A 54,989-nucleotide genomic window follows, 5' to 3' on the forward strand; every position below is an offset into this window, starting at 1 on the left:
CTGAGCGCCTTACTTAGGCACGACACAATTCTTGGTGCACACAGCGCCTCCGCATCCAAGTCCGGATCATAGATGGTGATATCCATTCCGAGGCAGCCCGTAGTCGAGCGAGCGGCCGCGATAATATGCGAGAGCTCAGAGAACGAAATGCCTCCCGGCTCTGGGCAATCAGCTGCAAACATCTCGGATGCATCAACAACATCAAAGTCGATGTGCACCCAAAATCCCAACGTTTTGTCCGTGACCACCCGAAGCGCCTGCTCAATGATGTCCTGCCCGGATTCTTGAAGCGCTGTACTTGTCGCAAAATAGATAGACATCTGCTTTAGCTCATCCAAGTGCTCGTCATGCTGACGGGGCCCGAGTACCGCTACATGCTTCGGCTGGAAGTTAGCCCCTGCTGCAGAAAGATTAGTTAGCCCCGCATCGCCGAGGCCAACGGAGATGGCGAGATCTTCGCCGGCAGCGGCGTCAATCTTTCCAGTATTTCCGAGATGTCTGAAGTCGGTATGCCCGTCCAAAAAAAGTAGCCCATGAGTACCGCGTCGCTTTAGTGCCAGGCCTGTCCCGATCAGGATCGAACAGTCGCCGCCCACTACGAGCGGAAACAGGCCGCGCTCCAACGTCTCTTCTACTATTGCAGCCAGCTTTGCTGAATAGGCCGCAATTTCCCGACTGTTCCGAGTGGTATTCCCAGGTTGCCAACTAGGGTCGTAGCGGGGAGGCACTACACAGCCGAGATCGACCGCGTCTAAAGCGCTAATCAACCCCGCATTGCGAAGTGCCCAGGGCATCTTGTAACACCCAGGAACACAACCTTCCTTCGGTGGACGCAAGCCGAGGTTGGAAGGCGCATCAATGACAGCCGTTTTGGGGCGCATAAAGGGTCTCATCAGCAGCTAACGCCTGAATTAAGCCGACCCGCGAAGCGGGTTCGGCTTGAACGAACTGTTAGGCCGCGCCATTGCGCCTGAGGTGTGATAACCGAGCTTTTGCTATGGGCGTTCCGTTGACTGCGTTGATGACAACAGCTCCATAGCGAATCGCTGATCAATCCATCCCTCATGCGACATGATGGGGTGCGGTTCAGACCGAGCGTATCAACCCACCGTCGACCCGGATATTCTGGCCGGTGATGTAGCCAGCATCATCCGACAACAGGAAGGCGATAGTGGCCGCAATTTCCTCAGCCGTGCCGTAGCGCCCCATCGGCACGCTGTCGCGCCGATCGTCTGTTGCGGGAAGACTGTCGATCCAGCCGGGCAGGACATTGTTTATGCGGACATTCTTCGGCGCGTAAGTGTCGGCAAAAATCTTCGTGAAGCTCGCCAGCCCAGCCCGGAAAACCACTGAGGTCGGAAAGAGTGGCGCAGGTTGGAAGGCCCAAGCAGTCGAAATGTTGACGATGGAACCGCCACCCTGCGCTTCCATGATCGGAGTAACCAATCGGATCGGGCGCACCGCACTCAGGAAATAGACCTCCATTCCTCTGTGCCAGTCCTCATCCGAGATTTCGAGGATCGGTGCACGCGGGCCATGACCGGCGGAATTGACCAGAGCATCAACCCGCCCCCATTTCTCCATCGCCAGATCGACCAGTTGCATCAGATCGTCCTGCAATTGGTTCGATCCAGTGACACCTACACCACCCAGCTCCTTGGCAAGCGCCTCACCCTTGCCGGAAGAGGACAGCACAGCAACGCGATAGCCGTCCTGAGCCAATTTCCGTGTGGCGGCTGCGCCCATGCCGGATCCGCCTGCGGTGATCAACGCAACTCTTGCTTCGGACATCAGAGTCTCCGATAAATAGATTCCCGCGGGGGGATTGTGCCGAGTCCCGCGTGATCGTTCCCAGCCGCACCACCCCAAGAACTGCAAGATCAGCCGATGCTGGCTACCGACGAGGCCGTGGCCTGCGCGGCCTAACGCCTGAATTAAGCCGACCCGCGAAGCAGGTTCGGCTTGAATGAATTGTTAGGCCGCAGAGAGCGCACTGACCATGACGTAGTAGCCCTCAGGGTCGCGTAACGCAAACTCTCTAGTGCCCGTGTTGGGATTGACATGCGGTTCTTCCTCAAGCGCAGGAACGAGAGCACGTGCCCGAGACAGTGCTTTGTCAAAGTCATTCACGCGAAAGAACAGGAGCAGCCCGTTGCCAAGCTCTGCGCGGTCAGGGCTGACGAGGGGCGGGTGCTCATGGTCTCCCCACCGATGAAGGCAAAGCAGAACGCTTCCGTCTGTTTCAATGGTGCCGAAATAATCATGGGCAGGCTGGGTGGCGGGCAACCCCAAGAGCGACTGATACCACGCGAAGCTACGGATCACGTCCGTGACGCCGATGATTGTCCACAAGTGCGTCATCGCTGTTCCTGCGGCCTAACGCCTGAATTAAGCCGACCCGCGAAGCGGGTTCGGCTTGAATGAATTGTTAGGGCGCACTTGCCGCTGCTCCAAGACGCTCTAGCTTTTTTAGTTTGTGGACGAGAAGCCTGGCGCCACTATCATCTACGAACATCTCGTACATCGTAGTGCTGTCGCAGAAGTGCAAGTTGAGACGATTGAGAACAGCCCGAAGCGCGGCGAGCATAGCTTCCACCCGCTCACGACTTATGCCGCTCAGCGAGTTGGCAGCTCTGTCCGACAAATAATCATGATCCTGATGGGCAATGCGCTTGTTCCGGTGCTCGCGGGCGAATGAAGCTTCTGTCCTTGCTTTATCGCACAGCGCTTCTATCTCAAGTCTAAGGCTGGAATCAACAGTCAGTTCCGGAAGAGATTGAAGCGTCAAGTTCTTCTTCCCTCCAGTCTTCGGAGGGTCGGTCATTCTCGAGATGCCGAGGAGAACGCTGTCCCAAAGCTCGTCTTGCACGATCTTGAAGAATAGGCCAGATGTCCTGTTGAGCAAATGCACTGTCTCAGGCTCAGAACCAAACAATTGCCGGTATTGCTGCCACAGGATATGAAGCTCAATGAGCTTCCTATGAAGCGCGAAGAAGCTTGCGCCTAGCTCCGGCCCCATGGCCGAAATGTAGTCAGCTAGCACTTCGTCCATTGACCGGGTTGTCATTTGTGCGGCCTAACTACTTAGACCCCTTGCTGGGGCATAGCCCCGACTTTGCTCCGATAAGCAAGAAGCGTCAATCGCGTTTTCCCCCGTTGGAACAGCGACTTGCCGCGAACGTCCGACGCATCTGCCGCGCCGGCAGCAGCGATATCCGGCGAGAGGCCCGAGCTATCCGATATCACGGCGAGCAGACCGGACTATCCCGCGCTGTCCAAGAGTGGATGCCCTCGCCTGTTTGGGCGAAGTCCGCGCCCGCAGGCGGCCCTGGCGCTGCGGCTTGCGTACCGGAATGGCTGTGCACGCAAGGATTTGCCGGTCTATCCGGGGCGGTGGCAGGTGTTATCCGGCGGCGCGTGGCACAGATGGACGCTCCGACGGCGGCGCTCGGCCCACGGCCAGCGCGCGGATCGACGGAAACGCCTCCGGCAGCGTCTGCACTGTGCCGCAGTAGCTCGGGTCGTAGCCGGGCAACTGGCCGAGAGCATGGCGGAAGGCGTCGCCGCGCAGCAGGTCGAGCAGTTCGCCGAGGCGGCCGCTGTCGAGGGTTTCGGCGCGGCAGAGAAAGAAATAATGCTCGGTGGCCAGCGGCACGAAGTCGAGGCCGTAGCGGCGTGCGGGCGGCTCCAGGGCGAGGCCGACGTCGGCCAGGCCGCTGGCGACGTAGGCGGCGACGGCGGCGTGGGTGAGTTCCTCGACGTCGCAGGCGTGGATGGATGTGAAGTCGAGGCCCTGTCGCGCCAGCATGCATTCGAGCAGCAGTCGCGTGCCGGAGCCGGGCTGGCGGTGGATGAAGCGCAGGTCGTCGCGCGACAGGTCGTCGAGCGTGTGCACTTGCTTGGGGTTGCCCGCCGCCAGCACCAGGCCCTGGCGGCGCATGGCCAGGTGCAGCACGCGGTCGTCGGCCAGGTCCAGGCGGTCGAGATAATGCGCGGCCAGTTCGCCTTCCAGTTCGCCGATCGGCAGGTGCAGGCCGGCCAGGTCGCAACTGCAGGCGCGCAGCGCTGCCAGGGCGTCGTCGGGGCTGCGGTACTTGAGGTCGAGCGGCATGCCGTCGTCGGACATCACCCGGCGCAGGGTCTCCACGCCGAAGCCGTGCGAGGCGTGGATGCGCAGCGGCATGGCCTGGGCGCTGACGTAGCGCTCCAGTTCGGTCTCCAGCTCGGTGGCCAGGCTGTCGAGCGTGGGCGAGAGCCGCGCGGCGATGCGCTTGTCGGCCCAGGCCAGGCGTTCACCGATGGGCGTGAGCAGGGCACCGCGGCCGCGGGTCATGCGCAGCAGCGGGCGGCCGAGCACGGTCTCGGCCTGTTTCAACAGGCCCCAGGCGTAGCGGTAGGACAGGTCGACGCGGCGGCAGGCGGCGGCCAGCGAGCCGGCGTCCTGCACCGCCAGCAGCAGGGCGATCAGCCGCGGCGGCAGGCGCGCGCCGCCTTCGGTTTCCAGTTCCCAACCCGGTTGGATCCTGACCTTGAACATCCCGCCTCCGATGTTGCGGTGCAGCCCGGCCGGGGGACCGATTCAACCGGCTGCAGACAGCATGTTATTCGACCATCGAAACATGCAGCACGGCGCCGATCTGTACTAGCCTCGGGTCCGGGCCGGCGCCTTGTTTATGTAATCAATAACATATTTGACGACCGGCAACCGCCAACCAGACACCAGTACCGGGAGGGGATGCGTGTCCAGTCAGCCTTCGAGTGCCGTTCTCGATCCACCGTCGTCCATCACCGTTCCCGGGCTGCTCTCCAGGGAGCGCATCATTGCCAGGCCCGGCTTCAATCGCTGGCTGGTGCCGCCGGCGGCGCTGGCGATCCACCTGTGCATCGGCATGGCCTACGGCTTCAGCGTGTTCTGGCTGCCGTTGTCGATGGCGGTCGGCGTCGACCAGGCGCTCGCCTGCCCGGCCGACATGGGCTTCTTCGCCCGGATTTTCTCCGCCACTTGCGACTGGAAGATCAGCGAACTGCAATGGATGTACACGCTGTTCTTCGTGCTGCTGGGCTGCTCGGCGGCACTGTGGGGCGGCTGGCTGGAACATGCCGGCCCGCGCAAGGCCGGCGTGGTGGCGGCGCTGTGCTGGTGCGGCGGACTGGTGATTTCGGCGCTGGGCGTGCACTGGCACCAGATCTGGATGCTGTGGCTGGGCTCGGGCGTGATCGGCGGCATCGGCCTGGGGCTGGGCTACATCTCGCCGGTGTCGACGTTGATCAAATGGTTCCCGGACCGCCGCGGCATGGCCACCGGCATGGCGATCATGGGCTTCGGCGGCGGCGCGATGATCGGCAGCCCGCTGGCCGACAGCCTGATGCGCTACTTTTCCACGCCCACGTCGGTCGGGGTGATGCAGACCTTCCTGGTGATGGCGGCGCTGTATTTCGCCTTCATGATGGCCGGCGCGTTCGGCTATCGCGTGCCGCCCACCGGCTGGAAACCCGCCGGCTGGACGCCGCCCGCGCAGAACGGCAACGCCATGATCACCCAGGGCCACGTGCACGTGAAAAAGGTCTGGGGCATTCCGCAGTTCTGGCTGGTGTGGGCGGTGCTGTGCCTCAACGTGTCGGCCGGCATCGGCGTGATCGGCATGGCCTCGCCGATGCTGCAGGAGATGTTCGGCGGCCGCCTGCTTGGCATCGACGCCGGCTTCGGCGAGCTGGACGCCACGCAGCTCGGCGCGATCGCGGCGATCGCGGCCGGCTTCACCGGCCTGCTCAGCCTGTTCAACATCGGCGGGCGGTTCTTCTGGGCGTCGATGTCGGACAAGCTGGGCCGCAAGAACACGTACACGGTCTTCTTCCTGCTCGGCATCGTGCTGTACGCCAGCGCGCCGAGCCTGGGCACGGCCGGCAGCATCGCGTTGTTCGTGTTCGCATTCGGGGTGATCCTGTCGATGTACGGCGGCGGCTTCGCCACGGTGCCGGCGTACCTGGCCGACCTGTTCGGCACGCAGATGGTCGGCGCCATCCACGGCCGCCTGCTGACCGCCTGGGCCACCGCCGGCATCCTCGGCCCGGTGGTGGTGGGCTACATGCGCGAGTACCAGCTGGGCCTTGGCATGCCGCCTTCGCAGGTCTACAACACCACCATGTATATCCTCGTGGGGATGCTGGTGCTGGGCCTGGTCTGCAATCTTCTGGTGCGTCCGGTGAATCCGAAGCACTTCATGACCCCGGAGGAGCTGGCGCACGAGAAGCGGCTGGCGCACGAGAAGATCGATGCCGGCGGCGCGTCCACGATTCCGCAGGACGAAATGTTGCGGATCGGCCGCGGCGGCAATCCGCTGCTGGTCGCCGCTGCCTGGGCGGCCGTGGGCCTGCCGCTGCTCTGGGGGGTGTGGATCACCCTGGACAAGGCACTGGTCCTGTTCCGCTGAGGCGACCGATGGGCAAGCGCACGAGAAAGATCGATTCGGTGACCGAGGTGGTGCCGCAATTGGCGGCATCGCAGCAGCAGGCGGTCGCCACCGCGCTGGAGCGGCATCGCACGCGGCCCGGGGCGCTGCTGCCGATCCTGCACGAGGTGCAGGACGCGCTCGGCTACGTGCCCGAAGGCGCGGTGGCGCCGATCGCCGCTGCGTTGAACATCAGCCGCGCCGACGTGCACGGCACGATCAGTTTCTACCACGAGTTCCGCACCTCGCCCCCGGGCCGGCACGTGCTGCGGTTGTGCGGCGCCGAAGCCTGCCAGTCGATGGGCGCACGCGCGCTCGAACGACATGCGCGCCAGCGTTTGGGGCTGGCGCCCGGACAACGCGACAGCCGCGACCGCCGGTTCACCCTGGAACCGGTGTACTGCCTCGGCAACTGCGCGCTGTCGCCGGCACTGCTGCTGGACGGCGAACTATACGGCCGGGTCACGCCGCAACGCTTCGACGAACTGGTCGATGGCTGCGATGTCGGAACCCTCGAAGGAAGTACAGCATGAGCGCGACCACGCTCTACGTGCCACGCGACGCCGCCGCCGTCTCGGTCGGCGCCGATCGCGTCGCCGAGGCGATCCGGCGCGAGGCCGCGGCGCGCGGTGCCGAAGTCCGCATCGTCCGCAATGGCTCGCGCGGGCTGCTGTGGCTGGAGCCGCTGGTCGAGGTGGTCACGGCGCAGGGCCGCATCGCCTATGCACCGGTGACGCCGGCCGACGTGGCCGCGCTGTTCGACGCCGGCTGGCTGCACGGCGACGCGCATGCGTTGCGGCTGGGCGACATCACCCGGCACCCCTACTTCGCCGGGCAGGAGCGGTTGACCTTCGCCCGCGTCGGCGTCATCGACCCGGTCGATCCCGACGACTACGCCGCCCACGGCGGCTGGAAAGGCCTGCAGCGCGCCCTGGACATGTCGCCGGCCGAGATCGTCCAGGCCGTCACCGACTCCGGACTGCGCGGCCGCGGCGGCGCTGCCTTCCCGGCCGGCATCAAGTGGAAAACGGTGCTCGAAGCGCCGGTCAGCCGATCGACAACCCCGGATGCTGCGGCACAGGGCACTTCCGATTCCCGATTCCCGACTCCCGATTCCCGGCCCTCCAAATACATCGTCTGCAACGCCGACGAGGGCGACTCGGGCACGTTCTCCGACCGCATGCTGATGGAAGGCGATCCGTTCTGCCTGATCGAGGGCATGGCGATCGCCGGCGTCGCGGTCGGCGCCACCCAGGGCTACATCTACCTGCGCAGCGAATACCCGCACGCCTGGCGCGTGCTCAACGAGGCGATCGCGCGCGCCTACGCCGCCGGCTGGCTGGGCGCGGACATCGGCGGCTCCGGCCGGCGCTTCGACCTGGAGGTGCGGCTCGGCGCCGGCGCCTACATCTGCGGCGAGGAGACGTCGCTGCTGGAAAGCCTGGAAGGCAAGCGCGGCATGATCCGCTTCAAGCCGCCGCTGCCGGCGATCGCCGGCCTGTTCGGCCGGCCCACGGTGATCAACAACGTGATCAGCCTGGCCTCGGTGCCGTTCATCCTGGCCGAGGGCGGGGCCGCCTATCGCGACTACGGCGTCGGCCGCTCGCGCGGGACCCTGCCGCTGCAGCTGGCCGGCAACATCCGGCACGGCGGGCTGGTGGAAAAGGCCTTCGGCCTGACCCTGCGCGAGCTGCTCTACGACTACGGCGGCGGTTCGGCCTCCGGCCGGCCGATCCGTGCGGTGCAGGTCGGCGGGCCGCTCGGCGCCTACCTGCCCGAGTCGCGGTTCGACACGCCGATCGACTACGAGGCGTTCACCGCGATCGGCGCGATGCTCGGCCACGGCGGCATCGTCGTGTTCGACGACAGCGTCGACATGCGCGAACAGGCGCGCTTCGCGATGGAGTTCTGCGCGATCGAGTCCTGCGGCAAGTGCACGCCGTGCCGGATCGGCTCGACCCGCGGGGTCGAGGTGATCGACCGCATCGCCGCCGCGCCCGACCCCGCCGCGCAGCAGGTGCTGCTGCGCGACCTGTGCGACACCCTGCTGCACGGCTCGCTGTGCGCACTCGGCGGGTTGACGCCCTATCCCGTGCTCAGCGCGCTGGATCATTTTCCCGAGGACTTCGAGCCTCGCAAGACGCGCGAGGCTGCAGCGTAGCTGCAGACGGACATGTCCGATTTTCTTTTCCCCACTCACCCATCGTCATTCCCGCGCAGGCGGGAATCCATGGACTTTGCCCCACAGCACGTCGTAAACGAAGATGAAGTCCTTGGATTCCCGCCTGCGCGGGAATGGCGGCGTACTGGTTCCTAGGAGACCGCCATGCGCTCCATTGCCGAAAACGACCTGGGCACGCCCGATCCGCAGCTCTTCCAACTCGAACCGCTGCAGAAGGTTCGCGTGGAGATCGACGGCATGCCTGTCGCGGTGCCCGAAGGCACCTCGGTCATGCGCGCGGCCGTCATCGCCGGCACCAAGATCCCGAAGCTGTGCGCGACCGACTCGCTGGAGGCGTTCGGCTCGTGCCGGCTGTGCCTGGTGGAGATCGAGGGCCGCAAGGGCTATCCCGCTTCCTGCACCACCGAGGTCGCCGAGGGCATGCGGGTGCGCACGCAGTCGCCGAAGCTGGCGCAGCTGCGCCGCGGGGTGATGGAGCTGTACATCTCCGACCATCCGCTCGACTGCCTCACCTGCCCCGCCAACGGCCATTGCGAACTGCAGGACATGGCCGGCGCGGTCGGCCTGCGCGAGGTGCGCTACGGCTACGACGGCGCCAATCATGTTTTTGCGAGCATCCCCGCTCGCGAAGACCAAACAGCCGCCATCCATGGCCGCACTTCTCGACAGGCTCCCAATCCGCTGTACTCCCCCAAGGACGAATCCAACCCCTACTTCGCCTTCGATCCGTCCAAGTGCATCGTCTGCTCGCGCTGCGTGCGCGCCTGCGAGGAGGTGCAGGGCACGTTCGCGCTGACCATCCAGGGCCGCGGTTTCGAGTCCAAGGTCGCCGCCAGCCAGGACCAGCCCTTCCTCGATTCCGAATGCGTGAGCTGCGGGGCCTGCGTGCAGGCCTGCCCGACGGCGACGCTGTCGGAGAAGTCGCTGATCACGATGGGCCAGGCCGACCACAGCGTAATCACCACCTGCGCCTATTGCGGCGTCGGCTGCTCGTTCCGCGCCGAGATGCAGGGCGACGAACTGGTGCGCATGGTGCCCAACCAGGACGGCCACGCCAACCACGGCCACTCCTGCGTCAAGGGCCGCTTCGCGATCGGCTATGCCACCCATCCCGACCGCATCACCACGCCGATGATCCGAGAGAAGATCACCGATCCCTGGCGGGTGGTGAGCTGGGAGGAGGCGATCGCGCATACCGCGCGCGAGTTCAAGCGCATCCAGGCCGAGCACGGCAAATTCTCGATCGGCGGCATCACCTCCTCGCGGTGCACCAACGAGGAGACCTATCTGGTGCAGAAGCTGGTTCGCGCGGGCTTCGGCAACAACAACGTCGACACCTGCGCGCGCGTGTGCCATTCGCCGACCGGCTACGGGCTGAAGCAGACGCTGGGCGAGTCGGCCGGCACTCAGGATTTCGATTCGGTGCTGCATGCCGACGTGATCATGGTGATCGGCGCCAACCCGACCGACGGCCACCCGGTGTTCGCCTCGCAGATGAAACGCCGGTTGCGCGGCGACGACGGCCGCGACCCGGCGCGGCTGATCGTGATCGATCCGCGCCGCATCGACATCATCAAGACCCCGCACGTCCAGGCCGACCATCACCTCAAGCTGCGCCCGGGCACGAACGTTGCCGTGCTCAACGCGCTGGCGCACGTGGTCGTCACCGAAGGGCTGGTCGACGAAGCCTTCGTCGCGGCGCGCTGCGAGCCGGAGGCATTCGACAAGTGGCGCGCCTTCGTCGCCGACCCGGCGCAGTCGCCGGAAGCGATGGAGACCGAACTCGGCGTCCCGGCGGCCGAGATACGCGCGGCCGCACGCCTGTACGCCACCGGCGGCAACGGCGCGATCTACTACGGCCTCGGCGTCACCGAGCATTCGCAGGGATCGACCGCGGTGATGGCGATCGCCAACCTGGCCATGGCCACCGGCAACCTCGGCCGCCGCGGCGTCGGCGTCAACCCGCTGCGCGGGCAGAACAACGTGCAGGGCTCCTGCGACATGGGCTCGTTCCCGCACGAGCTGCCCGGCTACCGGCACGTCTCCGACGCCGAGGTGCGCGGCCTGTTCGAGCGCGAGTGGAACGTGAGCCTGCACGACGAGCCGGGCCTGCGCATCCCCAACATGTTCGAGGCCGCGCTCGACGGCGAGTTCAAGGGCCTGTACATCGAGGGCGAGGACATCGGCCAGTCCGACCCCAACACCCGCCACGTCACCGCCGCGCTGTCGGCGATGGAATGCGTGGTGGTGCAGGACCTGTTCCTCAACGAGACCGCCAAGTACGCGCACGTGTTCCTGCCCGGCAGCTCGTTCATGGAGAAGGACGGCACCTTCACCAATGCCGAGCGCCGCATCTCGCGGGTGCGCAGGATCATGGCGCCCAAGGCCGGCTACGCCGACTGGGAGATCACCCAGCTGCTGTCGAACGCGATGGGCTATCCGATGCACTACACGCACCCGTCGCAGATCATGGACGAGATCGCGCGGCTCACCCCGACCTTCACCGGCGTCAGCTTCGACCGCATCGACGAACTGGGCAGCATCCAGTGGCCCTGCAACGAAACCCATCCGGACGGCACGCCGACCATGCATGTCGACGAGTTCGTACGCGGCAAGGGCAAGTTCATGCTGACCGGCTACGTCCCGACCCGCGAGAAGGTCAACGGGCGCTTCCCGCTGCTGCTGACCACCGGGCGCATCCTCAGCCAGTACAACGTCGGCGCGCAGACCCGGCGCACGCCCAACTCCACCTGGCACGACGAGGACCGGCTGGAGATCCATCCGCACGACGCCGAGGAGCGCGGCATCGCGCACGACGACTGGGTCGGCGTGGAGAGCCGCGCCGGCGACACCGTGCTGCGCGCGCGCATCACCGACCGCGTGCAGCCGGGCGTGATCTACACCACCTTCCACTTCCCCGGGTCCGGCGCCAACGTCATCACCACCGACAATTCCGACTGGGCGACCAACTGCCCCGAGTACAAGGTCACGGCGGTGCAGGTGACCCGCGTCACCCAACCGTCCGAATGGCAGCGGCGGCACCAGGCGTTCGACACGCTGCAGGAGTCGCTGCTGCCCGAAGCCGCCGCCATGGTCCGGCCGTGAGCGCCGCCGTGGCCGATGCCCCGCCATCGCAGGCACCGCTGCCGGGCAGCGCGCTGCGCCCGGTCGAGCGCCACCGTGGGCAGGGCGAGCGTCGCTACGACGACCACGTCGCCGAGGAGGTACCGGTCGCCTTCGTCTACAACGACCGGCCGTTCGCGGTGATGATGGCCACGCCGGCCGACCTGGAGGATTTCGCGCTCGGCTTCGCGCTGAGCGAGGGCATCGTCGCCGACACGAGGGAGGCGCGCATCGAAAGCGTCGAGCACCTGCTGGAAGGCGTGGAGATCCGGCTGCACATTCCCGGACACCGCGCGCGGGCGCTGGACCACCGCCGCCGCAGTCTCAGCGGCCGCAGCGGCTGCGGCATCTGCGGCAGCGAACTGCTGGAGGCCGCGCTGCGCCGCCCCGAGCCCGTAGGCCCCGGGGTGACGATCGCCGAGCGTGCGCTGTACGCGGCGTTGCGCGGGCTGCGCGAGGGCCAGGCGTTGAACGCCCGCACCGGCGCCACCCATGCCGCCGGCTGGGCCGATGCCGACGGCCGGATCCTGCTGCTGCGCGAGGACGTCGGCCGCCACAACGCGCTCGACAAGCTGATCGGCGCCATGGCCCGCGGCGGGCACGATCCGCAGGCCGGATTCGCCGTGGTCACCAGCCGCGCCAGCTACGAGATGGCGATGAAGGCGGCCGGCGCCGGCATCGCCCTGCTCGCCGCGATCTCGGCACCGACGGCGCTGGCGATCTCGCTGGCCGAGCGCGCCAACCTCACCCTGATCGGTTTCGCGCGCGACGACGGCTACGCCGTCTACACGCATCCACGCCGCATCGACGCGGGCAACGGAGACGGCACGTGAACGCTGAGCGCCTGGCCGAGATGGCCAACGACATCGCCGCCTATTTCCGTTCCGAGCCGGACCACGCCGCGGCCGTGGCCGGCATGGTGATGCACCTGCAGCGCTTCTGGGAGCCGCGCATGCGCGTGCAGATCGTGCGCCATTTGCAGGATGGCGCGGGCGATCTCGATCCGCTTGCGCGCGAGGCGGTGGCCGAACTCGGCCGGCAGGCCGGCCCGGCACCGGCCGGGCAAGGCGGCGAGCAGGTCGCCGGATAGCGCCGCCGGGGCCGAAAGATCTGCGTGCTCTTGGGGCGTCTTCGTATCAAATACTTACTTGGAGTCGACAACCTCGTCGTCCCCGCGCAGGACCTGCCCCGCGAGCGACTTTCTGCCATCTGGGCATAAGGCGTCCTGATTGGCGTCGAGTCTCAGCTGCGCCTGCTCGTGGTGCCCCGGACGCCGTCATCCGGCACGGCGGGCGGGGGTATGCTGCATGCGAATCCCCGGGAGGCACGCCGATGCCGCTGCTCTCGCTCGCGCCGCCGCCGCCGCTCGACGCCCTGGTCGAGTCGATATGGGACTGGCAGGACGCACCGCGGGCCCATCGCTTCGAGCGCATGCTGCCGTCGCCGCGTCCGCAACTGATCTTCAACCTGGCCGAGGACGAGACCCGCGTCTACGACGAGGCCTTCGGCGTGCGGCGCAACGCCGGCGCCGCGCTGGACGCTCCCTCGCACCGCAGCTTCGTTATCGACACCGCCGAACAGGTCGCGGTGACCGGGATCGTGTTCCGGGCCGGCGCCGCCGCGCCGTTCTTCCGCGAGCGCATGGACCGGATCGTCAACAGCCACGTCGACCTCGACGCACTGGCCGCCGGTGATGCGCGCACGCTGCGGCTGCGCCTGCTCGAGGCTGCCGACGGCCGCCAGCGGCTGCAGGTCGTGCACGCCTGGCTGCTGCGCGCGCTCGGCAATGCGCGCCCGCACCCGGCCGTCGCGCATGCGCTGCGCCTGTTCGACGCCTCGCCCGAGATACAGCGCATCGGCGCGATCGCCGCGCACTGCCGGATGTCGCCGCGACGCTTCGGCGAGCTGTTCCGCGAGCAGGTGGGCATGTCGCCCAAGCGCTACGCGCGGCTGCGGCGCTTCCGCCGGGTGGTGGCCCAGGTACACCGGCAGCAGGCCGTCGACTGGGCCGGGGTGGCGGTTGACTGCGGCTTCCACGACCAGCCGCACCTGGCGCACGAGTTCCGCGCCTTCTCCGGCATGACGCCCGGCGAGTACGCGCGGCGACAGGGACGCTGGCCCGACCACGTGCCGCTGCCGTAGAAATCTCCGGCGCGCGACATCCGCCGGAATCTACAAGACCTTGCCCCCTCGCGGCGCTAGCCTGTGGTCCGATCCCGAATCAGGAACCGCGATATGTCCGTCGATCCGATCCCCCACGACCGCCTGTGCGCCGTCCCGCACCTGGTGGTCGAAGACGCCGATGCCGCCATCGCCTTCTACCGCGAGGCCTTCGGCGCCGTCGAGACCATGCGCCTGGTCGAGCCAGGCGGCAAGATCGCGCATGCCGAAGTCCGCATCGGTACGGCGCCGGTGATGCTGGCCGAACCCTATCCCGAACTGGGATTCGTCGGGCCCCGTGCGCTCGCCGGCACCGCGGTCAGTTTCACGCTGTACGTCGACGACGTCGATGCGCGCTTCGACCGGGCCGTGGCCGCCGGCGCCAGCGTCCGCCAAGCGGTGCGCGACGAGTTTTACGGCGACCGCTGCGGCCAGTTGAGCGACCCGTTCGGCCATCTCTGGACGCTGGCCACGCGGATCGAGGACGTCTCCGCCGAGGAGATGGCACGCCGCTTCGCCCGATGCTTCCCTTCCCCCGACAACGCCTGACGGAGACCGGACATGTCCCATGCCGCCGACACCACCGCCACCGTGATCCCCTGCCTGCGCTATCGCGACGCGCTGCGGATGATCGACTGGCTCTGCGCCGCCTTCGGCTTCGAGAAGCACGCCGTCTACGCCGACGGCGACACCGTCCACCACGCTCAGCTGACCTTCGGCAACGGCATGATCATGCTCGGCTCCGCCGACAGCGCCAGCGAATGGGGCCGGCTGATCGCCCAGCCCGACCAGATCGGGCAGCGCGAGACGCAGAGCCCGTGCGTGATCGTTTGCGATGTCGACGCGCACTACGCGCAGGCCAAGGCCGCCGGCGCCGCGATCGTGCAGGACATCGCCGACCAGGACTACGGCGGCCGCGGCTATTCCTGCCGCGATCCGGAAGGTCACCTGTGGTGGTTCGGCAGCTACGATCCCTGGAACGCCGCAGACTGAAGATGCATTTCTCTTCTCCCTTTGGGAGGAAGGCGTGCTGCTTGCGAGGTATTGGCTCGCGCGCCCTGAACGCCCCTTGCGCCATGCACAAGGACCGGGGCGCGGGCGCTCCACCGCACGCGCGCCGGTGGCGCGCAAGCCGTGCGGCCTCGCCCCGGAGGGAGAGGGGCCTCACGGCGCTTCGTGAGCAACGGCACTGCGCCGTCACGCGCACTTAGCCGAGCATCGGGTATTGAGCAGGTGGCCCGGCCACCTGCACGCGAGCTGTGCGGCCGACGCACAGCCGCTCGTCGAACGACGCGCTAGGCGACGTCGGCTGCGGGTGCCAGCATGGCCGGTGTCTTCACGTCGAGCTTCGCGATGACGCCGGAATTCGGATACCCGTTCGCTCCGCAACAGTGGTTGTCCCGGGACAGCATCGCCTCGCAGGCCGTTTCCGTCGGGTCGATGCTGCAACGTCAGGCGGTTGTCACGCCACCAATGACATGCTTTTATCGATCGGTTGATTGCCGTTTCCTGTTCGAAGTCCAGACGTCGACATCGCCCATACTTACATTTGCATCGCCGCGCAGCCGTCGAACGGGCGACATGCCAACTTCCGCCAATGCAGAGGAGTTCACCATGACTTCACGCCGCGATTTCCTGACTTCCGCTTCGCTCGCCACGGCCGGATTGGCATTGGCGCCACTCGCCGCCTGCAGCCGCGAAACGCCGACGCCGGCAACCGCACCTGCGCCGACGACACCCACGACGCCACCGACCGCGCCCGCCCCTGCCGAGGGTCCGTTGATGACCCGCGCGATCCCGGCGACCGGCGAGCAGGTCCCGGTGATCGGCGCCGGCACCTCCGGCAGCTACGAGGTGCCGCTGGGCTCGGGCGAGTTCGAGACGCTGAAGGAAACCATCCGCACGTTCTTCGAGGGCGGCGGCAGCGTATTCGATACCTCGCCCAACTACGCCAACGCCGAGGACGTGCTCGGCGCGCTGCTCGACGAGGGCGGCTGGCGTGACCAGTGCTTCCTGGCCACCAAGCTCGCAGCCGACGACCGCGCGGCGATGGAGGCGCAGTGGGCCGACTCACTGCGCCGGCTGCGTACCGACAGGGTCGAGCTGCTGCAGGTCCACAACCTGCGCGAATGGCAGACCGCCCTGCCCTACGCGCGCGAGCTGAAGGAGCGGGGCCTGACGAAGTACGTCGGTCTTACCCACTACGTCGAGCGCAGTCATGCCGAACTGGAGCGCATCATGCGCGCCGAGAAGCCCGACTTCATCCAGATCAACTATTCGGTCAGCGCGCCGCAGGCCGCCGAGTCGCTGTTGCCGGCTGCGCAGGAGCTCGGCGTTGCGGTGCTGATCAACCGCGCCTTCGACGACGGCAAGCTGTTCGCGCAGGTCGAGGACAAGCCGCTGCCGGACTGGGCCGAAGAAGCCGGCGTGACCTCGTGGGCACAGATGTTCCTGAAGTTCGCGATCAGCCACCCGGCGGTCACCGCGGTGATCCCGGCGACCGGCAAGCCTCACCACCAGGCCGACAATCTCAAGGCCGGCACCGGCGCGCTGCTGAGCGAGGCGCAGCAGGCCGAACTGATCAAGATGTTCGCGTGAACGGATTGGCCGACGTGTCCGGGCATTGGCCACCGTCGCTCGTGTTCCCCGCGAAGAACAAAATGGATCCCGGCTTGACCAGCCATTCGGCTGTTGAAAGCCGCCGGGATGACGATGCGGGCCTGGTTGACGGTGCGGGCCTGGTTGGCGACGCGGTATCGGATGGCGGCGCGGGTCGGCGTGACGGCACGGGTGTCGGACGACGCGCGGCGGTTCGCGGCGGGCTGGGCATCGGACAGGGTCCGGCGGCATGACCGGACGGCTCGGCCGTTGGCTGTCGCGCGCGTTCGATGTCGAACGCGAGGAGGCCGGCACGGTCGTCGCCGGCTTCGCGATGTTCTTCCTGCTGTTCGCCGGCTATTTCATGCTGCGGCCGGTGCGCGAGACGATGGGCATCGCCGGCGGCGTCGAGAACCTGCAGTGGCTGTTCACCGGCACCTTCCTCGTCACGCTGGCAGCGATGCCGCTGTTCGGCTGGATCGCCGGCCGGGTGCAGCGCCGGCGCATCCTGTACTGGGTGTACGGCTTCTTCGCGACCAACCTGGTCGCGTTCGGGATCTCGTTCCTGTCCGATCCGGGCAACGTGTGGATCGCGCGCGCGTTCTACATCTGGATCTCGGTGTTCAACATGATCGCGATCTCGGTGGCCTGGAGCGTGCTGGTCGACGTGTTCGCGATCGGGCAGGCCAAGCGCCTGTTCGCGCTGATGGCCGCGGGTGCCAGCCTCGGCGGGCTCACCGGGCCGCTGCTCGGCGTGTTCCTGGTCGGGCCGATCGGGCATGCCGGCCTGATCTTCCTGTCGGCCACGCTGCTGGTCGCTTCGGCACTGGCGGCGCGCATGGTGCAGCGCTGGCGCGAGCGGCACCCGCTGACGCCGGCGGAAACCACGCAGCGCCAGCGACCGCTCGGCGGCAGCCCGTTCGCCGGCGCGATCGAGGTGTTCCGGTCGCCCTACCTGCTCGGCATCGCCGTGTTCGTGTTGTTGCTGGCCAGCGTGACCACTTTCCTGTACTTCGAGCAGGCGCGGCTGGTCGAAGCGCGCTTCCCCGATCCCACCGACCAGACCCGGGTCTTCGGCATCATCGACACCATCGTGCAGACACTGGCGATCCTGTCGCAGCTGTTCCTCACCGGCCGCATCGCCAGGAAGCTCGGCGTCGGCGTGCTGCTGGTGGCGGTGCCGCTGGTCGTCGCGGCCGGCTTCCTGTGGCTGGCGTTCGCGCCCACGTTTGCGGTGCTGGCGATCGTGATGGTCGCGCGCCGCGCCGGCGAGTACGCGTTCGTGCGCCCGGGCCGGGAAATGCTCTACACCGCCGTGCCCGCCGAGGCCAAGTACAAGGCCAAGAACTTCAACGACACCGTGGTCTACCGCGGCGCGGACGCGGTCAGCGCCTGGGTCAAGGCCGGCATCGACATGGTCGCGCAGCAGCCGATGATCGCGATGCTGATCGGCTCGGCGATCGCCCTGGTCTGGGGGTTCACCGGCGGCTCGCTGGCGCGGGCGCAGCGGCGGATCGAGACCGCGGCGGCCGCAGAGAACGCCTGACGGAACGGCGCTCGGACCGCCTGGTTGGCGTCGGATCTCGGCCATTTGCGCTCTCATCTCGGAGATTCTCGACAGCCGAATGGCTGGTCGAGCCGAGATCCCGCACCACGTCTCGACCTCGCCTCGTTGTCTTCCCGTTTCGGTTATCGAGGGGGAACGCCTTCCGCCGCCAACGTTCTCAGAAGATCGACCATCTCCTTGGCGACAAGCGCCGACGACGGCAGGAACATCGTCGTCACCAGTCGTTGGTCGACGACCACGTCGTGTTTGTCCGGCAGATCCTCCTTGGTGAGGAAGATCGCGCCGCTGCGCCGCAGCCCGTCCTCGACGAGGAACGGCAGCAATGTCCCCTGCTTCGACCATTTGCTGGTCGCTTCGCTGGAGTTCGGAAACCCGGTCACCCGCTTCCCCTCGACCAGGTGCTCACCTCCATTGAGCTTCACATTGGCAAGAACGCCGGGGCCGTGTCCGCACCCGCCCACGACGCCGCCGTTCTCGTAGATCTCGGCGACCGCCGCCAACAGCTTCGGCTCGACCGCAACGTCGAACAGCGGCCCTGCGCCGCCTCCGATGAAGACCCCTGCATACCTGCTTGCATCGACCTCGACCGGTGTCATCGACCGGTCCACCTTTTCGCGGAAGCCCTCGTGCTTCAGGGTGTAGCTGATCATCCCGGGCGGATCGGTTTCATCCACATCGAGCGAGAAAGGCACGCGCCCGCCCGTGGGCGAGGCAAAATCCACTTCATAGCCGTGCATGAGAAAGACGTGGTACGGGGGAGCGACTTCCCAGAGATTGTTCTTGGCCTCTCCGTCACCCATGTCGGCGCCATTGGAAAGCAGGATCAGGATCCTGCCGCGGCCTTCGGCCGCGCGGCAGTCGGGATGCGCGAATGCAGCCAGACCGAACGTCAGCACCACGAGAGCCATGAACCGGAATCGGACGGGCATTTCGCTTTCCTGCCTTGGAGAGGTGGAACCGAGTGTCCGCGACACGGCGCCGAATCGCCTGTGCCAGAAGGCTATGGCGCCGGCGTGAATGGGGGCTTCGGACCCCGGGCAGCGGAGCGAACTCCGTTCCACGAAGGCGCTGCGAATTGTTGGTGTCGCGATGCGCAATCGGATTCGGCATACTCGCCGTCACAGGGGGCCACGTATCGAGTGAGGTGGACCATGAAACGTCTGAGACTCGCGGCCGGACTCTGCCTGTTGGCCCTCTTGATGGCCAATATCGCCTCCGCCGGACCGAAGGCCGGCTGGTATCGCGCCTATTACGACGAAGCCGGCGTCCAGGTGGGCGCCCGGGGGTGGGACTGCGACCTGCAATCGATCGCCTGGGGCGTCGTCACCGAGCGCCACTACACCACCAACATCTGCCTGATGGAGTAGGCCGTCAACGGAGACTGCGGCGGCGCGGCACTGGCGCTGCAAGAGCCGAGGATTTGCTTCGAAGCATCAGGCCCGATCGGGGTCGGCGGAGAAGGTGTTTTGCCGGACCTCCTCAGTCGACCCGGAACGGTCGGGTCGTCCTCGGCTCGACGGTCTCGTTGTCGTGGTCGTTGTAGGTCAGGAACTTCCTGTGCAGCCTGGCGACGGTGTCGCGGTATTCCGGCAGGTCGATCAGGTTCTTTTCCTGGCCCAGGTCGGTCTCGAGGTCGTACAGCTCCCTCGCGCCTTCCTTGTTGTCGACCACGAGCACCAGGCTTCCCTCGCGGATCGCGCCTTCATAGGCGTTGCCGCCCTGGTACAGGGCGAACTCGCGCAGGGGCCCGCTCTCCGCCTGCCTGCCCGTGAGAACCGGCAACAACGACACGCTGTCCATCGCCTGGTCGTCCTGCACGTCCTGTCGGGTGAGCTCGTACATGGTCGCCACCCAGTCCTGTCCCATGATCAGCTGGTCGGAGACGGTATCGGGCGGAATCACCGAACCGGCCTCGGTGCCGTCGCCCCACTTCGCGATGAAGGGAACGCGATGGCCGCCTTCGTAGACGGAGGCCTTGTAGTCGCGCAGCGGGCCGTTGTTGTCGTGCGCCGGATCGCCGTAGTGCGTGATGCGCGGCCACAGCGCGCCGTTGTCGCTGGTGAAGAAGATCAGGGTGTCGTCCGCGATCCCTTCTTCCTCCAGCTTCGCCATGATCTTGCCGACCTGCAGGTCGAGCTCGTACAGCACGTCGGAGGTCATGGCCCCGGTCTTGCCGTACACCTGCTCGTCGACGGTGCTCGGGTCGCCGTCGTAGTCGAACGGCGGCGAATGCGGGACATGGATCGCCTGCGACGCGAAATAGACCAGGAACGGATGGTCCTTGCCGCTCGCCTCGTTCTCTTCCACGTGACGGTCGATGAAATCGACGGCGGCATTGGTCAACCGGATGCCCGCCTGGCTCGAGTCGTAGTCGACGTCGCCCCGCGCCGGCACCTTCGCCGCCTCGACGATTTCCGACAGGCCGTTGTCGCTCACCCGATAGAAGCCATCGGTCAGCAGGCGGGTGCTGGAGTTGTCGGCGGGGTTGTCCGGATCGACCGGAACGAACTTGCCGTTCTCGAAATAGGCGTAGGGCTCGTGCTGGATGCCGCTGGCCAGCCCGAGCCAGTAGTCGAAGCCATGCTCGTCGAGGCCGTCGCCGAACCCGCGGCTGTAGTCCATGGTGTTCAGCTTGTTCTTTTCGCGGATCAGTTCGCCGTTGCCGTCGTAGACGTCGCCGCCCAGGTGCATCTTGCCGAAGAACGCGGTGCGGTAGCCGGCGTTCTGCAGGATCTCGCCGACGGTGATGTGGCGACCGGCCCTGGTGCGGTCGCCGTTGTGGCTGAAACCCGAACTGGTGTCGACGTCCCAGCTCCCGCCGGCCCGGCCGTTCCGGTAGGGATGGCTGCCGGTGAGCAGGCTGAAGCGCGAGGGCGCGCACAGGGCGGCGGGGGAATGCGCATCGGTGAAGCGCATGCCCTGCCGGGCCAGGCGGTCGAGGTTCGGGGTCGGCACCTTGCCGCCGTACACGCCCAGGTCCCCGAAGCCGACGTCGTCGGCCAGGATGAAGACGACGTTGGGCGCCTTGCGCCCGGCCGGCGCGTCAGCGACCGGCTGGGCGTGGACACCCACCAGCAACAGGATCGACAGCAGGACCGCCGCCCCGGCGATCGCCCCGGCATTCCTCCGCACGCGGCCTCTTCCGGGCCCCGGTGCCGCCCGCTGCGCTGTTTGGTTTCGCATCATCCCTCCCGGGACTGAAAACGTTTTCATACCAGTTTTTTTAGAGTACGCATGCTCTTCCGCGACAGTCAACACGTCGCTTGCCTGCGTGCACCCTATTTGTTGACTTAGTCAACTATCTGGCGGATGCTCGGACCGAGGTGATCGCCATGTCGCTGGACCCAACCACCGCACAGATCGCGGCCGTGCGCGGCTTCAACCGCTACTACACACAGCGCATCGGCGTGCTGCAGGAGCGCCTGCTCGACAGTCCCCACTCGCTGACCGAAGTGCGCCTGCTGTACGAACTGGCGCACCGCCCCGGCGCGAGCGCGTTCGAGCTGGCGACCGACCTCGGGCTCGACCGCGGCTATCTCAGCCGCATGCTCAAGCGCTTCGAGTCCCGCGGCCTGATCGCCAGGACGAAGTCCACCACCGACGGCCGCCGCCATCATCTGCGACTGATGCCGGCCGGCCGGCGCACCTTCGCACTGCTCGACCGTCGCTCGGCCGGACAGGTCGCGACCCTGCTGGGCGCCTTGGACCCGGACCGGCGTGAGGGCGTGCTGGCGGCGATGCGCACCATCCACGACAGCCTGGAAGGCATCACCTCGGCCTCCGCGGAAGTCGTCCTGCGCAGCCACCGCCCCGGCGACATCGGCTGGGTGGTGCAGCGCCACGGCGAACTGTACTGCCGCGAATACGGATGGGACGAGCGCTTCGAGACGCTGGTTGCCGACATCGCCGTGCGCTTCGTGCGGAAGTTCGATCCGCGGCGCGAGCGCTGCTGGATCGCAGAGCGCGATGGCGAACGCCTCGGCTGCGTTTTTCTGGTCGCCGAGAACCGCGCCGAAGCCAGGCTGCGGATGCTGCTGGTGGAACCGCACGCGCGCGGCCTCGGACTGGGCCGGCGCCTGGTGGGCGAATGCGTGCATTTCGCGCATGCGGCCGGCTATCGCCGCATCGTGCTGTGGACCCAGTCCAACCTGCATGCCGCCCGCCACCTCTACGCCGAAGCCGGCTTCCGCAAGACCGCCGAGACGCCGCACGACGACTTCGGCGAAGGCCTGATCGCGGAAACCTGGACGCTCGACCTCGCCACCCCGTAGAGCGGAGCTTGCTCCGCTGCTCTCCATTTCCTGCTCCGCTGCTCCGCCGGCCCCGGCAAACGCGCGAAGGGGCCGGTCGCGTGGTTTGCAAAGGCTTGCCAGCGTGGCAGAGCCGGGCTTCGGGGGAGAAGGCAGCGGAGCAAGCTCCGCTCTACGATCGCAGGGTCGCGATCGCGCGCACGGGGAAGGTGCCGACGCCGGCGAAGCGCGGCGGCAGCGCGCTGAAGCGGAAACCCTCGTCCGGCAGCGCCGCCAGATTGCACAGGTGTTCGACGATCGGAATCCCGTCGCCGAGCAGGATCGTGTGCGCCGGCCGCGCACGTCCGCGGGTATCGTCGATGTTCATCGAATCGATACCGACCAGGCGCACGCCGCAGTCGCGCAGGTATTGCGCCGCATCCTCGGTGAGGAACGGGTGTTCGACGGCATAGGCCGGATCGGTCCAGTACCGGCCCCAGCCGGTATGCACCAGCACCGCGCGGCCGCGCAACTCGCGTCCACGGAGGTGGCCGGCGTCGATCGCCCGCAGCTCGCGATGGTCGGCGCGCACCACGATCGCCTCCAGATCGGCGAAGGCGTCGGCCGGCATCTGCGCCAGGTCCTTGCCATCCGGATAGCGGTGGAACGGACTGTCGACGTAGGTGCCGGTGTTGGCGACCATCTCGATGGAAGCGATCTGGAATTCGGTGCCGGACACGTAGTGCTCGCGCGAACGTTCGCGGCTGAGGAAATCGCAGATGTGCGGCGCCGGCATGCCCGGACAGGTGATCGTGCCGTCGGCGATCACGTGGCTGAGCTCGACGATCGCGCGCGACTGCCCGCCTGCCGGTCGGTTGCGCTTGTGCGCCTCGACGATGATCCGCTTGTGGAGGATCCGCGTCGGCCCGACCATCAGCAGGCGCAGGTCGCGCACGATGTAGTCGACCAGCGCGGCATCGTCGATGTCGTCGCCGTCGATGTCGAGACGAAAGCCCTGCCCCTGGATGCCGCCGCCGTTGGTGAACTCGATCTCGAAATCGAACTCCACGCGATGCTGTGCCGTCATGCCATGCCTGCTCCTGTTCAACTAAGTGTCATTCATTGCCACTACCGTTCATGGCGACATGGCCTGGCTGCCGGCCGACTCGTTCCAGCCAACCCGTCACCGCGGGAAAACGGCCCAGGTCGAACCCGCCTTCATGCGCGACATGCGTGTAGGCGTACAGCGCGATGTCGGCGATCGTGTAGCGTCCGCCCACGAAGAACTCGCGCCCGGACAGGTGCGTTTCCATGACCGCGAGCGCTGCGTATCCGGGTGCGGTCTTCGCCTGCAGCGCGGCCTCGTGCGTCTGCGGCCGCCCCAGATAGCGGACGATATAGCGCGCAACGGCGAGATTGGGCTCGTGGCTGTACTGTTCGAAGAACAGCCACTGCAGGACCTGCGCCCGCGGCAGGCGTTCACCGGGCAGCAGGTGCGTACCGTCGGCCAGGTAGGCCAGGATGGCATTGGATTCCGGCAGATGGATGCCTTCTTCGATTTCCAGCAGGGGAATCCTGCCGCCGGGATTCCTGGCGAGAAACTCCGGCGTACGGGTCTGCCCCGCAAGAATGTCGACGTGCACCCATTCGTACGGAAGATCGAGCAGCGCCAGCAGCAACCTGACCTTGTAGCAGTTTCCGGAAAGCGCGTCGCCGTAGACCTTGAACATTTCGCACCACCAATGGGTTCCCCAGGCCACACCCGGCGTGGCTGCGCTCACCGTCGCCACAGCGCAGGCCGGATCCAGTTGCTGTTGCATCCGAATGGTCCCGTCCGCGATCTGCATCGCGGCGTCTACCACGCGATGCGGTGTCCGTCGCGCCGCTCGTGACTGCGCTTCGCCACGCTCATCTCGCCTTCCGCTGGCTCAGGGCCACGCTGCCCAGGATCAGGACGCCGGCCACCGCCATCGACCAGGTCAGCGGTTCGCCGAGCAGCATCCAGGCCCAGGCGACACCGAACAGCGGCACCAGGTACGTCACGCCGACCGCGCGTGCGCTGCCGATACGCTGGATCAGCCGATAGAACATCACGAAGGCGACGCCGGTACAGAGCACGCCCAGTGCCGCCGCCGACAGCCATGAGGCGACGGGAATCGCCTGCCGCGGCCATTGCGCGATCGCCAGCGGCAGGATCAGCAACGCGGCGCACGACAGCGTGGCCGCCGCCACCGCGGCCGGCGGCAACCCGGTCAGCTGCCGGCGCACCATGTTCGCGCCGATGCCGTACAGGAACGCCGCCAGCGTGCCGGCGGCGACCGCCCAGCCGATGCTGGCACCGGCGGTCTTGCCGGCCGCCAGCACCAGCACGCCGGCGAAACCCGCCACCAGCGCGGCCGCGCTGCGGGTGCCGATGCGCTCGCCGAAGAACAGGAAACCGACCAGTACGGTGAACAGCACCGCCATGCTGTTGGTGATCGCGCCGATGCCCGCGGGCGCATGGCGCGCCGCCCAGGCGAACAGCACGAACGGCAGCGCGGAATTGATCGCGCCGATCAATGCCAGCTTCGGCCACATCGCCCGCGGAAACGATCCGCGCGCGCGCCACAGGAACGGCAGCAGTACCAGCGCGCCGAGGCCGAGCCGCATCTCCACCAGCGGCACCGCGCCGAAGTCGGGCGCGGCAACGCGCATGAACAGGAACGAGGCGCCCCAGATCGCGCCCAGCAGCGACAGCTCCAGCGGCGTGAGCCAGTCGCTGGCGACCCGGCTGCGCGCAGCGGGCGCGGCGCCGGTGGCCAGCGCGTTACAAGAGTCGTGCCGCATACGATATTTCCTCGGGACGGGGCGGTCGCGGATCGATCACGAGCAGCGTGCCGTGGCTGCCGGCGGCGACCCCGTGCACGGTGCCGGCCGGCACCAGGAAGAGTCCGCCGGCTTCCACGGCCACGGGGCGGCCCTCGACTTCGAGCAGCATGCGTCCGTCGAGCACCAGCAGCGCCTCGTCATGGTCGTGGGATTCGTGGGGATAGGCCTGCGCGTCCATCCGCAGCACCTTCAGGCGCGCCCCGGCGACGGCGGCGAACGCGGTGGATGCCCAGGGCCGCGGCAGGCCGGCCGCGATGTCGGGCAGTACGTACGGTGTCGCGGCCGTTTCCGGCCTGGGCTGGATCATCATTGCGGCGGTTCCGGCAGTCGTCTGGCTTGCATTGTCGGCTTTGCCAAAACAGGCGCAAGCGCGTACTTTCCGTGGCAGGCACAAACCATACTTGTGGCTCGATGAAGACCAGGACGGACTGGCTGCCGGCCCTGGCGGCCTTCGAATCGGCGGCCCGGCACCAGAACTTCGCCCATGCCGCCGAGGAACTGCATCTGACCGCGAGCGCGGTCAGCCATCACGTGCGCAAGCTGGAGGCGCGGCTGGGCATCGCGCTGTTCCAGCGTCACGCGCGCGGGGTGTCGCTGACCACCGAGGGCCGCCAGCTGGCCGACGCGGCCGGCAGCGCGCTCACCGACATCGACAGCGTGGTGCACGACCTGCACAGCCGTCGCGACGATCGCCGGCTGGTGCGCCTGACCACCCTGCACTCGTTCACCAACAGCTGGCTGACGCCACGGCTGCCGGCATTCGCTGCCGCGCATCCCGACATCCGCCTGCACATCGATACCGAGATCGCGCTGACCCGGTTCGACGACGGCGGCCCCGACCTCGGCATCCGCCACGGCCCCGGCCACTGGCAGGGGCTGGTGGCGCTGCGCCTGATGGGCGAGACCATGTTTCCGGTCGCCGCCGCCGGCCTGCCCGGCATCGACCGGATCGGCTCCGCCGCCGACATCGCCACGCTGCCGCTGATCGCCGACAACACGCGCCAGGGCTGGCACGACTGGTTCCGGCATGCCGGCTTCCATGGCGTGCAGGTGGATCCGCGCTACGTCTTCAGCGACAGCACCGCCGTGCTGGAAGCCGCGGCGCAGGGGCTCGGCATCGGACTGGCGCGCCAGCGCATCGTCGCACCGTGGCTGGCGTCCGGGCGCCTGCTGCAGTTGCCGGGGCCCGAGCTTGCGGGACGCTTCGCCTACTACGTCGTCCATCCCGCGCATCGCCGCCTGCGGCCGGCGGCGCAGGCCTTCGTCGACTGGCTGCTGTCTCAACCGCCCGGATAAGCCGGGCCGGCCCGGCGGATGCGCTCCGGATGGGTGCTCACGCGCAGCGTCCGACTGCGCTAGTCTCGTCCGCACCCATCCCGCCAGGTCCGCCATGCCCCGTCTCGATTTCCAGCTCGACCGCAGCCACATCGAGCTCAACCAGCTGCTGAAACTGGCCGGCGTCTGCGACAGCGGCGGCGCCGGCAAGGCGCTGGTCGCCGCCGGCAAGGTCCGCGTCGACGGCGCGGTGGAGCGGCGCAAGACCTGCAAGATCCGCGCCGACCAGGTGGTCGTGGCCGGCGATGCCGAGATCCACGTGCAGGCGGAAGATTCGCCGTGACCCTGGCCGCGGTGCTCGTCGCACTGGCGCTGGCCGTGCTGGCCTGGGCGGTGTTCGCCTACAACCGGCTGGTGCGGCTGCGCAACCAGGTGCGTACCGCCTGGGCCGATATCGACGTGCAGCTGATCCGCCGCCACGACCTGGTGCCGCAGCTGGTATCGGCGGTGCGCGCCTATGCCGGCCACGAGGCGGCGGTACTCGAGGCGGTGACGGAGTTGCGCGCGCAGGCGCTGACCCAGACCGCGCCGGCCAGGCTCGGTGAACTGGAGGCGGCGCTGGAACAGGGCATCGGCCGCCTGCTGGTGCTGAAGGAGGCCTACCCCGAGCTCAAGGCCAACGAGAACTTCTCGCAGCTGCAGCGCGACCTGGTGGACGTGGAACAACATCTGCAATATGCACGGCGCTTCTACAACGGCGCGGTCCGCGACTACAACGACGCCACCCAGCGCGTCCCCGACCTGGCGATCGCGCGCGGCTTCGGGTTCGCGCCTGCGGAGTTCTTCCAGACCGGCGCGGACGAACGCGCCGCGCCGGCGGTGGAGCTGTCGCGATGACCAGGCTGCTGACGCTGCTGGCATTGATCGCGGCGTTCGCCTGCGCCATGCCGCTGGCCGCGCAGGACACGGAAGCGGCGTCGGCCCCCGGCGAGCGCATCCTCGCCTACGACAGCGAGGTCGAGGTCCACGAAGACGGCGGCATGGAGATCACCGAGCGCATCCGCGTGCGCGCCGAAGGCAACGACATCCGCCGCGGCATCTATCGCGACTTCCCCACCCGCTATCGCGACCGCGCCGGCAACCGGGTGGTGGTGGACTTCGAGGTGCTCGATGTGCTGCGCGACGGCACGCCGGAGCCCTGGTTCACCGAGCGCCGCGCCAACGGCGTGCGCGTCAACACCGGCAACGACGACTTCCTGCCGGTGCCGGCCGTCTACACCTACACGTTGCGCTACCGCACCTCGCGCCAGCTCGGGTTCTTCGACGATCACGACGAGCTGTACTGGAACGCGATCGGCCACGGCTGGGCGTTCACGATCGACACCGGCAGCGTCGAGGTGCGCTTGCCGCAGCCGGTCGCGGAAGCGGACATGACCATCGCCGGCTACACCGGCCCGCAGGGCGCGCGCGGCCAGGACGTCCGCGGCACGCTGCCGGCGCCGGGCGTGGCGCGCTGGGAGCTGACGCGCCCGCTGGCGCCGAACGAAGGCATGACCATCGTGCTGGAGTTCCCCAAGGGCATCGTGGCCGCGCCGTCGCGCGCGCAACGGCTGCTGTGGCTGCTCAACGACAATCGCGGCCTGCTGCTGGGACTGGCCGGCCTGTTGGCGCTGCTGGCGTACTGCATCGTGCGCTGGCGCAGGATCGGGCGCGACCCGGCCGCCGGCACGATCATCGTCCGCTACGAACCACCCACCGGCTACTCGCCCGCGGGCCTGCGCTACATGAAGCGCATGCGCCATGACAGCCGCGCATTCACCGCCGACCTGCTGGCCTGCGCGGTGGACGGCGCGGTGGTGATCCATCGCGACAAGGGGCTGCTGAGCGACAGCTGGCGCGTCGAGCGCGTCGCCGATCTCGAGCAGGCCGCCGCTCCCGAGCGCACCGCCCTGTTGCAACAGCTGCTGCCGCGCGCCGGCGCCTCGCTGGAGATGCGCAACAGCAACGCGAGCACCTTCCAGGCGGCGATGCGCAAGCATGCGACCCTGCTGAAGAAACGCTTCCAGCCGGCGATGTTCGAACACAACGGCGGCAGCATCGCGATCGCGGCGCTGATCATGGGAGTGTCGCTGGCGCTGGCGTTCGCGCTCGGCGTCGGCACCGGGTCGGGCGTGCTGCTGCTGATCCCGGTGGCCGCGGCGATGCTGGTCACCGTGATCGTGTTCGCCATCGTGATCGCAGCGCCAACCATGGAAGGCCGGCGCCTGCTGGACGAGATCGAAGGCTTCCGCCGCTATCTCAAGGTCGCCGAGCAGCAGGACCTGGAGCGGCTGCAGGCCCCCGGCGAAGCGGAACCCCGACTGGATGCGGCCCGCTTCGAGCGCCTGCTGCCGTACGCTGTCGCGCTGGACGTGGAGGACGCCTGGACGAAGAAGTTCACCCTGGCCGTCGGCGCCGCGGCCGCCGCCGCGACCACCGCGTCGATCGCCTGGTACCGCGGCGGCGGCGTCAGCGACCTCGGCAGCCTGACCAAGGCGGTCGGCAGCAGCCTGAGCTCGCAGATCGCCTCCTCGTCGACACCGCCAGGCAGTTCCTCCGGCGGCGGTGGCGGCGGCTTCTCGGGCGGCGGCGGCGGTGGTGGCGGTGGCGGCGGACGCTGACCGCCCGTCACGCACCCGGGCCGCCGCACCGCGCGTGGGCGACCATCTGCAACGATGCGCTATCGGCTCGTAGAGCGGAGCTTGCTCCGCTGCGCCTCGCCCGCCGCCTGCACCGCGAACAGCAGCCGAGCAAGCTCGGCTCTACAGGGGTGCCGCCGGGTCGCTGGCGGCGGACACCGTGCCTTCAGCCGGACGTGACATCCCCCAGCCGCACGTCGTCGAAGCCGCCGAACTCGGCGACCTGCGCCAGGAACAGTTCCGCGCAGGCCAGCGCATCGGACAGGGCGTCGTGTTCGCGGTAGGCCGGCAGGCCGCGGCGCGCACGGCAGGCGGCGAGCGTCAGTCCGCCGGGCCCGGGCCGCTCGCCCCGGACCTCGCACAGGCGCGCCTCCAGCGCCAGCGTGCAGACCCGCGGCGACAGGAAGGGCACGCCGTGGCGGCGGCGCAGGATCGCGTCGAGAAACCCGGATTCGATCCCGCTGCCGTGCGCCAGCAGCACGCGCCCGGTGAGCGCCGGCAGCAGCAGGTCGAGCAGTGCCCGCTCGTCACCGCCCTCGCCCAGGTCCACGTCGCGCAGGCCGTGGATGGTGGCGCTGTCGCCGACGCCGGCATCGCCTTCCGGCCGCAACCAGGTTTCGCCGGCCCCGGCCAGGCGCAACACGCCACCGTGCAGTCGCAGCCAGCCGGCGCTGACGACCGTATCGTGCGCCGGCCGCAGGCCGGTGGTCTCGAAATCCAGCGCCAGCAGGTCGACATCGGACAGGCGCGTGCGCGCGTGCGGCAGCGCCACCGACAACAGCGCGTGCAGCGGCGAATCCGGCGCGACCCGCTCGCGCCACCAGCGCCGGCGCAGCGCGCGGATCATGCGCGGGTGCCGAATTCGCCGGCGAGCAGCGACTGCGCATCGCGCACCGCGATGAAGGCATCGCGCAGCGCGCGGCGTTCGCCGGCGTCCAGCCGTTCCGGCGCGATCCAGTTGTCGGCCGCCTCGCCGGCGCGCAACTGGCGCAGCTGATGACGCATGCGCAGCCGCGTGAACACCCGCAACGCCTCGGCGAGCACCCGCGCGTCGCCGGCGGCGATCCGGCCGGCCCGCGCCAGCGCCTGCAGCCGGTCCTCGGTGCCCGGCGTTGCGATCCCGTGCCGCAACGCGCGCACACGCACCAGTTCCACCAGCGGCAGAAGGCCCGCGCGCTTGATGTTGAGGCGGTCGCGGTGGGCCCCGTCCGACTCCACCACGAAGCGCCGGAACGTGCCCAGCGGCACCGCGTGATCCAGCACCTGGCGGGCGAGAATGCCCAGGAACAGCCCGCGGTTGCCCCGCAGCCCGGCCAGGCCGTCCTGCAGCGCGTCGCCGAGATCGCGGTCGCCGGCCAGCTGGCGCAGGTCGAAGAAGATCGAGGCGTTGAGCAGCGCCTCCGGCTCCGGCGCCCGCATCCAGTCGCCGAAGCGCTGCAGCCAGCCGTCCACGGTCAGCCGCCATTTCGGGTTCTGCGCCATGATGCCGCCGTCGCAGAAGCGCTGTCCGCAGGCGTCGAGGCCGGCGCAGACCGTTTCGGAAAGCGCGCGGAAGTACGGCGTGTCCGCGTCGCAGCCATCGGGCAGGATCAGGCCGTTGTCCTGATCGCTGTGCAGGGTCTGCTCGCCGCGCGCCTGCGAACCGAACGCCAGCCACGCGAACGGCCCCGGCGGCGGGCCGAGTTCGGCGCGGGCGAGCGCCAGCAGGCGCCGCGTCACCGCATCGTTGATCGCGGTCAGCACCCGCGGCAGCCCGGCGCCGTCGGCACCGGCCGACAGCAGGCGCGCGCACAGCTCCGGCAGCCGCGCCAGCGTGCGGGTGAGCGCTTCCAGGTCCGGGGCCAGCCCGACTTCGCGGATCAGGTACAGCGGATGCTCGGTCTGCAGCGCCAGCAGGTCGCGGCTGCTGACCACGCCGATCACGCGGCCGTCCTCCAACACCGGCAGGTGATGCACGCCGTGGTCGAGCATCAGCAGCAGCGCATCGAACGCGTTGCGCCCGGCATCGAGCGCATGCGGGCGTGCGACCATGATCTCCGACACCGGACGCGAGGGATCCAGGTCCTCGGCCAGCACCTTGTTGCGCAGGTCGCGGTCGGTGAGGATGCCCTGCAGCCGCTCCGGCGTGCCGACCAGCAGCGAGGAGATGCGCATCCGCGCCATCTGCCTGGCCGCGGCGCGAATGGTGGTATCGGCGGGCACGATTGCTGCTGGCTTCGAGGCGATCCCCGCCAGCGGCGCGGCGAACAGCGCGTTGTCCTGCGGCGGCCTGGCGGCCAACGTCAGGCGCTCTTCCAGGGTGCGCACGAAGTACCGGTCGAACTCGGGATATTCGCGCCGCAGGGCGTGGAAGTCCTGCGCCGGCAGCCACCAGATCAGCGCGTCCTCGATCAGGGTGTAGCGGAACCGGGTGGGATTGCCAGTCAGCAGCGACACGAAGGCGAAGCAGTCGCCTTCCTCCAGCCGCAGCACCAGCCGTCCCTGCGGGTCGGCCACCTCGACCGCGCCCTTGCGGATCAGCGGCAGCGCGTCATTGCGGGCGTCGTGGTCCAGCAACACCTCGCCGCGGCGGCGGTACACCGCCTCGATGCGCGAGGCCGCCTGCCGCAGCGCCTGTTCCGGCAACGCCGAGAACGGCGACTGGGCACCCAGGAACTCGAGGACGTCGACGGGGACGGTCATTTCCGGTCGAGCTTAACAGGCGCGCCAGGCAGTCCTTGCCGCGGCGGCAAAGGTTACCCGGCGCGTCTGAAGATCAGCGTGCCGTTAGTGCCGCCGAAGCCGAACGAGTTCGACATCACCACGTCGACCTTCGCCTCGCGCGCCGTGTGCGGGACGTAGTCGAGGTCGCAGCCTTCCGACGGGTTGTCGAGGTTGATGGTCGGCGGCAGCACGCCGGTGTGCAGCGCCATGATCGAGAACACCGCCTCCACGCCGCCGGCGGCGCCGAGCAGGTGCCCGGTCATCGACTTGGTCGAACTGACCGCGGTCTTGTAGGCATGGTCGCCGAGCGCGGTCTTCACCGCCATGGTCTCGGCCAGGTCGCCGGCCGGGGTCGAGGTGCCGTGGGCGTTGATGTAGCCGATGCGCTCGACGTCGATGCCGGCATCGCCGATCGCGTGACGCATGCAGCGTGCGGCGCCGTCGCCGTTCTCGCTCGGCGCGGTCATGTGGAAGGCGTCGCCGCTCATGCCGAACCCGGTCAGTTCGGCGTAGATGCGCGCGCCGCGCGCCTTGGCGCGCTCGTACTCCTCCAGCACCAGGATGCCGGCACCGTCACCCATCACGAAGCCGTCGCGGCCGACGTCCCATGGGCGCGAGGCCTTTCCAGGTTCGTCGTTGCCGGTCGAAAGCGCCTTCATCGCGCAGAAGCCGCCGAGCGAGGTCGGCGTGGTCGCGTATTCCGCGCCGCCCGCGATCATCGCGTCGGCGTCGCCGTACTGGATCATGCGCATCGCCAGGCCGATGTTGTGGGTGGCCGTGGTGCAGGCCGTCACCGCGGCGATGTTCGGGCCCTTGGCGCCGGTCATGATCGAGACCTGGCCGGCGATCATGTTGATGATGGTGCTGGGCACGTAGAACGGCGAGACCTTGCGCGGTCCGCCGTCGTGGTACTTGATGGTGGTTTCCTCGATGCCCTTCAGGCCGCCGATGCCGGCGCCGATCGCCACGCCGATGCGGTCGGCCTCGGCCTCGGGAATCTCCAGGCCCGCGTCCCGGATCGCCATCAGCGACGCGGCGACGCCGTAGTGCACGAAGGGATCCATCTTCTTGACGTCCTTCGGCGCGATCCACGCGGTGGGATCGAAATCCTTCACCTCGCCGGCGATCCGCGTCGCGAACGCGGACGCGTCGAAATGGGTGATCGGCCCGATGCCGGAACGGCCGTTGACGATCCCGTCCCAACTCGATGCCAGATCGTTGCCGAGCGGCGACAGGATGCCCAGACCGGTGATGGCCACGCGTCGCTTGGACATTGAACTACTCCTCATTCGGTTCGTTGCGCACGCCGCCGCGTGGGCGATGCCGCGCCGGAAACGCACGAGGCCGCGTCTGCGGCCCCGTGTCTGTCACCGCCGCGCGCGCGCCGGAAACCGGAGCGGTCGCGGCCCGGACGGCGGCGCGGCCCTGCGGCCGGCGCCATCGTCGCAGAACGCCGTTACGATTTGACGTGGGCCTTGATGTAGTCGATGGCCTGCTGCACCGAGGTGATCTTCTCGGCTTCCTCGTCCGGGATCTCGCACTCGAACTCTTCCTCGAGCGCCATCACCAGCTCCACGGTATCCAGCGAATCGGCACCGAGATCGTCGACGAAGGAAGCACTCGGGCTGACCTCCTCTTCCTTGACGCCCAGTTGTTCGATCACGATTTTCTTGACGCGCTCTTCGATGCTGCTCATATAGGTCTCGCTCCGGGGAAGGCCCTGACGGCCGCCTAGTTTAAGGGAAAGCCGGGCAATCGGCGATGGACGCCAAAGCCCGTTTCGGTTCAAGGGCTTGCGGCCCCTGGGAAAGCGTCACGGCATGTACATGCCGCCATTCACGTGCAGGGTCTCGCCGGTGATGTAGGCGGCGGCGGGACCGGCAAGAAAAACCACCGCGCGGGCGATGTCGGCGGGCTCGCCCAGACGGCCCAGCGCGATCTGGTCGACCAACGCCTGCTTCGAGGCCTCTGGCAGGTCGCGGGTCATGTCGGTGGCGATGAAGCCGGGCGCGACCACGTTGACGGTCACCCCGCGCGAGCCGATTTCCCTGGCCAGCGACTTGCTGAAGCCGATGATCCCGGCCTTGGCGGCGGCGTAGTTGGCCTGGCCGGCATTGCCGGTGACGCCGATCACCGAGGCGATGTTGATGATGCGGCCCTTGCGCGCCTTCATCATCCCGCGCATCGCCGCCTTGCAGGTGCGGTAGACGCTGCTGAGATTGGTGTCGAGGATCGCCTGCCAGTCCTCGTCCTTCATCCGCATCAGCAGGTTGTCGCGGGTGATGCCGGCGTTGTTGACCAGGATGCCGATCGCGCCGAACTCCTTGCCGATCGCGTCGATCAACGCCTCGACCGCGGCACCGTCGACCACGTCGAGCACGCGCCCGTGCCCGCCCGTCGATGCCAGCCGCTCGCCGATCGCGCGCGCCCCGGCCTCGGTGGTGGCGGTGCCGACCACGGTCGCGCCCTGCGCGGCCAGTTCGTCGGCGATCGCGGCGCCGATGCCACGGCTGGCGCCGGTGACGAAGGCGATCTCGCCTTGCAATGGTTGTGTCATGGTTTGCTCCCAACAACGATTCTTTGCCGCGGATTTTCGCGTCGATCCGTGGCTAAATCATGCTTTCCAATCCGCCAACGCGGCGTCGAAATCGCCGGGCGTGCCGAGCGCGCGCGCGTCGAGCGTCTTGTCGATGCGCTTGACCAGTCCGGTCAGCACCTTGCCGGGTCCGCACTCGCCGACCCGCCGCACGCCGCGCGCGGCCAGGGCCTGCACGCAACCGGTCCACTGCACCGGCAGGTAGAGCTGGCGCACCAGCGCGTCGCGGATCGACTGCACGCCTTCGTGGACCTCGGCATCGACGTTCTGCACCACCGGCAGTTCCGGTTCGCGCCACGCAAGCGCGGCCATCGTTTCGGACAGGCGGTTGGCGGCGTCGCGCATCAGCGGCGTGTGCGAGGGCACGCTGACCGCGAGCTTGACCGCCTTGCGCACGCCCTTCTCCGCGAGCAGGCCGAGCGCGCGCTCGACCGCGGCCGCATGCCCGCCGATGACGACCTGGCCCGGCGAGTTGAAATTCGCCGGCACCACGATCTCCTCGCCGGACGCCTGCGTGCAGACCTCGGCGACCAGCGCATCCTCGGCGCCGAGCACCGCGGCCATGCCGCCGATGCCGACCGGCGCTGCCGCCTGCATCAGTTGCCCGCGCACGCGCACCAGGCGCGCCGCGTCGCCGAGCGACAGCGCGTTGGCGGCCACCAGGGCCGCGTATTCGCCCAGGCTGTGGCCGGCCAGCACCGAAGGCGCGGCCCCGCCGTGGGCGCGCCACAGCCGCCACACGGCAACGCCCGCCGCGAGCAGCGCGGGCTGGGTGAATTCGGTGGTGTTGAGGCGGTCCTCGGACCCGGGCTGCGACAGCGCCCACAGGTCGACGCCGGCGCCCTCGGACGCCTCGGTGAAATCCTCGCGGATGGAGGCATGCCGTCCGGCAAGATCGGCGAGCATCCCCGGCGACTGCGAACCCTGGCCGGGAAACACGAAGGAGAGCTGCGGATCTGTCACGCGCACATCCGGCGGAAGAAAAAACGAGCGCAGATGATACGTGTCCGGCCGCCGGGCTGTCTGTACGAAGGCGTATGTCGCGCCATCGCCCCGGTTCGCCGCGGCGCGTACACGCCGCGGGTGGAACTCAGTAGCGCAGCAGCGCCGAGCCCCAGGTGAACCCGCCGCCGAAGGCTTCCAGCAGCAGCAGCTGGCCGCGCTGCACCTGGCCGGAACGGATGGCATGGTCGAGCGCCAGCGGCACCGAGCCGGACGAGGTGTTGCCGTGCTTGTCGACGGTGACGATCACCCGCTCCATCGGCATGTCCAGGCGCTTGGCCGTGGCCTCGATGATGCGCAGGTTGGCCTGGTGCGGGATCAGCCAGTCGATGTCGTGGCGATCCAGGCCGTTAGCCTCGAGGGTTTCCTCGACCACCGAGTCGAGCGCCTTGACCGCGTACTTGAACACGTCGCTGCCGGCCATCTGGATGCGCACGCCGGCGTTCTTCTCGTTTTCCTTGAAGCCGACCGAGACCCCGACCGGGTTCCACAGCAGCTCCTTCTTGGCGCCGTCGGCGTGCAGGTGGGTACTGAGGATGCCGGTCTCGGCATCGGCCTTGAGCACCACCGCGCCGGCTCCGTCGCCGAACAGCACGCAGGTGGTGCGCTCGCTCCAGTCGACCATGCGGGTGAGGGTCTCGGAGCCGACCACCAGTACCGTCCTGGCGTCGCCCGAACGGATGAACTTGTCGGCGACCGAGATCGCATAGAGGAATCCGGAACAGGCAGCGTTGACGTCGAACGCGCCGCAGCCGTTGGCGCCGAGCCGGTGCTGCAGCAGGCAGGCGGTGGACGGGAACACCAGGTCCGGGGTGGTGGTGCCGAGCACGATCAGGTCGAGTTCGTCCGGCTCGACGCCCGCCGACTGCAGCGCCCGCACCGCGGCGTGATAGGCCAGGTCGCCGGTGGTCTCGCCGTCGGCGGCGATATGGCGCTGGCGGATGCCGGTGCGCGCGGCGATCCACTCGTCGCTGGTATCGACGATCTTCGACAGGTCGTCGTTGGTCAACACCTTGGCCGGCAGATAGCTGCCGGTGCCGGCGATACGCGAGTACACGCGCGGGATCGAACCCGATTCGCTCATCTCTGAGACTGTCCTCGGCCGGAATGCCTGGCGGCATTCGTGCGGACGGCTTCGCGGCGGCCGGTTGACGACGGCACGGGTGTCACGAAGCGCCCGGAACCGCCGTCGGCGACGGCGGCGCGCAACACCATCAGTCTTCGACGATCTTCGACTTGACCTGGATCACCTGCTTGCCGCGGTAGTAACCGTCGGCGGTGATGTGGTGGCGCACATGGATTTCGCCCGTGGTCGGATCGGTGGACAGCTGCTTGGCGGTCAGCTTGTCGTGTCCGCGACGCATGCCACGGCGGGAAGGGGAGACGCGGGATTTCTGCACAGCCATGGGGATCGCTCCAGCAACAGATTCTGTTTTCAGTGTTTCTTCAATGCCGCCAACGCCGAGAACGGATTGGCGCGTTTTTCCTCGTCCGCCGGCACCGGCCAGTCGCGCTCGACCGATTCCGAGCCCGGCGCCACCGGCACCAGCGGGACGGCCAGGATCAGCTCGTCCTCGACCAGTTCCGCCGGCCGCAGCTCGCCGTCCCCGGCCAGCAGCAGCGCCTCGTAGCCCGGCGGCAACGCGGCCTCGTCGGCCTCGTCGCGGATCAGGCCGAGACGCTGCTCGATGCGCACCGGATGCAGGAATCGCTGCAGCGTCCGCTGGCACAGCAGCGGCAGCGCGGCTTCGATCCGCAGTTCCGCATACGGCACCTGCAACGTGTCGCGACCGAACCCGAGCGAGAACTCCGCCTCGCCCTCGCCGTCCAGCAACACGTCCCGCAGGCGCGGCATGCCGGACAGCGGCAGACGCCCCTCGAACACCCGACCCGCGGCGACCATGCGCCAAGCGTCGACGACTTCGGGCACTTGCGCGGACATAAGAGGCGGAATGTTAGGCCCCGCCCGGGCACCTGTCAAACCCGCGCCCGTGCCGCAAGCCCTTGTCCCCGGGGGGGTTTGCCCCCGCCCGGGCGCGGCGGCAGACTGGCGTTTCGTTTCCGGGGGTCATTCGCGTGCTGCCGATTCTCGCATTGCTTGTCGCGATCGCCGTGCTGGCGGCCGCCTGGCTGCTGCTGTCCAGGCGGCGCGGCGGCCGCCGTGAACAGGCCTTCGCCCGGGTGCTGGACGCCGCCGACGCCCTCGAGGAGCGCCTGCGCACCGCGCGCGCCGAGATCGAGGCGGTCGCCGGCGACGACGAGAACCCGGTGCGCGATGCGCTGCAGGAAATGCTGCGGCAACGGCTGTGGCTGCAGCAGTACGGCGCCAGCGCCACGGTGGAGCAGCTCGACGCGGTACGCGAATCGATCGATGCCGCGCGCCTGCGCATCGACCAGCAGTTGCTGCAGATCGAGCGCGCCCGCGCGCCGCTGCACTAGTGCGCCTGGTCCTGGCCTCCACCTCGCCCTACCGCCGCGACCTGCTGCGGCGCCTGCGGCTGCCGTTCGAGGTCGCGCGGCCGGAAGTGGACGAAAGCCCGCGAGCGGCCGAGTCGCCTGCCGCGCTGGCGCAGCGGCTGGCGCGCGCCAAGGCGGCGGCGGTGTCCGCGGCGGATGCCTGGACTATAGGCTCGGACCAGGTGGCCGAACTCGATGGCCGCGCGCTCGGCAAGCCCGGCGGCCGCGACGCCGCCCGTGCCCAGCTCGCGGCGATGTCGGGAACCGACGTGCGGTTCCTCACCGCGCTGGCGCTGCGCCACGGCGACGGTCGCTGCCTCGAGGCGCTGGATGTGACGGTGGTCCGCTTCCGCACCCTCGCCAGCGACGAGATCGCGCGCTACGTCGACGCCGAGCAGCCGTTCGACTGCGCCGGCAGCTTCAAGGCCGAAGGGCTCGGCATCGCCCTGTTCGAGGCGATCGCCAGCGAGGACCCGACCGCGCTGGTCGGCCTGCCACTGATCGCCACGGCGCGCCTGCTGCGTGAAGCCGGATTCACCGTGCCCTGAGCGCGGAAAACCTTTGCCGCGGATGAACGCGGATCAAGCGAATCAGTGGGTCAAGTGAGGCTCGGTCAAGCCTATTGCCCCGTTGGGCCCTAATCCGCGCTGATCCGCGTCAATCCGTGGCGAAAAATGCTTATCGAATCGTCACCGGCTGCTCGTGCCATTGCTCCACGCTGCCGTCGCGGCCGTGCAGGCGCAGGCCCAGCCAGTAGAGTCCCGGACGCGCCGGAATGGCGTCATCGACGGTCGCGCGGAAACCGACGTTCGGATGCTCCGGATCATTGGAGATCTCCCAGTAGTCGGCCACGCCCGACGCGGAGTGCCCATACTCGGCCTCCGCCACGACTTCGCCGTCGAGTGTCACCTCCACCCGTTCCAGGCCTACGCCGTCCTTGAATGCCCAGCCCCGGACCTCGAACGGCCGCCGCACCGCGGCGCCGGCGACCGGTGCGTCGATCCAGGCCAGCGCCGGCGTTGCGCAGGGACGATCCGGGCCACGGCCGGCGCCTTCGAGCGCGAACAGCAGGAAGCGCTGCGCGCCGTGGTCGATGTTGAGTACGCGCGGCGGCGGCAACGGCCCGACCCGCTCGCACAGGGCGTGGTAACGCCGCAGCAGCTGCCGGTACTGCACGTCGCTGGCGCCGACCACCAGCAGCACCGGAGCATCACCCCACTCGTCGCGGCCGCGCGTCTGCAGTCCCCACAATTGCAGCTGCGGCGCGCGCCCGTGCGCGCGGTTGAGCGGATGATCGAGCACGGCGATGCGCGGATCGCCCAGCGAGAAACCGAGTTCGGCGCCGATCTTGAAATTGTCGGCGACGACCCGGGTGTCCGCCGGCATGCCGGCGCGCATCTCCTCCACCGCGTCGGCCAGGACCGTCCAGCCGGCGAAGTTCGACGGATACCACTTCAGCGCCGCGCTCTGCGCACGCACCGCGGGTACCGACACCGCCATGTAGTAGGCGCAAAGCACGCCCAGTCCGAGCGCGGCCAACGCCCAGGTCGCGCGCCGCAGCCAACGCGGCCAGGCGTCGAGCAGCGCCGGCAGCAGCGGCAACAGCGCAAGATAGCCGGGCAGCGGCCAGTGGAAGCTGACGCGCTCGGTGTCGGCGAAGAACCCCAGTGCGAAGAAGCCGAGTACCACCAGTCCGCCGAGCAGCGCGAACAGGCGCGCAGCCGGATGCTCGTCGCGCCGCGACCGCCATGCCGCCCACATCAGCGCGACGAACAGCAGCGGCGTGACCAGCATGAACTGCGTCGGCAGGAACAGCAGCCCCTCGGGATGCAGCGACCAGGGATGGCGATCGACCAGTTGGAAGCGCAGCCCGGCCTCGGCGTTGTCGAGATTCCAGGCCAGCAGCGGCGCCCAGGCCGCGGCGCCGAAAGCGATCGCGATCCACACCCGCGGATCGCGCAGCGCGCGCCGGCCGTCCGGCAGGCACAGCAGCGCGACAATGCCGACGCCGACGACCGCGATGAAGCGGTAGTGGCTCAGTGCGCCGATCGCCAGGCCCAGCGCCAGCAGCAGCGTCGCGTCGTACTCGACCTTGCGCAGCAGCCGTGCGCCGGCATCGATGCACAGCAGGGTCGCCAGCGCCATCGGCACGTCCGGCAACGCCAGCAGGCCGAGCGTGCCGGCCAGCGGCAGCAGCACCGTGGCACTCCCGGCGAGCCAGGCGTGACGTTCGTCGAACTCGCGCGCGACCAGCTTCACCATCCACCACGGCAACGCCGCGGCGATCAGCAGGAACGGCAGGCGCACGCCGAACTCGGAGTTGCCCGCCAGTTCGACGCCCAGCCGGATCAGCCAGGCGGTGAGCCCGGGCAGATCGGAATAGGCCCAACCGGGGTGCTGCCCTTCCTGCCAGTAGAACGCCTCGTCGACGAACAGCGGCAGCTGCGTGGCCAGCACCAGCTTGAGCAGCAGCACCGCCGTCCACAACGCCACGAACGTGCGCCGCGCCCGATCGGTGCGTACATCGCCTTCACGCATGTCGATGGCATCCGGCATCCGCATTCGCATTCGCATCCGACCCCGTTACACTCATTGCAACCGCGATGGACCTGTCCGGCGTCACCCGAAGCGCCGCGATGCGCGTCGCGATCCGGAATCCACCCCACAACGCCGGAGATCGCCGATGTCCGTATCGCCCGCGCATGCCGACATGCTAACCGACGATCTGTTAAACGCGCTCAAGGCCGCGCAGCAGCAGGTCAACGGGCTGTTGCTGGGCAAGGCGCAGGAAGTGCGGCTCGCCTTCGTCGCGCTGCTGTCCGACGGACACCTGCTGATCGAGGACCTGCCCGGCCTCGGCAAGACCACGCTGGCGCATGCGCTGGCGGCGACGCTCGGGCTCGGTTTCCAGCGCGTGCAGTTCACCTCCGACCTGCTGCCTTCGGACATCGTCGGCGTATCGGTCTACGACGCGCAGGCGCGGAAGTTCGAGTTCCATCCGGGACCGGTGTTCGCGCACGTGCTGCTCGCCGACGAGATCAACCGCGCCCCGCCGCGCACGCAGAGCGCGCTGCTCGAGGCGATGGCCGAGCACCAGGTCAGCATCGACGGCAACACCCATCAGCTGCCGGAGCCGTTCTTCGTGATCGCCACCCAGAATCCGCTCGATCTCGCCGGCACCTATCCGCTGCCCGACTCGCAACTCGACCGCTTCCTGCTGCGGCTCAGCCTCGGCTATCCCGGCCGCGACGCCGAGCGCGCGCTGCTCTCGGGCAGCGACCGTCGCGGGCTGATCGCGCAGGCGCAGCCGGTGCTCGACGCCGCGCAGGTGGTGCGGCTGCGCCGCGCCGCACGCACGGTGCACGCCAGCGACGCGCTGGTGGATTACGTGCAGGCACTGGTCGAACGCAGCCGCCACCACGGCGGCGTGCGCGTGGGCCTGTCACCGCGTGCCGGCATCGCCCTGCTGCAGGCCGCGCGCGCCTATGCGCTGCTGCTGGGGCGCCGACACGTGCTGCCTGAGGACGTGCAGGCGCTGTTCGCCGCGGTCGCAGCGCACCGCCTGGTGCCCGAATCCGAGGCCGGCGACGGCGCCGCGCTGGCGAAGGCGATCCTGCATGCGGTCCCGGTCGACTGACGCCACGCCGGAGCGACGCGCGCCCGCGCCCCCCCGCTCCACGACGGCGGCGTCCGTCGCCATCACGCCGGCCGCATCCGGCTTCGCCACCACGTGGCGGCGCCTGCTGCTGTTCGCGCGCCCACGCCAGCCCGAAACGCTGCCGGTGCGCTTCGACCGCAGCCGGGTCTACGTGCTGCCGACCGCGTTCGGGCTGTTCTTCCTCGTGCTGCTGCTGACCATGGGCGTGGGCGCACTGAACTACAACAACAATCCGGCGCTGCTGCTGTGCCTGCTGCTGACCGGGACCGCGCTGGCCAGCCTGCTCGGCGCGCATCTGCAGCTGAGCGGGCTGGAGGTGCACGCGATCGGCGCCGAACCGGTCGCCACCGGACGCCCGCTGCTGCTGCGCGTGCACGTGCGCGCCGACCCGAAGCGGGTGCGCCGCGGATTGCACGTGGAGATCGGCGACGCCGCCGCCACGCTATCGCTCGCCCAGGGCGCGGGCGAGGCGGCGCTGGAACTGCCCACCGCCCATCGCGGCTGGTACGAACTCGACCGCATCCGCATCTCGACCACGCGGCCGCTGGGCCTGGCCCGGGCCTGGGCCTGGGTGTGGCCGGAGGCGCCGCTGCTGGTCTATCCCGCGCCCGAGGCGCACGGTCCGCCGCTGCCCGAAGGCGCCGGCGACAACGCCCAGGCGCGGCTGCATCCCTCGGGCGACGACATCCATCACCTGCGCGGCTGGCGCCGCGGCGACTCGCGGCGCGCGATCGCGTGGAAGCCCTCGGCACGGCGCGACACCCTGCTGGTGCGCGAGTACGAACAGCCGCAGGGCGCCGACGTGGTGCTGGACTGGCGCAAGCTCGCGGCGCTGTCCTACGAGGACCGCATCCGCCGCCTGGCGCGCTGGGTCGACGAGGCCGAACGCGACCAGCGCCGCTACCGCCTGGTACTGCCCGGCCAGCCGCCGCTGGGCCCGGCCGGCGGCGCGCAGCACCGGCACGCCTGCCTGCGCGCGCTGGCGCTGCTGCCCGGCCAACCCGAACCGGGCCCCGCCCATGGCTGAGCGGCGGCCGTCGCCTGCGCTGGATGCCGGCGGCCGCGCCTGGGCGCTCGCGGCCACCGCTTGCTGCCTGCTGCCGCTGCTGCTGCAACTGCCCGGACCGGGCGGCCCCGCCATCGGCGGCCTGGGATTGCTGGTGGCCGCGGTCTCCTGGCGCCATCGCATACCGGGCTGGTTGCGGCTGCTGCTCGCCTCGGCGCTGATCGGCCTGGTGCTGGCGACTGCGCGCTTCGCCTTCGGCCGCGACACCGGTTGCGCGCTGCTGGCGGCGATGCTGGCGATCAAGCCGGTCGAGCTGTTCACCCTGCGCGATGCCCGCAGCCTGCTCGGATTCGCGCTGTTCGCGCCGTTCGCCACCTTCCTGCTCGACCAGGGACCGTTGTCGCTGCTGCTCGGGCTCGCCGGGGCGACATTGGCGCTGGCCGCGCTGCTGCGGCTGTCGGAGCTGGAGTCGGCCGGCGAGCGCGCGGTCGGATCGGAAGCCGCCGGGCCCGGCAGCCCATGGCGGCGCCTGACCGCGGTGTGGCGGCTGATGGCGGTCGGGCTGCCGCTGGCGTTGACCGCGTTCTGGCTGTTCCCGCGCATGGCGGCGCCGCTGTGGGGCGTGCCGGAGCGGGCTGTCGCGCGGCCGGGCCTGTCGGACACGATGACGCCGGGCGAATGGATCGACCTGCTGGGCGACGACTCGCCCGCTGCGCGGGTCCGGTTCTTCGGGCCGGGCCCGGCCCCGGAGGAGATGTACTGGCGCGGCCCGGTGTTGCTCGACTACGACGGACGCAGCTGGTCCCGCGCGGAATGGCTGGGCGGGCTGCCTCCCGCCGAGACCGTGCGCGGCGGCCGCACCTGGGACTACGAGATCGCGCTCGAACCCACCGACCGCCGCCACGCGGTCGCGCTGGAACTGCCGCTGGCGGCCCCCGACGGCGTGCACCTGTCGCACGACTACAGCATGACCGCATCCCGGCCGCTGGCTTCGCTGCAGCGCTGGCGACTGCGCTCGGCGGCCCCGGTCGAGTTCGAGCCGGAACTGCGCCCGATGCTGCGTCAGCTGGCCCTGCGGCTGCCGCAGGGCTTCAATCCGCGCACCGTGGCGCTGGCGCGGCAATGGCGACGTGAGGCCGGGCCGGACGACGAGGCTGTCGTCCAGCGGTTGCTGCGCTGGGTGCGCAGCGATTTCGCCTACACGCTGGCCACGCCGCTGCCGGGCCGGCATGCGGTCGACGAATTCCTGTTCGACGAGCAGGCCGGCTTCTGCGAGCACTACAGCTCGGCGTTCGTGGTGCTGATGCGCGCGGCCGGGATCCCGGCGCGGGTGGTCACCGGCTATGTCGGCGGTTACTACAATCGTTTCGGCGAGTACTGGATCGTGCGCAGGATGGACGCGCACGCCTGGGCCGAGGTGTGGCTGGACGGCCGCGGCTGGGTGCGGGTGGACCCGACCGCGGCGGTTGCACCGGAGCGCATCTACGACACCCTCGAGGATCTGCCGCAGGGCGGCTTCGATGCGCTGGTGCGGATGACGCCGGTGATGGATTTCGGCGACTGGATGCGCCGCGGCTGGAACGACTTCGTGCTCGGCTTCGACGCCGCACGCCAGCAGCGGCTGCTGCAGCCGCTCGGCATCCGCGAACTTGCCCCGCGACAGCTGATCATCCTGTTCGCGGCCCTGGGTGGACTGGCGCTGGCGTGGATGCTGTGGCTGGTGGCGCGCGGCGAGCGCGAGCGCGATCCGGTGCTGCGCGCCTGGCACCGCCTCGGCGAGCGCTATGCCCGGCTCGGGCTGGCGCGCGCGCCGCACGAGCCGGCGGCGCGGTGGACCGCGCGCGTGCTCGCTGCGTGGCCGGAGGCGCGCGCTTTGGCGGCGCTCAGCGCACGTTTCGAACAATGGCGCTACGCTGCCGACGATGGCGACGCGACCGCGGCCCGCGCACTGGCCCGCGACCTGCTGGCGCATCGCCCCGACCGCAAGTCCGGACCGGAGACCTCACGATGAAAACCCCATTCGCCGCCGCTTCCCTCGCCTGCGCGCTGCTCGCCGGCTGCGTCACGCAACCGGCCCCGCTGCAGGGCGACTACCCGGCGATCACCCCCGAGGACGCCGCCGCCGGCGACCGTACCGGCGCCGCCGTGCGCTGGGGCGGACGCGTGATCGAGGTCGAGCCGCAGGCCGATCGCACCTGCTTCACCATGCTCTCCACCCGCCTGGACGCGTCCGGCCGCCCCTACGGCGGCAGCGATGCGACCGGCGGCCGCTTCCTCGCCTGCCGCACCGGCTTCTACGACCCGGCGATCTTCGAGGCGGACCGCGAGGTCACCTTCACCGGCCGCATCGACGGCTACGAGACCCGCCGCATCGGCGAGTACGACTACCGTTTCCCGCGCTTGACGGCCGACGTCGTCTACCTGTGGCCGGAACGCGAGGACGTGCGCGTGATCGTGCACGATCCATATCCGTATCCGTGGCACGGCTGGTGGTGGTGGTGACGACGGCGGCCATCGCGACGTAGAGCCGAGCTTGCTCGGCTATCGGATGCCGGAGGTCGCGGAGCAGCGGAGCAAGCTCCGCTCTACGGGGGCGGCGGCCGATGCGGCCTACCGAGCCGCGTAGAGCCGAGCTTGCTCGGCTATCGGGTGCCGGAGGGCGCGGGGCAGCGGAGCAAGCTCCGCTCTACGGGGGCGGCGGTCGATGCGGCCTGCCGAGCCGCGTAGAGCCGAGCTTGCTCGGCTATCGGATGCCGGAGGGCGCGGGGCAGCGGAGCAAGCTCCGCTCTACGGGGGCGGCGGTCGATGCGGCCTACCGAGCCGCGTAGAGCCGAGCTTGCTCGGCTATCGGATGCCGGAGGGCGCGGGGCAGCGGAGCAAGCTCCGCTCTACGGGGGCGGCGGTCGATGCGGCATGCCGAGCCGCGTAGAGCCGAGCTTGCTCGGCTATCCGGGTGCCGGAGGGCGCGGGGCAGCGGAGCAAGCTCCGCTCTACGGGGCGTGGCGGCCAGCGCGGCGCGCGACGGTCAGCGCGGGGTGCCGAAGCGCCCGAGGTGGGCGCCGGCGAGCAGGTGCAGGTGCAGCTGGTACACGGTCTGGCCACCATGCGCATTGCAGTTCATGACCACGCGGTAGCCGTCCTCGGCGAACCCTTCCTTGCGTGCGTACTCGGCGGCGGCCAGCGCCAGGCGGCCGATGAGTTCGGCGTGTTCCGGCTTCGCAACGTCGAGCGACGCGATCGTCTGCTTCGGCACGAACAACAGGTGCACCGGCGCCTGCGGCCCGGTGTCGCGGAACGCGATCAGGTGCTCGTCCTCGTAGAGGATGTCCGCCGGGATCTCGCGACTGATGATCTTGTGGAAGATGGTGTCCATTGAGAGCCGGGATTGGGGATTGGGGATTGGGGATTGGGGATTGGGGATTCGTAGAATCATACGCCGACGCCCCGCTCTTCCGAATCCCGAATCCCCAATCCCGAATCCCGGCCCTCAAGGCACCTCGCTGCGGCTGCCGAAGGCATGCGACAGCGTGCCGCGGTCGGCGTATTCGAGTTCGCCGCCCAGCGGCAGCCCGTGCGTGGGCCGGCTCGGGCGCACGCCGTGCTGGCGCGCGAGCTGCGCCAGGTAGTGCGCGGTGGCCTCGCCCTCGACCGTGGGGTTGGTGGCGATGATCAGCTCCTGCACTTCGCCTTCGGCCAGTCGCGCGGCGAGGCGGTCGAGCCCGAGTTCGCGCGGACCGATGCCGTCGAGCGGGCTCAGCCGTCCCTGCAGCACGAAGTACAGGCCGCGGTACTCGGTGGCCTGCTCGATCGCCAGCCGGTCGGCCGGGGTCTCCACCGCGCACAGTTGGTGCGCGTCGCGCGAGGCGCTGGCGCAGATCGCACAGACGTCTGTTTCGCTGAAATCGCGGCAGCGCTCGCAATGACGGATGTGCTCGATCGCCTCGGCCAGCGCCGCGGACAACCGCGCACCACCCTCGCGCTGTCGCTCCAGGATGTGATAGGCCATGCGCTGCGCGGTCTTCTGCCCGACCCCGGGCAGCACGCGAAAGGCTTCGATGAGTTGTTCGAGCAGGGAGGCGGTCATGTCCGGGATCTTGCTGGGGGGGCGGGACGGCAGCGCGACGATATCCGGCCCATGCACCGTAGAGCGGAGCTTGCTCCGCTACGCAGGCTCCGAAGCCCGGAATCGTGGAGCCGAGCTTGCTCGGCTACGTAGGCTCCGGAGCCGGGAGCAGCGGAGCAAGCTCCGCTCTACGGAGGCGCCGGCACGTCGCCCAGCGGTCAGAACGGCATCTTCATGCCCGGAGGCACCGGCATGCCGGCGGTCGCGGCCGACATCTTTTCCTGCGACTGGGCGTTGACCTTGTTGACGGCGTCGTTGAAGGCGGCCGCGACCAGGTCCTCGGCCATTTCCGGGTCCGACAGCACGCCGGGGTCGATGCGCACCTTGCGGCACTCCATGCGGCCGGACAGGGTGACGTTGACCATGCCGCCGCCGGCGCTGCCGGTGACCTCGAGATTGGCGAGCTCTTCCTGGGCGCGCTGCATGTTCTCCTGCATCTTCTGCGCCTGCTGCATCAACTGGGCGATGTTTTCACGCATGGGGGACTACCTCGGACGGTGTGGATGGGCTGCGGGCGGCGGCCCGCATGGAGCAATCAATTGTCTTCGTACGGCCGGATCGAATCCGGCACCACCTTGGCGCCGTGCCGCGACATCAGCCGCTGCACCTCGGGGTCTTCGAGAAACGTCCGCTCGGCCGCGTTCTGGCGCGCATCGCGCTGGCGGGCATGGCGCCCGTGCACGGTCTCGCCGTGGGCCGGGACCGCGGCCTCGAACCGGATCTGCGGCGCGGCGCCGAGATGCGGCGCCAGCGCGTCGGCGAACTGGCCGACCAGGAACGGCGTCTTGAGATGATCGTCGCTGGGCGGCAGCGCCAGCCGCAGCACGCCATCGGCATAGCCGACGAAGGCGGTATGGGCAGCCAGTTCCCGGACCGGACCACGCAAGCCAAGACCGGTGACCAGATCGGGCCAGCGCTCCGCATCGACCTGCCCGGCTGCAGCCGCATTGGAGGCCGGTGTCGGTGTCGGTGTCGGTGTCGGTGTCGGTGTCGGTGTCGGTGTCGGTGTCGGTGTCGGTGTCGGTGCCGGTGCCGCGAGCGGCGCAGGTGGCGCTGCTTCCACCGCCGGAGAGGCCATGACCTCCTTGGCCGGAACCGGCGTCGGAGCCGTCACCGCGTCCGGAGCCGGCCCGGGCGTCGGCCGCCGCGGCGCCGCGACCGCTGGCTTGGCGCGATCGACTTCCATCGCCGCCCGTGCCGCCGCGGCCGCGTTCGGACGCGGCGCCTGCCCCCCCGGTGCGGCCGTGGTCGGTGTGGAAGCAGCGGCTTCCGCCGGCCGAAACGCCAGCATCCGTAGCACGCTCATCTCGAAGCCGGCGCGCGGGCTTGGCGCCAGCGGCAGGTCGCGGCGGCCGCCCAGCGCCATCTGGTACCAGAGCTGCACCACTTCGGCACGCACGCCGGCGGCCAGCGCATCCAGTTCGATGCCGTCGGCCTCCACCACGGCATCCGGGACCAGCTGCCGCACCTGGATCCGGTGCAGCGCATCGGCCAGTGCGTCGAGCACGCTGCCCCAGTCGGGCGCGAATTCCGCCAGCGTCGCCACCTCGGCCAGCAGCCGTTCGCCGTCGCCGGCGGCCAATGCCTCGAGCAGCGCGCCGACGCGGGTGCGGTCCACGGTGCCCAGCATCGCCGCGACCGCGTCCGTCTCCAGGCGCCCACCGGTGTAGGCGATCGCCTGGTCCAGCAGCGACAGGCCGTCGCGCAGGCTGCCGTCGGCGGCCTTGGCCAGCTGGCGCACCGCCTCCGGCTCGGCGGCGATTTCCTCCGCCGCCAGGATCCGGCCGATCTGGCCCTCGATCTGCCCCAGGTCCAGGCGCTTGAGGTTGAACTGCAGGCAGCGCGAGAGCACCGTCACCGGCAGCTTCTGCGGGTCGGTGGTGGCGAGCAGGAACTTGACGTGTCCCGGCGGTTCCTCCAGCGTCTTCAACAGCGCGTTGAAAGCCGACTTCGACAGCATATGCACTTCGTCGATCAGGTAGACCTTCACCCGGCCGCGCGAGGGCATGTACTGGGCGTTGTCGATCAGCTCGCGCACGTCGTCGACGCCGGTGTTGCTGGCGGCGTCGATCTCCAGCAGGTCGACGAAGCGGCCCGCGTCGATGTCGCGGCAGGCGTTGCACTCGCCGCAAGGGTCGGCGGAGGTGCCGTGCTCGCAGTTGAGCGACTTGGCGAAGATGCGGGCGATGGTGGTCTTGCCGACGCCACGGGTGCCGGTGAACAGGAAGGCATGGTGCACGCGGCCCGAATCGAGGGCATTGGTCAGCGCGCGAACCACGTGCTCCTGACCGACCAGTTCGGCGAACCGCCGCGGGCGCCACTTGCGGGCGAGGACGAGATAGGACATGCGCCCATTCTGCCATGCCGACCCGCCGCTCCCTGCGGTTCAGCGGATTTCCTTGTTCCCGCCCCGCCCCGGGGGCTAGAATTACCGGCCCTGAAACCCGCGTGGCGTGTTCAGGCCAGGACGGAGAGGTGTCCGAGTGGTTGAAGGAGCACGCCTGGAAAGTGTGTAAGCGGCTAAACCCCGCTTCGCGGGTTCGAATCCCGCCCTCTCCGCCAATTTCATCAGACGTCGTGCAACGCGACGTGCACCGTTCCTATGGTGGCCCCGTCGGCCCCTCGCGACGCTAGATCGAAAACCCCGCCAGGGCCGGAAGGCAGCAACGGTATCGATCGACGCGGGCGCCGAGGTCAGTCGGCGGGGCCATCGCCATTTGGGAAGGCATACCCGGCGGCTATTTACTGCAACCCGCCGTGGCGACGGCATCAGCATCACCGCGCCGGAGCGGACTGCCTGGCGCGGCTATTTACTGCAACCCGCCGTGGCGACGGCATCAGCATCACCGCGCCGGAGCAGACTACCTGGCGCGGCTATTCATTGAAACTCGCCGTGGCGACGGCATCACCATCACCGCGCCGGAACGGACTCCTTGGCGCGGCTATTCACTGAAACTCGCCGTGGCGACGGCATCACCATCACCGTGCCGGAGCAGACTGCATGGCGCGGCTATTCACTGCAACTCGCCGTGGCGACGGCATCATCATCACCGCGTTGGAGCGAACTGCCTGGCGCGACCTGACGCTCAATCCACGCGTTCAACCAGCGCCTCGCCGTCGTGCTGGCTGAACCGGAAAGCGTAGGACAAGCGCAGCGGCGTTGCCCGTTCGACCATGCCATCGGCAAGACAGGGATCGTCGCCGGCGAAGCCTTCAGGCGCCTGGCAGAGATAGGCCGGCTCGTACGACCAGCCCTGCACGGCCCGGATCGCCGAGGCGGAAAATTCCGCGTGCTGCGGCGATGTGTCCTGTGGACACGCCTCGTCGACACGCTGCCGCACCGCGAATACACCGCCGTCCTCGCCGATGTCCACTTCCACGCAGATCGTCACCGGCGGCAGGCGTGACGGCAACAACCGCGGCGGATACTCGGGCATCGCGACCGGATCGATCAGGTTCGGGTAGACGAAGCGCTGCGTGGATGCCAACTCGAGATGCGTCGCCCCCGGCGGCGGCAACAGCAGGGATACGCCCACATCCCCGGAATTGGCCGGCGGCGCCTCGCTCACGGGAGCGGTGGCGCACCCGTATCCGACCGCAGCGGCCACGAACAGGAAAATCGCGCTGAACCGATGCCACCGATCCTTGGCAACGCGACCGGAATCGCCGATCGAAGTACGACCCGTCGAAATATTGCACGCCATCCTGTCGCTTCTCCCAGGCTCCTGCATCGCACCCGTTGAAGCCTACCCGAGTACCGGAGGGTGAGTCACACCGACGCAAAGCGTGATTTGACGAACGCCGCGCGCGCTTCCACCGCCCTGTCCTTGCCACCCTCGCGTTCGACCAGTTCCAGCCGCGCCCGCAATCCCTGGCGGTTGGCGATCTGGATCGACAGCCCGGGGCGCGCGTTCAGCTCCAGGATCAGCGGACCGTGGTCGCGATCGATCACGATGTCCACGCCGAGGTAGCCGAGCCCCGTCAGCTCGTGGCAGCGGGCCGACAGCTCCAGTATCCGGTCCCAGCCCGGAATCGCGACGTTCGCCAGCGGTTGCATCGTATCCGGATGCCGGTCGATGCCGTCTTCGTGCCAGACGCCGTGGGTGGTGAGGCCGCTGGCGATGTCGATGCCGGCGCCCACGGCGCCCTGGTGCAGGTTGGCCTTGCCGCCCGAGAGCCGGGTCGGCAAACGCAGCATCGCCAGCACCGGAAAACCGCGGAAGACGATCACGCGCACGTCCGGCACGCCGAGGTGCGAGATCGCGTCGAACACCGCGTCCGGCCGCACGCGGTACTCGATCATCGCCTGGTCCGGCCGGCCGCCGAAGCTGTACGCCCCCGACAGGATGTTGCCGAGGTGAAAGACGATATCGTCCGCCGACATCGGCGCGCCGCTGACCTTGAGGAAATTGCTGCCCATGCGGCCCGCGATCACCACGATGCCGTCGCCGCCCGCGCCGCGCGCGGGCTTGACGACGAAATCATCGTGATCGCCGAGGATGCGCTGGAACTGGCGCGCGTCGCGGTAGGTCGCGACCACGCCGTAGAGCTTCGGCACAGCGAGGTCGGCATCCAGCGCCAGCTGCTTGGTCAGCAATTTGTCGTCGACGAGCGGATACAGCCGGCGCGGGTTGCTCTCGCCGATATAGAGCGCATTGCGTGCGTTCAGCCCCAGCACTCCGGCCCGACGCAGGCGATGCGGCAGGACGAACCAGCTCACGGGCGTCCGGCCCCGGCGAACGCGCGGAAGCGCAGCAGCTCGCTGAGCCGGTAGCCGGTATAGCGGCCCAGCAGCAGCGCCAGCGCGAGCACGACCAGCAGCACTTCGGGAAATACGAACACGAAATGGTCGACGCGCGGTTGGAACATCACCAGGTAGCAGGCCACCGCGACCAGCAGGCTGCCGATGCTCTGGCGGATGGCGTCGCCGGCGCCGTGCTCCTCCCACACGATGGAGATGCGCTCGATGGTCATCGCCATGATCACCATCGGGAACAGCGCCACCGACAGGCCGATGTCGAACTGCATCCGGTACGACAGCATGCTGACCAGCAGCATCAGCAGGATGACGACGATCACCACCACCGCCAGGCGCGGCACCAGCAGCAGTTTCAAGTGCTCGAGGTAGAACCGCACGGCGAGACCGAGCGCCACGATCACCGAGAACAGGATCGCGCCGGACATCAGGTCGGTTTCCCGGAACGCAAGCGCGATCAGCACCGGCATGAAGGTGCCGAAGGTCTGGATGCCGACGACGTTGCGCATGAACACGATCAGCAGCACCCCGATCGGGATCAGCAGCAGCGCGCGGTACACGTTCTGCACATCGACGGGAAGCGTCGACAGCGAGTACGCCATGACCGGCGATTCGGCGAGCTGGGCCTGGCGGGTCACCATTTCCAGCGCCGGCTCCAGCGTCCGCGTCACCGAGAACCGCAATTCGGCGCCGCGCGCAGGGTCGACCGCATACGGCGCGTCGCCGCCACGCCACCACACCAGGAAATCGTCGGGATAGCCGCGGGCGCCGTCGCCCGGGTCGATCGGAATCCAGTCGTCGCCGTTGTTCACTTCCAGCCAGGGTTCCGTGCGCAATCCGCTCGCGCCATCGGCAAGCCGGATCCCCTGCACCATCCGAGCGGGGATCCGCGCGCCGGCCAGCACCCGGATCGCGGTACGCGCAAGCTCGTCGCGCGAGGCCGGGTTCGGCAGCAGAAGTTGCACGTTGTTGTCGGGAGCCGGACTGGCGAGCACCCTCACGAGGATCGACGCGAACGTGGCGATATCCGCGGACTTGCTGCGCACCTCGTCGAGGATCGCCTGCACCGCCTCGCCTTCCAGCTCCTCGTATTCCGGCGCCTGGTCCAGTGGCGGCGCCGGCTGCGGCTCGCGCTCCTCGTCGCTCCGCGCCACCGTCGCCCGGTAGTACAGCGTCTGGTGCCCGGAGGGACGGCGCGTGCTCCACAGCGCCATCCGACGGTCGCCGCGCTCCTCGGTCTGCAGCCCGTAGCCGCGCGAGACGAAGTTCTCGTCGAGCAGGACGTACCCGGGCGGATCGAGCGGGATCGCCAGCTCGGCCTTGAGCGCGGCGCCGGTCGGCTCGAACGATAGCCGCGCCTCGACGATCCAGCCCTCGACTTCCTCGTTCGGCGTCAACGGATACCCCAGCACGCGAACCTTGTATGCGATCAGGGAGACCGCGGTCACCAGCAATACCAGCACCAGTGACAGCAGGTGCCAGCGCCTCATTCCGCCGCCAGCCTGGGCGCTGTCGCCCGATCCATGCCGGGCGATGTCGACGATGACCGCTGCTTGCAGGACGGACGTTGGGTGAAGGTCTCACCGGAATCGACCAGCACGTGGCCACGCATGTAATTGCGGCCCACGAGCACCGGGTACACGAACGAACTGCGGTCCACCAGCGTGAACTCGTGTTCGCGGTAGATATCGCCCAGGCACATGCCCAGGCGCACCACCGGGCGGCGCTGGGTCGTGCCGTCGTGCTTGCGGATGCGGACGTGGCGCACCAGCCTGGCCTCGATGGTCTCCTCGATGTCGCGGTCCTCGTCGAGAATCGTGAAGCGGACATGGCGCTTGCCGCTGCGTCGGAAGATATCGATGTCGTCCGCCGTCAACGAGGACGTGGTGGCGCCGGTGTCGAGCTTGGCCTTGAGCCGTATCGGGCCCTGGCCGATTTCGACCCACTCCACCCAGCCGAAGATGTCCTGGACGCGGGCTTTCTCGGATTTGGACCGTTGCTCAGCCGGCCACGCCGGTGCCGCGACGGCCAGCAGGCAGGCCGCGATCCATGCAGTCATGAAGCTTCTGGTCATCGGTTTCGATACATCCATGCGACCCGCAAAGGCATGAGGATAAACCGCTCTATCCTACAGCGATTCGGCGCGTGCCCGGCCCCGGCGCGCCCGTGGGCGCGTCGTTTCAGTCGCTCCCCCGATGTCCGGCCACGATCCCCAGGGCATCCGGCTCGTTGCCGGTCTTCCAGCGCTCGACCACCTGCCAGGTCCGCCTGTCGACCACCGCGATTTCGTTGCCGCCGCTGACGGCCACATAAACGCGTGCGCCGTCCGGACCGGCGATCACGCCGATCGGCAGCGCCGCCCTGCCGAGCATCGTCTCCCGGTACCGGGCTTCCGGTTCGGCCAGCGCCACGGTCGCCACCGGCTCGCCCAGGCGACGGCCATCGGCCAGGTCCAGCCGCCACACCGTATCGTCGGACTTGTTGCCGACCAGCAACTCGCCCTTGCCCGACGCCGCGATGGAAACCAGCGGCAATGTCCAGGCACAGAGCACATACAGCGTCGTCAGGCAACGGTTCATCGGGTTTCTCCGGAAGCGCCGGCATCAGGGTGCAGCCAGTCCGCATCGCCGTCGGCATAACGTTCGTGTTTCCAGATCGGCACGTGGCGCTTGACCTCGTCGATGATGAAGCGGCAGGCATCGAAGGTCATGCCGCGGTGGGCGGCCGAGACGCCGACCCAGACCGCGAGCTCGCCGATGGCGAGCTCGCCAGTTCGATGCACGCACAGGGCATCGACGAGGTCGAAGCGCGTACGGGCCTCGTCGAGGATGCGTTCGCCCTCCGCTTCCGCCAGTGCGGCGTAGGCCTCGTAGTGCAGTCCGCGCACCGGCCGGCCGTCGTTGTGGTCGCGCACCCAGCCCTCGAAGCTGCTGTAGGCGCCGGCGTCGCTGCGCAGCAGGCGGGCGCGCAGCGGTGCGATCTCGAACGGCGTGGCGGACAGTCGGAAGCGTTTCATGTCGGTTCGTTGGTGCCTTCTTCGTTCATTCGTGGCGTGCCAGGGCGGCTTGGACCACATGCTCCGATCATCGTAGCCGGCGCGGCCGCTCACCCCCCGCTGACCGGCGGGATGAAGGCGATCTCGCCGCCCGCGGCCACCGCATCGTCCCAGCGCGCGAACGCGCCGTCGACCGCCACCCGCAGGCGTTCGGCAGGCAATGCGAAACCGTGCCGGGCCTGCAGTTGCGCATACAGGGAGCGCAGCGTCGGCGCGTCGGTGTCCAACGACTCCTGGGCGACACCGGCGGCATCGCGCAGGCTGGCGAAATACAGCACCGTTACCTCGGTCATGTCCCGACCCCGCCGAAATCGCGGTTGCCGCCGCGCTTGCCCAGCAGCTTCGCCGGACCCAACACGATCGCGTGCGACAGCGCCTTGCACATGTCGTAGACGGTGAGCGCGGCGACGGTGGCGCCGGTCAGTGCCTCCATTTCGACGCCGGTGCGGTGCACGGTCGTGACGGTGCACTCGATCCGCAGCGCGCGCGCGTCGTGCCAGTCGA

57 protein-coding genes, 1 tRNA gene and 1 other RNA gene (1 of these 59 running past the window's edge) are annotated in these 54,989 nt (G+C 68.9%); 26 read left to right on the forward strand and 33 right to left on the reverse strand.

Features of this window, described 5'->3' with window-relative positions; all coding sequences use genetic code 11:
* From AB5T46_RS17815 to AB5T46_RS17835, 5 genes are all read right to left on the reverse strand, one after another.
* Positions 1–881 (reverse strand): arginase family protein (locus AB5T46_RS17815; protein WP_370565420.1); only part of this gene is annotated, 881 nt, incomplete at its 3' end.
* A 205-nt stretch (positions 882–1,086) separates the two neighbouring features.
* Positions 1,087–1,791: an SDR family oxidoreductase gene (locus AB5T46_RS17820; RefSeq protein WP_370565421.1), complete on the reverse strand. Its 705-nt coding sequence runs from the start codon at positions 1,789–1,791 to the stop codon at positions 1,087–1,089.
* A gap of 183 nt (positions 1,792–1,974) precedes the next feature.
* Complete coding sequence (locus AB5T46_RS17825; RefSeq protein ID WP_370565422.1) at positions 1,975–2,361, reverse strand: VOC family protein; 387 nt, start codon at positions 2,359–2,361, stop codon at positions 1,975–1,977.
* A gap of 67 nt (positions 2,362–2,428) precedes the next feature.
* Positions 2,429–3,067 (reverse strand): AbiU2 domain-containing protein, encoded by a 639-nt coding sequence (locus AB5T46_RS17830; protein ID WP_370565423.1) that lies wholly within the window; start codon positions 3,065–3,067, stop codon positions 2,429–2,431.
* A gap of 336 nt (positions 3,068–3,403) precedes the next feature.
* Entirely contained in the window at positions 3,404–4,537 is a 1,134-nt protein-coding gene (locus AB5T46_RS17835) for a substrate-binding domain-containing protein (protein WP_370565424.1), read from the reverse strand.
* A gap of 247 nt (positions 4,538–4,784) precedes the next feature.
* Here AB5T46_RS17835 and AB5T46_RS17840 point away from each other — a divergent pair, with 247 nt between their 5' ends.
* From AB5T46_RS17840 to AB5T46_RS17895, 12 genes are all read left to right on the forward strand, one after another.
* Entirely contained in the window at positions 4,785–6,431 is a 1,647-nt protein-coding gene (locus tag AB5T46_RS17840) for an OFA family MFS transporter (RefSeq protein ID WP_370565494.1), read from the forward strand.
* Positions 6,432–6,439: 8 nt separating this feature from the next.
* Positions 6,440–6,982, forward strand: coding sequence for a formate dehydrogenase subunit gamma (locus tag AB5T46_RS17845; protein WP_370565425.1), 543 nt, complete (start codon positions 6,440–6,442; stop codon positions 6,980–6,982).
* Complete coding sequence (locus tag AB5T46_RS17850) at positions 6,979–8,610, forward strand: formate dehydrogenase beta subunit (RefSeq protein WP_370565426.1); 1,632 nt, start codon at positions 6,979–6,981, stop codon at positions 8,608–8,610. The genes AB5T46_RS17845 and AB5T46_RS17850 overlap by 4 nt, the downstream gene beginning before the upstream one ends.
* Positions 8,611–8,775: 165 nt before the next feature.
* Positions 8,776–11,736: a formate dehydrogenase subunit alpha gene (gene fdhF / locus AB5T46_RS17855; RefSeq protein WP_370565427.1), complete on the forward strand. Its 2,961-nt coding sequence runs from the start codon at positions 8,776–8,778 to the stop codon at positions 11,734–11,736.
* Entirely contained in the window at positions 11,733–12,587 is an 855-nt protein-coding gene (gene fdhD / locus AB5T46_RS17860; RefSeq protein WP_370565428.1) for a formate dehydrogenase accessory sulfurtransferase FdhD, read from the forward strand. The genes fdhF and fdhD overlap by 4 nt, the downstream gene beginning before the upstream one ends.
* The gene (locus AB5T46_RS17865) at positions 12,584–12,844 is read left to right on the forward strand and encodes a formate dehydrogenase subunit delta (protein WP_370565429.1); all 261 of its coding nucleotides are present in this window, start codon (positions 12,584–12,586) and stop codon (positions 12,842–12,844) included. Before fdhD ends, AB5T46_RS17865 begins: the two co-directional genes overlap by 4 nt.
* A 242-nt stretch (positions 12,845–13,086) precedes the next feature.
* The gene (locus AB5T46_RS17870) at positions 13,087–13,896 is read left to right on the forward strand and encodes a helix-turn-helix domain-containing protein (RefSeq protein WP_370565430.1); all 810 of its coding nucleotides are present in this window, start codon (positions 13,087–13,089) and stop codon (positions 13,894–13,896) included.
* 93 nt (positions 13,897–13,989) lie between these two features.
* Positions 13,990–14,463 carry a VOC family protein gene (locus tag AB5T46_RS17875; RefSeq protein WP_370565431.1) on the forward strand — a complete coding sequence of 158 codons (474 nt, stop codon included), beginning with the start codon at positions 13,990–13,992 and terminating at the stop codon, positions 14,461–14,463.
* Positions 14,464–14,475: 12 nt separating this feature from the next.
* A complete protein-coding gene (locus AB5T46_RS17880; RefSeq protein ID WP_370565432.1) occupies positions 14,476–14,907 on the forward strand; it encodes a VOC family protein in 432 nt (143 codons plus the stop codon).
* 621 nt (positions 14,908–15,528) lie between these two features.
* Positions 15,529–16,512, forward strand: a complete 984-nt coding sequence (locus AB5T46_RS17885; RefSeq protein ID WP_370565433.1) for an aldo/keto reductase — start codon at positions 15,529–15,531, stop codon at positions 16,510–16,512.
* Positions 16,509–16,766, forward strand: coding sequence for a hypothetical protein (locus AB5T46_RS17890; protein WP_370565435.1), 258 nt, complete (start codon positions 16,509–16,511; stop codon positions 16,764–16,766). The genes AB5T46_RS17885 and AB5T46_RS17890 overlap by 4 nt, the downstream gene beginning before the upstream one ends.
* Positions 16,763–18,058, forward strand: a complete 1,296-nt coding sequence (locus tag AB5T46_RS17895; RefSeq protein WP_370565436.1) for an NTP/NDP exchange transporter — start codon at positions 16,763–16,765, stop codon at positions 18,056–18,058. The genes AB5T46_RS17890 and AB5T46_RS17895 overlap by 4 nt, the downstream gene beginning before the upstream one ends.
* A 143-nt stretch (positions 18,059–18,201) precedes the next feature.
* On the opposite strand, the gene AB5T46_RS17900 is transcribed toward AB5T46_RS17895, so the two are convergent.
* Positions 18,202–19,008 carry a type 1 glutamine amidotransferase domain-containing protein gene (locus AB5T46_RS17900; RefSeq protein ID WP_370565437.1) on the reverse strand — a complete coding sequence of 269 codons (807 nt, stop codon included), beginning with the start codon at positions 19,006–19,008 and terminating at the stop codon, positions 18,202–18,204.
* Between the two features lie 222 nt (positions 19,009–19,230).
* Between AB5T46_RS17900 and AB5T46_RS17905 the strand changes: the two genes are divergently transcribed.
* Positions 19,231–19,446, forward strand: coding sequence for a DUF6289 family protein (locus AB5T46_RS17905; protein WP_370565438.1), 216 nt, complete (start codon positions 19,231–19,233; stop codon positions 19,444–19,446).
* A 112-nt stretch (positions 19,447–19,558) separates the two neighbouring features.
* Here the strand turns inward: AB5T46_RS17905 and AB5T46_RS17910 are convergent, their stop codons facing one another.
* Complete coding sequence (locus AB5T46_RS17910; protein WP_370565439.1) at positions 19,559–21,211, reverse strand: sulfatase-like hydrolase/transferase; 1,653 nt, start codon at positions 21,209–21,211, stop codon at positions 19,559–19,561.
* Between the two features lie 200 nt (positions 21,212–21,411).
* Here AB5T46_RS17910 and AB5T46_RS17915 point away from each other — a divergent pair, with 200 nt between their 5' ends.
* Positions 21,412–22,350, forward strand: coding sequence for a bifunctional helix-turn-helix transcriptional regulator/GNAT family N-acetyltransferase (locus tag AB5T46_RS17915; RefSeq protein ID WP_370565441.1), 939 nt, complete (start codon positions 21,412–21,414; stop codon positions 22,348–22,350).
* Positions 22,351–22,501: 151 nt separating this feature from the next.
* Here the strand turns inward: AB5T46_RS17915 and AB5T46_RS17920 are convergent, their stop codons facing one another.
* The 4 genes from AB5T46_RS17920 to AB5T46_RS17935 form a co-directional block, all read right to left on the reverse strand.
* Positions 22,502–23,395, reverse strand: coding sequence for a cyclase family protein (locus AB5T46_RS17920; RefSeq protein ID WP_370565443.1), 894 nt, complete (start codon positions 23,393–23,395; stop codon positions 22,502–22,504).
* Between the two features lie 28 nt (positions 23,396–23,423).
* Positions 23,424–24,038 carry a glutathione S-transferase family protein gene (locus AB5T46_RS17925; protein WP_370565495.1) on the reverse strand — a complete coding sequence of 205 codons (615 nt, stop codon included), beginning with the start codon at positions 24,036–24,038 and terminating at the stop codon, positions 23,424–23,426.
* A 178-nt stretch (positions 24,039–24,216) separates the two neighbouring features.
* A complete protein-coding gene (locus tag AB5T46_RS17930; RefSeq protein ID WP_370565444.1) occupies positions 24,217–25,134 on the reverse strand; it encodes a DMT family transporter in 918 nt (305 codons plus the stop codon).
* On the reverse strand, positions 25,115–25,486 hold the full coding sequence (locus AB5T46_RS17935) for a cupin domain-containing protein (RefSeq protein WP_370565446.1): 372 nt from the start codon (positions 25,484–25,486) through the stop codon (positions 25,115–25,117). Before AB5T46_RS17935 ends, AB5T46_RS17930 begins: the two co-directional genes overlap by 20 nt.
* Positions 25,487–25,587: 101 nt before the next feature.
* Here AB5T46_RS17935 and AB5T46_RS17940 point away from each other — a divergent pair, with 101 nt between their 5' ends.
* The 4 genes from AB5T46_RS17940 (at position 25,588) to AB5T46_RS17955 (ending at position 29,111) form a co-directional block, all read left to right on the forward strand.
* Positions 25,588–26,472: a LysR substrate-binding domain-containing protein gene (locus tag AB5T46_RS17940; protein WP_370565447.1), complete on the forward strand. Its 885-nt coding sequence runs from the start codon at positions 25,588–25,590 to the stop codon at positions 26,470–26,472.
* A 94-nt stretch (positions 26,473–26,566) separates the two neighbouring features.
* Positions 26,567–26,794 carry an RNA-binding S4 domain-containing protein gene (locus AB5T46_RS17945; protein ID WP_370565448.1) on the forward strand — a complete coding sequence of 76 codons (228 nt, stop codon included), beginning with the start codon at positions 26,567–26,569 and terminating at the stop codon, positions 26,792–26,794.
* Complete coding sequence (locus AB5T46_RS17950) at positions 26,791–27,348, forward strand: LemA family protein (RefSeq protein ID WP_370565449.1); 558 nt, start codon at positions 26,791–26,793, stop codon at positions 27,346–27,348. The genes AB5T46_RS17945 and AB5T46_RS17950 overlap by 4 nt, the downstream gene beginning before the upstream one ends.
* Positions 27,345–29,111 carry a DUF2207 domain-containing protein gene (locus tag AB5T46_RS17955; RefSeq protein WP_370565450.1) on the forward strand — a complete coding sequence of 589 codons (1,767 nt, stop codon included), beginning with the start codon at positions 27,345–27,347 and terminating at the stop codon, positions 29,109–29,111. Before AB5T46_RS17950 ends, AB5T46_RS17955 begins: the two co-directional genes overlap by 4 nt.
* 184 nt (positions 29,112–29,295) lie before the next feature.
* Here the strand turns inward: AB5T46_RS17955 and AB5T46_RS17960 are convergent, their stop codons facing one another.
* From AB5T46_RS17960 to AB5T46_RS18000, 9 genes are all read right to left on the reverse strand, one after another.
* On the reverse strand, positions 29,296–29,976 hold the full coding sequence (locus AB5T46_RS17960) for an exonuclease domain-containing protein (RefSeq protein ID WP_370565451.1): 681 nt from the start codon (positions 29,974–29,976) through the stop codon (positions 29,296–29,298).
* Positions 29,973–31,811: a DUF294 nucleotidyltransferase-like domain-containing protein gene (locus AB5T46_RS17965; protein ID WP_370565452.1), complete on the reverse strand. Its 1,839-nt coding sequence runs from the start codon at positions 31,809–31,811 to the stop codon at positions 29,973–29,975. The genes AB5T46_RS17960 and AB5T46_RS17965 overlap by 4 nt, the downstream gene beginning before the upstream one ends.
* Positions 31,812–31,864: 53 nt before the next feature.
* Complete coding sequence (fabF, locus tag AB5T46_RS17970; RefSeq protein ID WP_370565453.1) at positions 31,865–33,106, reverse strand: beta-ketoacyl-ACP synthase II; 1,242 nt, start codon at positions 33,104–33,106, stop codon at positions 31,865–31,867.
* Positions 33,107–33,288: 182 nt separating this feature from the next.
* On the reverse strand, positions 33,289–33,528 hold the full coding sequence (acpP, locus tag AB5T46_RS17975) for an acyl carrier protein (protein WP_149194087.1): 240 nt from the start codon (positions 33,526–33,528) through the stop codon (positions 33,289–33,291).
* Positions 33,529–33,645: 117 nt separating this feature from the next.
* Positions 33,646–34,389, reverse strand: a complete 744-nt coding sequence (gene fabG / locus AB5T46_RS17980; RefSeq protein WP_370565454.1) for a 3-oxoacyl-ACP reductase FabG — start codon at positions 34,387–34,389, stop codon at positions 33,646–33,648.
* 57 nt (positions 34,390–34,446) lie between these two features.
* A complete protein-coding gene (gene fabD / locus AB5T46_RS17985) occupies positions 34,447–35,391 on the reverse strand; it encodes an ACP S-malonyltransferase (protein ID WP_370565455.1) in 945 nt (314 codons plus the stop codon).
* Positions 35,392–35,518: 127 nt separating this feature from the next.
* Positions 35,519–36,514 carry a beta-ketoacyl-ACP synthase III gene (locus AB5T46_RS17990; protein ID WP_370565456.1) on the reverse strand — a complete coding sequence of 332 codons (996 nt, stop codon included), beginning with the start codon at positions 36,512–36,514 and terminating at the stop codon, positions 35,519–35,521.
* A 130-nt stretch (positions 36,515–36,644) separates the two neighbouring features.
* A complete protein-coding gene (gene rpmF / locus AB5T46_RS17995) occupies positions 36,645–36,836 on the reverse strand; it encodes a 50S ribosomal protein L32 (RefSeq protein WP_370565457.1) in 192 nt (63 codons plus the stop codon).
* 29 nt (positions 36,837–36,865) lie between these two features.
* Positions 36,866–37,372: a YceD family protein gene (locus tag AB5T46_RS18000; RefSeq protein WP_370565458.1), complete on the reverse strand. Its 507-nt coding sequence runs from the start codon at positions 37,370–37,372 to the stop codon at positions 36,866–36,868.
* A gap of 134 nt (positions 37,373–37,506) precedes the next feature.
* Between AB5T46_RS18000 and AB5T46_RS18005 the strand changes: the two genes are divergently transcribed.
* On the forward strand, positions 37,507–37,869 hold the full coding sequence (locus AB5T46_RS18005) for a hypothetical protein (protein WP_370565459.1): 363 nt from the start codon (positions 37,507–37,509) through the stop codon (positions 37,867–37,869).
* Positions 37,869–38,435: a Maf family protein gene (locus AB5T46_RS18010; RefSeq protein ID WP_370565460.1), complete on the forward strand. Its 567-nt coding sequence runs from the start codon at positions 37,869–37,871 to the stop codon at positions 38,433–38,435. The genes AB5T46_RS18005 and AB5T46_RS18010 overlap by 1 nt, the downstream gene beginning before the upstream one ends.
* 130 nt (positions 38,436–38,565) lie before the next feature.
* On the opposite strand, the gene AB5T46_RS18015 is transcribed toward AB5T46_RS18010, so the two are convergent.
* On the reverse strand, positions 38,566–40,425 hold the full coding sequence (locus AB5T46_RS18015; RefSeq protein ID WP_370565461.1) for an ArnT family glycosyltransferase: 1,860 nt from the start codon (positions 40,423–40,425) through the stop codon (positions 38,566–38,568).
* 145 nt (positions 40,426–40,570) lie between these two features.
* On the opposite strand from AB5T46_RS18015, the gene AB5T46_RS18020 reads away from it, so the two are divergent.
* Genes AB5T46_RS18020 through AB5T46_RS18035 form a run of 4 tightly spaced genes read left to right on the forward strand, consistent with a single transcriptional unit; the run spans position 40,571 to position 45,053 of the window.
* On the forward strand, positions 40,571–41,524 hold the full coding sequence (locus AB5T46_RS18020; protein ID WP_370565462.1) for an AAA family ATPase: 954 nt from the start codon (positions 40,571–40,573) through the stop codon (positions 41,522–41,524).
* Positions 41,505–42,572, forward strand: a complete 1,068-nt coding sequence (locus AB5T46_RS18025) for a DUF58 domain-containing protein (protein ID WP_370565463.1) — start codon at positions 41,505–41,507, stop codon at positions 42,570–42,572. Before AB5T46_RS18020 ends, AB5T46_RS18025 begins: the two co-directional genes overlap by 20 nt.
* On the forward strand, positions 42,565–44,562 hold the full coding sequence (locus tag AB5T46_RS18030; RefSeq protein ID WP_370565464.1) for a transglutaminase TgpA family protein: 1,998 nt from the start codon (positions 42,565–42,567) through the stop codon (positions 44,560–44,562). Before AB5T46_RS18025 ends, AB5T46_RS18030 begins: the two co-directional genes overlap by 8 nt.
* Positions 44,559–45,053 (forward strand): Slp family lipoprotein, encoded by a 495-nt coding sequence (locus tag AB5T46_RS18035; RefSeq protein ID WP_370565465.1) that lies wholly within the window; start codon positions 44,559–44,561, stop codon positions 45,051–45,053. The genes AB5T46_RS18030 and AB5T46_RS18035 overlap by 4 nt, the downstream gene beginning before the upstream one ends.
* Positions 45,054–45,576: 523 nt before the next feature.
* Here the strand turns inward: AB5T46_RS18035 and AB5T46_RS18040 are convergent.
* The 4 genes from AB5T46_RS18040 to dnaX all read right to left on the reverse strand — a co-directional run bounded on the left by AB5T46_RS18040 (position 45,577) and on the right by dnaX (position 49,021).
* Positions 45,577–45,924 (reverse strand): histidine triad nucleotide-binding protein, encoded by a 348-nt coding sequence (locus AB5T46_RS18040; RefSeq protein WP_370565466.1) that lies wholly within the window; start codon positions 45,922–45,924, stop codon positions 45,577–45,579.
* A gap of 114 nt (positions 45,925–46,038) precedes the next feature.
* Positions 46,039–46,635 (reverse strand): recombination mediator RecR, encoded by a 597-nt coding sequence (recR, locus tag AB5T46_RS18045; RefSeq protein ID WP_370565467.1) that lies wholly within the window; start codon positions 46,633–46,635, stop codon positions 46,039–46,041.
* A 197-nt stretch (positions 46,636–46,832) separates the two neighbouring features.
* On the reverse strand, positions 46,833–47,153 hold the full coding sequence (locus AB5T46_RS18050; RefSeq protein ID WP_370565468.1) for a YbaB/EbfC family nucleoid-associated protein: 321 nt from the start codon (positions 47,151–47,153) through the stop codon (positions 46,833–46,835).
* 56 nt (positions 47,154–47,209) lie between these two features.
* Positions 47,210–49,021: a DNA polymerase III subunit gamma/tau gene (dnaX, locus tag AB5T46_RS18055; RefSeq protein ID WP_370565470.1), complete on the reverse strand. Its 1,812-nt coding sequence runs from the start codon at positions 49,019–49,021 to the stop codon at positions 47,210–47,212.
* A gap of 122 nt (positions 49,022–49,143) precedes the next feature.
* On the opposite strand from dnaX, the gene AB5T46_RS18060 reads away from it, so the two are divergent.
* Positions 49,144–49,236: transfer RNA gene (locus AB5T46_RS18060), tRNA-Ser, on the forward strand.
* Between the two features lie 49 nt (positions 49,237–49,285).
* Positions 49,286–49,382, forward strand: an RNA gene (ffs, locus tag AB5T46_RS18065) — signal recognition particle sRNA small type.
* A gap of 378 nt (positions 49,383–49,760) precedes the next feature.
* Here ffs and AB5T46_RS18070 read toward each other — a convergent pair.
* The 8 genes from AB5T46_RS18070 to moaC all read right to left on the reverse strand — a co-directional run.
* Positions 49,761–50,405: an energy transducer TonB gene (locus AB5T46_RS18070; protein WP_370565471.1), complete on the reverse strand. Its 645-nt coding sequence runs from the start codon at positions 50,403–50,405 to the stop codon at positions 49,761–49,763.
* A 38-nt stretch (positions 50,406–50,443) separates the two neighbouring features.
* Positions 50,444–51,394 carry an alpha-L-glutamate ligase-like protein gene (locus AB5T46_RS18075; RefSeq protein ID WP_370565472.1) on the reverse strand — a complete coding sequence of 317 codons (951 nt, stop codon included), beginning with the start codon at positions 51,392–51,394 and terminating at the stop codon, positions 50,444–50,446.
* A complete protein-coding gene (locus AB5T46_RS18080; protein ID WP_370565473.1) occupies positions 51,391–52,920 on the reverse strand; it encodes an inactive transglutaminase family protein in 1,530 nt (509 codons plus the stop codon). The genes AB5T46_RS18075 and AB5T46_RS18080 overlap by 4 nt, the downstream gene beginning before the upstream one ends.
* Entirely contained in the window at positions 52,917–53,489 is a 573-nt protein-coding gene (locus AB5T46_RS18085) for an ATP-dependent zinc protease family protein (protein WP_370565474.1), read from the reverse strand. Before AB5T46_RS18085 ends, AB5T46_RS18080 begins: the two co-directional genes overlap by 4 nt.
* A gap of 121 nt (positions 53,490–53,610) precedes the next feature.
* A complete protein-coding gene (locus AB5T46_RS18090; protein ID WP_370565475.1) occupies positions 53,611–54,009 on the reverse strand; it encodes a YncE family protein in 399 nt (132 codons plus the stop codon).
* Positions 54,006–54,446, reverse strand: coding sequence for a molybdenum cofactor biosynthesis protein MoaE (locus AB5T46_RS18095; RefSeq protein ID WP_370565476.1), 441 nt, complete (start codon positions 54,444–54,446; stop codon positions 54,006–54,008). Before AB5T46_RS18095 ends, AB5T46_RS18090 begins: the two co-directional genes overlap by 4 nt.
* 89 nt (positions 54,447–54,535) lie before the next feature.
* Positions 54,536–54,778, reverse strand: coding sequence for a molybdopterin converting factor subunit 1 (gene moaD, locus AB5T46_RS18100; protein WP_370565478.1), 243 nt, complete (start codon positions 54,776–54,778; stop codon positions 54,536–54,538).
* Positions 54,775–54,989 carry the end of a cyclic pyranopterin monophosphate synthase MoaC gene (gene moaC, locus AB5T46_RS18105; protein ID WP_370565479.1) on the reverse strand. Its footprint extends 283 nt past the window's final position, so only the last 215 of its 498 coding nucleotides appear in the window; its start codon lies beyond the right edge, outside the window; the stop codon is at positions 54,775–54,777. Before moaC ends, moaD begins: the two co-directional genes overlap by 4 nt.

Origin of the sequence: Luteimonas salinilitoris (genome assembly GCF_041300785.1) — a bacterium.
GTDB lineage: Bacteria > Pseudomonadota > Gammaproteobacteria > Xanthomonadales > Xanthomonadaceae > Luteimonas > Luteimonas salinilitoris.

Bases quoted from the DNA above. Each gene is read 5' to 3' on its own strand.
- AB5T46_RS17820 (WP_370565421.1), bottom strand. From the start codon at position 1,791: ATGTCCGAAGCAAGAGTTGCGTTGATCACCGCAGGCGGATCCGGCATG.
- AB5T46_RS17825 (WP_370565422.1), bottom strand. From the start codon at position 2,361: ATGACGCACTTGTGGACAATCATCGGCGTCACGGACGTGATCCGTAGC.
- AB5T46_RS17830 (WP_370565423.1), bottom strand. From the start codon at position 3,067: ATGACAACCCGGTCAATGGACGAAGTGCTAGCTGACTACATTTCGGCC.
- AB5T46_RS17835 (WP_370565424.1), bottom strand. From the start codon at position 4,537: ATGTTCAAGGTCAGGATCCAACCGGGTTGGGAACTGGAAACCGAAGGC.
- AB5T46_RS17845 (WP_370565425.1), top strand. From the start codon at position 6,440: ATGGGCAAGCGCACGAGAAAGATCGATTCGGTGACCGAGGTGGTGCCG.
- AB5T46_RS17850 (WP_370565426.1), top strand. From the start codon at position 6,979: ATGAGCGCGACCACGCTCTACGTGCCACGCGACGCCGCCGCCGTCTCG.
- fdhF (WP_370565427.1), top strand. From the start codon at position 8,776: ATGCGCTCCATTGCCGAAAACGACCTGGGCACGCCCGATCCGCAGCTC.
- AB5T46_RS17870 (WP_370565430.1), top strand. From the start codon at position 13,087: ATGCCGCTGCTCTCGCTCGCGCCGCCGCCGCCGCTCGACGCCCTGGTC.
- AB5T46_RS17875 (WP_370565431.1), top strand. From the start codon at position 13,990: ATGTCCGTCGATCCGATCCCCCACGACCGCCTGTGCGCCGTCCCGCAC.
- AB5T46_RS17880 (WP_370565432.1), top strand. From the start codon at position 14,476: ATGTCCCATGCCGCCGACACCACCGCCACCGTGATCCCCTGCCTGCGC.
- AB5T46_RS17885 (WP_370565433.1), top strand. From the start codon at position 15,529: ATGACTTCACGCCGCGATTTCCTGACTTCCGCTTCGCTCGCCACGGCC.
- AB5T46_RS17895 (WP_370565436.1), top strand. From the start codon at position 16,763: ATGACCGGACGGCTCGGCCGTTGGCTGTCGCGCGCGTTCGATGTCGAA.
- AB5T46_RS17900 (WP_370565437.1), bottom strand. From the start codon at position 19,008: ATGCCCGTCCGATTCCGGTTCATGGCTCTCGTGGTGCTGACGTTCGGT.
- AB5T46_RS17905 (WP_370565438.1), top strand. From the start codon at position 19,231: ATGAAACGTCTGAGACTCGCGGCCGGACTCTGCCTGTTGGCCCTCTTG.
- AB5T46_RS17915 (WP_370565441.1), top strand. From the start codon at position 21,412: ATGTCGCTGGACCCAACCACCGCACAGATCGCGGCCGTGCGCGGCTTC.
- AB5T46_RS17920 (WP_370565443.1), bottom strand. From the start codon at position 23,395: ATGACGGCACAGCATCGCGTGGAGTTCGATTTCGAGATCGAGTTCACC.
- AB5T46_RS17925 (WP_370565495.1), bottom strand. From the start codon at position 24,038: ATGTTCAAGGTCTACGGCGACGCGCTTTCCGGAAACTGCTACAAGGTC.
- AB5T46_RS17930 (WP_370565444.1), bottom strand. From the start codon at position 25,134: ATGCGGCACGACTCTTGTAACGCGCTGGCCACCGGCGCCGCGCCCGCT.
- AB5T46_RS17935 (WP_370565446.1), bottom strand. From the start codon at position 25,486: ATGATGATCCAGCCCAGGCCGGAAACGGCCGCGACACCGTACGTACTG.
- AB5T46_RS17940 (WP_370565447.1), top strand. From the start codon at position 25,588: ATGAAGACCAGGACGGACTGGCTGCCGGCCCTGGCGGCCTTCGAATCG.
- AB5T46_RS17945 (WP_370565448.1), top strand. From the start codon at position 26,567: ATGCCCCGTCTCGATTTCCAGCTCGACCGCAGCCACATCGAGCTCAAC.
- AB5T46_RS17955 (WP_370565450.1), top strand. From the start codon at position 27,345: ATGACCAGGCTGCTGACGCTGCTGGCATTGATCGCGGCGTTCGCCTGC.
- AB5T46_RS17960 (WP_370565451.1), bottom strand. From the start codon at position 29,976: ATGATCCGCGCGCTGCGCCGGCGCTGGTGGCGCGAGCGGGTCGCGCCG.
- AB5T46_RS17965 (WP_370565452.1), bottom strand. From the start codon at position 31,811: ATGACCGTCCCCGTCGACGTCCTCGAGTTCCTGGGTGCCCAGTCGCCG.
- fabF (WP_370565453.1), bottom strand. From the start codon at position 33,106: ATGTCCAAGCGACGCGTGGCCATCACCGGTCTGGGCATCCTGTCGCCG.
- acpP (WP_149194087.1), bottom strand. From the start codon at position 33,528: ATGAGCAGCATCGAAGAGCGCGTCAAGAAAATCGTGATCGAACAACTG.
- fabG (WP_370565454.1), bottom strand. From the start codon at position 34,389: ATGACACAACCATTGCAAGGCGAGATCGCCTTCGTCACCGGCGCCAGC.
- AB5T46_RS17990 (WP_370565456.1), bottom strand. From the start codon at position 36,514: ATGAGCGAATCGGGTTCGATCCCGCGCGTGTACTCGCGTATCGCCGGC.
- rpmF (WP_370565457.1), bottom strand. From the start codon at position 36,836: ATGGCTGTGCAGAAATCCCGCGTCTCCCCTTCCCGCCGTGGCATGCGT.
- AB5T46_RS18000 (WP_370565458.1), bottom strand. From the start codon at position 37,372: ATGTCCGCGCAAGTGCCCGAAGTCGTCGACGCTTGGCGCATGGTCGCC.
- AB5T46_RS18015 (WP_370565461.1), bottom strand. From the start codon at position 40,425: ATGCGTGAAGGCGATGTACGCACCGATCGGGCGCGGCGCACGTTCGTG.
- AB5T46_RS18020 (WP_370565462.1), top strand. From the start codon at position 40,571: ATGTCCGTATCGCCCGCGCATGCCGACATGCTAACCGACGATCTGTTA.
- AB5T46_RS18025 (WP_370565463.1), top strand. From the start codon at position 41,505: ATGCGGTCCCGGTCGACTGACGCCACGCCGGAGCGACGCGCGCCCGCG.
- AB5T46_RS18030 (WP_370565464.1), top strand. From the start codon at position 42,565: ATGGCTGAGCGGCGGCCGTCGCCTGCGCTGGATGCCGGCGGCCGCGCC.
- AB5T46_RS18035 (WP_370565465.1), top strand. From the start codon at position 44,559: ATGAAAACCCCATTCGCCGCCGCTTCCCTCGCCTGCGCGCTGCTCGCC.
- AB5T46_RS18040 (WP_370565466.1), bottom strand. From the start codon at position 45,924: ATGGACACCATCTTCCACAAGATCATCAGTCGCGAGATCCCGGCGGAC.
- recR (WP_370565467.1), bottom strand. From the start codon at position 46,635: ATGACCGCCTCCCTGCTCGAACAACTCATCGAAGCCTTTCGCGTGCTG.
- AB5T46_RS18050 (WP_370565468.1), bottom strand. From the start codon at position 47,153: ATGCGTGAAAACATCGCCCAGTTGATGCAGCAGGCGCAGAAGATGCAG.
- dnaX (WP_370565470.1), bottom strand. From the start codon at position 49,021: ATGTCCTATCTCGTCCTCGCCCGCAAGTGGCGCCCGCGGCGGTTCGCC.
- AB5T46_RS18070 (WP_370565471.1), bottom strand. From the start codon at position 50,405: ATGCAGGAGCCTGGGAGAAGCGACAGGATGGCGTGCAATATTTCGACG.
- AB5T46_RS18080 (WP_370565473.1), bottom strand. From the start codon at position 52,920: ATGAGGCGCTGGCACCTGCTGTCACTGGTGCTGGTATTGCTGGTGACC.
- AB5T46_RS18085 (WP_370565474.1), bottom strand. From the start codon at position 53,489: ATGACTGCATGGATCGCGGCCTGCCTGCTGGCCGTCGCGGCACCGGCG.
- AB5T46_RS18090 (WP_370565475.1), bottom strand. From the start codon at position 54,009: ATGAACCGTTGCCTGACGACGCTGTATGTGCTCTGTGCCTGGACATTG.
- AB5T46_RS18095 (WP_370565476.1), bottom strand. From the start codon at position 54,446: ATGAAACGCTTCCGACTGTCCGCCACGCCGTTCGAGATCGCACCGCTG.
- moaD (WP_370565478.1), bottom strand. From the start codon at position 54,778: ATGACCGAGGTAACGGTGCTGTATTTCGCCAGCCTGCGCGATGCCGCC.